Below are 56,941 nucleotides of genomic sequence, written 5' to 3'. Positions count from 1 at the left end.
CCCGGGGCGACCTCGATCAGGACGGTGTCGTCCTCGATGCCGGTGACCGTGCCGTAGAGCCCGCCGATGGTCACGACCTCGTCGCCGGGGCCGAGATTGGACTGCATCGCCTCCGCCTCTTTGCGGCGCTTCTGCTGGGGTCGGATCATCATGAAGTACATGACGCCGAAGAGCAGGGCGATCATCAGGATCGGCGTGAAACCGCCGGCCCCGCCACCCGCTGCTGCCAATTGCACGGTTACTGACCTTCCCATTGGCCGCCTGCCCGGCACCGTGGGTGCCGGAGCGGAGGCGGATTCTCACGTCCTGTACAGACCGCGGCGAAGTCTAAACCCTGCACCTGAGAACGCCGAATGCGGCACAGATCACGTTCACATCACGGCTGTTCGGCATCCAGCGAGAACAGATCGGGCACAGGTGGACTATCTACACCAAATGTACCATTCGGTGGTGTGCGCCCCAGATGCCGCCAGGCGGCCTCGGTCGCCACCCGCCCCCTGGGCGTACGCGCCAACAGCCCGGCCCGCACCAGGAACGGCTCGCAGACCTCCTCGACCGTGTCCGGCTGCTCCCCCACCGCCACCGCCAGGGTGGACAACCCGACCGGGCCACCCCGGAACGAGTCGACCAACGCGGTCAGCACCGCCCGGTCCAACCGGTCCAGGCCCAGCGCGTCCACGTCGTACACGATCAGGGCGGCGCGGGCCGTGTCGAGATCGACCACCCCGTCCGCGCGGACCTCGGCGTAGTCGCGGACCCGGCGCAGCAACCGGTTGGCGATCCGCGGCGTACCCCGGGACCGACCGGCGATCTCGGTCGCGCCCTCCGGGGTGATCGGCACCCCCAGGATCCGCGCCGAACGGTGCAGCAGCGTCTCCAGATCCGCCGGCGAGTAGAAGTCGAGGTGCGCGACGAAACCGAACCGGTCCCGCATCGGCCCGGTCAGCAGGCCCGACCGGGTCGTCGCGCCGACCAGGGTGAACGGCTCGACGTCCAGTGGGATCGCCGTCGCCCCCGGACCCTTGCCCACCACCACGTCGACCCGGAAGTCCTCCATCGCGCTGTACAGCAACTCCTCCGCCGGCCGCGCGATCCGGTGGATCTCGTCGATGAAGAGCACGTCGCCCTCGGCGAGGCTGGTCAGGATCGCCGCCAGATCACCCGACCGCTCGATCGCCGGACCGCTGGTCACCCGGATGCCCGCGCCCAACTCGGCGGCGACGATGTTGGCCAGACTCGTCTTACCCAATCCGGGTGGGCCGGAGAGCAGAATGTGGTCCGGCGGCGAACCCCGCCGCATGGCGCCCTGCAACAACAGGTCCAGCTGGTCGCGGACCCGGTCCTGGGCGATGAACTCGGCCAACCGCCTCGGCCGTACCGTGGCCTCCGCGTCCCGGTCGGCGTCGTTGACGTACGCCGAGACGAGCCCCTCGGTCTCGCTCATCGGGCCGTCTTCAATCGCGACTGCGGGGCTCGCAAACCCGGCTCACTCCTCGCGCTCATCGGGCCGTCTTCAATCGCGACTGCGGGGCTCGCAAACCCGGCTCACTCCTCGCGCTCATCGGGTCCGACCCAGCAGCCGGATGGCCTGCTTGAGCAGCACCGGCACCGGCGGGGTCTCACCCTCGATCGACTCCGCCACCGCGGCCACCGCCTGATCGGCCTGGCCGGCCGTCCAACCCAACCCCACCAGGGCCTGCCGGACCTGCTCCGGCCAACTGCCACGGGTCACCCCGGCCGACCCGTCGGCGCCGATCGGCACCGGGCCGATCCGGTCGCGCAGCTCCAGCACCAGGCGTTCCGCGCCCTTCTTGCCGATACCGGGCACCCGGGTCAGGGCGGCGGTGTCGGCGTTGGCGATCGCCTTGCGGACCGCGTCCGGGGTGTGCACCGCCAGCACCGCCTGGGCCAGTCGCGGGCCCACCCCACTGGCGGTCTGCAACAGCTCGAACAGCGACTTGGCGTCGTCGTCGGCGAAGCCGTACAGGGTCAGCGAGTCTTCCCGCACGATCAGGCTGGTGGCGAGCCGGGCGACCTGGCCGACCCGCAGCTCCGCGAGGGTCCCCGGGGCGCAGTGCACGGCGAGCCCGACCCCACCGACCTCGATCACGGCCTGGTCCGGACCCGTCGCGGTCACCGTGCCGCGCACGCTGGCGATCATCGTGCTCCTCCTCGTCGTGCCCGGTCGGCCGCGGCGGCCAGCTTGGAGCGGGTCCCGCCGCGCCACACGTGGCATATGGCCAGGGCCAGCGCATCGGCGGCGTCGGCCGGCTTCGGCGGCTCGGCCAACCGCAACAGCCGGGTCACCATGGCGGTCATCTGCGCCTTGTCGGCCTGACCGGACCCGGTCACGGCCGCCTTCACCTCGCTCGGGGTGTACGTCTGCACCGGCAGCCCGGCCCGCGCCCCGGCCAGCACGGCGATGCCGCTGGCCTGCGCGGTGCCCATCACCGTGCGGACGTTGTGCTGGCTGAACACCCGCTCGACGGCGACGCTCTCCGGTTGGTGCTCGGCCACCAACTCGGTCAGCGACCGGTCCAGGTGCAACAGGCGCAGCGCCAGGTCGTCGGCCGGGTCGGTGTAGACCACGTAGTAGGCGACCAGGGTGCAGGGCCGGCCGGGCACACCCTCGACCACACCCACCCCGCACCGGGTCAGACCCGGGTCGACACCGAGCACGCGCACGCCGCCCCCTCCCCAACCGTCAGCAGTACGTGTGTTCGACACCCTAACCGGCGCCCTTCCCACCAGCCCCACGGGACACGCCCCCCGCGCCCCACACCCCACGCCTCGCACCCCACGCCCGCCCGCACCCCGCACTCACGCCCCGGGCGTCCCACACCCACACCCACACCCACGCCTGCACCCCGCACTCACGCCGCCGCGAGCCCGCACCCCGCACCGCGCGCGCCACGCGCCACGCGCCACGCGCCACGCGCCACGCGCCACGCGCCAAGATCCGAGCAACCTCCCGGATGTCGCTGCCTCAGACGCTCCGGCGGCCGATCGGGCGCGAATCGCAACGTCGACGCCGGCAAGGTCACGCTCGATCCAGGATGTAGTGGCAACGGAACGCCGGGATGCCCACTACATCCTGGATATTGCGCGATCTTGCGCGGCGCGGCGCGGCGGCGGCGCAGCGCAGCGCAGGCGCAGGCGCAGCCTGGCGCGGAGCGGCGCAACCGGCCCGGCGCGGCGCAGCCTGGCGCAGCGCAGCGGCCCGGCGCGGCACGGCCCGGCACGGCACGGCCCGGCGCGGCACGGCCCGGCGCGGCGCGGCACGGCGCAGCCTGGCGCGGTGCGGCGCGACGAGGGCGGTGGGCGCGTGTGGGTCGGGAGGGGCGGGCGAGCCACACAGCTTCGGTGCGGAGTATGTGTCGCCGGCCCATGTGCCGGGGGGCACACAGCTCGTAACTTCTTGCGCCATGACGGCAGAACCCGTGGTGGTCCCCCACGTCGTACAGGTCGACCTCACCGGTCGGACCGCCCTGGTCACCGGGGGCGGCGGCGGCATCGGGCGGGCGTGTGCCCTGCGGCTCGGCGCGGCCGGCGCCACGGTGCTCGTGGTGGACCGCAACCTGGAGGCGGCGAAGGCGGTGGCCGCCGAGGCCGGGGGCCGGGCGGAGGGGGTCGACCTGTCCGACGCCGCGGCGGTGGACTCCCTCGACGCGGACGTGGACATCGTGGTGAACAACGCCGGGCTCCAGCACGTGGCGCCGTTGCAGGACTTCCCCGTCGAGCGCTTCGAGTACATCCAGCGGGTGATGGTGGAGGCGCCGTTCCTGCTGATCCGCCGGGCGCTGCCGCACATGTACGCCCAGGGCTGGGGGCGGGTCATCAACATCTCCTCGGTGCACGGGCTGCGGGCCTCGCCCTACAAGGCCGCGTACGTCTCGGCCAAGCACGCCCTCGAAGGGCTGTCGAAGGTGGTCGCGCTGGAGGGCGCCGCGCACGGGGTCACCGCCAACTGCATCAACCCGGCGTACGTGCGCACCGCACTGGTGGAGAGCCAGATCGCCGATCAGGCGGCCAGTCACGGCATCGACGAGACCGAGGTGGTCGAGAAGATCATGCTGGCCCGGGCCGCGATCAAGCGGTTGATCGAGCCGGAGGAGGTGGCCGAACTGCTGGCGTACCTCTGCTCGCCGCCGGCGGCGTTCATCAGCGGAGCGTCGATCGCCCTCGACGGGGGCTGGACGGCCAACTAGTGGGGCTGAGCACAATGTCGACCATGTCATCGCCGGTGGAGTTCCTGGAGCTGCTCGCCCGAGAGGCCGCGGCCGTCGAGTTCGAGGGACCACTGGTGGCCGCGCGGGCGGCCGGGCTGCCGCCGGAGCGCCTGGCCGAGCTGGAGCAGGCCAGGGCTGTGGCGTTGCGGGTCCGCGCGCTGCTGGAGCGCCGCCGCCGCCGGGAGAGCGAGCTGTCCGGCCTGTACGACACGGTCAGCGACCTGGCCGGGCTGCGCGACCTGGACGACGTGTTGCGGGCGATCGTGCACCGGGCCCGTCACCTGCTCGGCGCGGACGTGGCGTACATGACGCTCAACGACGACGAACGCGGCGACACCTACATGCGGGTGACCGACGGGTCGGTCTCGGCCCGTTTCCAGCGGCTGCGCCTGCCGATGGGTGCCGGCCTCGGTGGCCTGGTGGCCCAGTCGGGCGCCCCGTACGTCACCGCGAACTACGGCGAGGACGCCCGCTTCCACCACACCGGCGAGATCGACGCGGGGGTGGGCGAGGAGGGTCTGGTGGCGATCCTCGGGGTGCCGCTGCGACTCGGCTCCACCTCGATCGGGGTGCTCTACGCGGCCAACCGTTCGGCCCGGCCGTTCGTCCGGGAGGAGGTGACGCTGCTGGTGTCGCTGGCCGCGCACGCCGCGGTGGCGATCGACACCGCCCGGCTGCTGGCCGAGACCCGTTCGGCGTTGGCCGAGTTGTCGGCGGCGAACACCACCATCCGGGCGCACAGCAGCTCGGTGGAGCGGGCGGCGGCGGCCCACGACCGGATGACCGCGTTGGTGCTGCGCGGCGGTGGGGTGGAGGACGTGGCGGCGGCGGTGACCGAGGTGCTGGGCGGCGCGCTGCTGGCGTTGGACGCCGAGGGCCGCCTGCTGGCCCGGGTGGGTGAGATCGAGGAGCCGGACCGCGCGGACATCGTGGAGGCGGTGGCCGCGTCCCGGACCGAGGGGCGCAGCGTCCGCCGGGGCCCGCTCTGGTACGCCGCCGTGGTGGCCGGCGCGGAGAACCTGGGCGCCCTGGTGCTGCGCCCGGACGACGAGTTGGTCGACGCCGACCAGCGCATCCTGGAGCGGGCCGCGTTGGTGACCGCGCTGCTGCTGTTGTTCCGCCGGACGGTCGCGGAGGCGGAGGGGCGGGTGCGGGGCGAGCTGCTGGACGACCTGATCGCCCGCCCGCTGCGCGACACCGACGCGTTGCGCAGCCGGGCCCGTCGGCTCGGCGTGGACCTGGACGCGCCGCACGTGCTGGTGGCGGTGGGTGACGACGCGATCGCCGCGACCGGTTCGGCTCGGCAGCGGGTGCTCTCCTGGGCCACCACGTACGCCTCGGCGCGCGGCGGACTGGCGGCGGCCCGCGACGGCCGGGTGGTGCTGATGTTGCCGGGCTCGGACGCGGGCGGCAGTGCCCGCGCGGTGGCCCGGGACCTGTCCCGGGTGACCGGCCGCCCGGTGACCGCCGGGGCGAGTGGCCCGGCGAACACGCCGGCGGCGCTGGCGGTGACGTTTCAGGAGGCGGACCGGTGCCTGACGGCGTTGGGTGCGTTGGGCCGTGCCGGGCAGGGCGCGAGCACCGTGGAGTTGGGCTTCGTCGGGTTGTTGCTGGGCACTGTCGGTGACCGCGGTGAGAAGGACGTGACGGAGTTCCTCACCGCCACGGTCGGCCCGGTGCTCGACTACGACGCCCGCCGCGGCACGGCGCTGGTGAAGACGCTGGAGGCGTACTTCGGGGTGGGTGGCAGCCTGGCCCGGGCCGCCGAGCAACTGCACGTGCACGTCAACACGGTGACCCAGCGGTTGGAGCGGGTCGGGCAGTTGCTCGGCGTCGACTGGCAGCGCCCCGAGCGGGCGCTGGAGGTGCAGCTCGCGCTGCGTCTGCACCGCCTGCGCGCGCCGGCCGGCTGACCGCACCGCCGCGCCGCCGCGCCGCCCGGACCGCCGGGCCGCCGGGCCGCCGTGCCGACGGCATCGTGCCGTCAACGCCTGGTCAGCGGGCACCCCGCTGACCGCCACCCGGCCGGCGGGCACCGGGGCCGCCGACGTCAGCGGGCCCGGATGCCCTCCAGCACCGCGTCGACGACCCGTTCGGGCAGGGTCTGCTCGTCCAGGTCCGGATTCCACTGCAGCACCCGCTGGATCAGCATCGGGCCGGTGAGCAGCGCCATCGTCACCTCGACGTCGATGTCGGCGCGGAGCGCGCCCTCGTCGATGCCGCGTCGCAGCACCTCGCGCATCAGCTTTCGCCGGGGCGCGATGATGTTCTGGTAGAGCTGGTACTGGTCCGCGCTGCGGTTCACGGCGGGCACCAGACAGGGCATGATCTTCGCCGCGCGTGGGTCGACGTTCTTGCCGATCGCGCCGACCAGCAGCACCAGGTCGTCGCGGACCGAGTGCCCGGCCGGCTGGGCCAGGACGCCCTTGAGTCGCCGCAACGCGTCCAGCAGCAACGCGTCCTTGCCGGCCCAGCGGCGGTAGATGGTGGCCTTGCCGACCCCGGCGCGGGCGGCGATCGCCTCGATCGAGAGCGCCTCGATGGTGCTGCCCTCGGCGAGCAGGTCGAGGGTCGCCTCGATGATCGCCTCGTCGGCGCGGATGCTCCGCGGTCGCCCGGGCGACCGCGGAGCATCAGCAGTGGACGTCATGTCCGCCATTCTTCCCGCACCTAGGCCGTGCCGGCCAATTCGGGCTCGGCGACCGGCGTCACCGGGGCGACACTGGTCTCCTCCTTGCCCGGCATCCAGCGCAGCACCACGATGATCCCGAGCGCGGCGATCACCGCGGAGAGCCCGGCCGCCCAGTGCATGGCGGTGACGAAGGCGTCGTTGGCCGCCGAGATCAGCCCCGGCGCCGCCGGGCCGAGCTGGCCCGCCGCCGCGTACGCCCCGGAGATCGACTCGTTGGCCGCGTCCTGGGCCTGCGTGGGCAGGCCGGTCAGCGCGTCACCGATGTCGCTGCGGTAGACAGCGGAGAGCACCGAGCCGAGGACGGCAACGCCGAGCGCGCCGGCCACCTGGCGGATGGTGTTGCTGACCGCGGAGCCCACCCCGGCCTTCTCCCGGGGCAGCGCCGACATGATCGACTCGGTGGCCGGCGGCATGATGTTGGCCATCCCGGCGCCCTGGATGAGGAAGACGAGCAGCACGATCCAGATCGGGGTGGAGGCGCCGATGAAGACGAAGGCGCCGAGTGACACAGCGGTCAGCACCAACCCGACGGCGGCGACGGCCTTCCCGCCGTAGCGGCGGACCATCGTGGCGCTGCGCGGCGCGAAGACCAGCTGGGCGCCGGCGAAGGGCAGGAAGAGCAGACCGGTCTGCAACGGGCTGTAGTCACGCACGAGCTGCAGGTAGAACGATCCGAAGAACATCGAGCCCATCGCGGCGAAGAACACCAGGCCGACGATGGCGACCGGAGCGGCGAACCGGGGCACCTTGAACAGCCGGACGTCCAGCGACGGGTGGTCGCTGCGCCGCTCGTGCTGCACGAACCAGGCCAGCACCGCGACGCCGACCAGGATCGAGCCCCAGGCCAGCGGGCGGCCGAAGCCGTGCTCGCCGCCGTCGATGATGCCGTAGGAGAGGGCGACCAGGCCGACCACGGAGAGCAGAACGCCGAGCACGTCGATGCGGCCCGGGCGCGGGTCACGCGACTCGGGGACGAGCAGCGCCACCAGCACCACGCCCGCGGCGACCACCGGCACGTTGATCAGGAAGACCGAACCCCACCAGAAGTGCTCCAGCAGCGCGCCGCCGAGGATCGGGCCGATCGCCACGGCGAGGCCGACAGCGCCGGCCCAGACCCCGATGGCCCGACCGCGCTCACGCGGGTCGAAGACGTTGGAGATGATCGACAGTGTCACCGGCATGATGGCCGCGCCGCCGACCCCCATCAGGGCGCGGGCCGCGATGAGCTGTCCGGGGCTCTGGGCGTACGCGGAGAGCAGCGACGCCAGGCCGAACACCAACAGACCGATCATCAGGAAGCGCTTGCGGCCGGCGCGGTCGCCGAGCACGCCGAAGGTGAACAGCAGCCCGGCGAAGACGAGGGTGTAGGAGTTGATGGACCACTCCAGCTCACCCTGGCTGGCGCCGAGGCCGTGCACCGGGTCGGCCAGGGTGCGCAGGGCGACGTTGAGGATCGTGTTGTCGAGGACGACCACGAGGAGGCTGATCACCAGCACCCCCAGGATCGCCCACCGCCTCGGGTGTCCGGTGTTGTTCTGCAGTTCCATTCCTGGCTTTCCCCCCACGCTGGTCACCCGCGACGAAATACGATACGGGTCAGACTCGTAACGCGAGTCAGCCTACGACGCGCATTAACGATACGGGACCGATCCGTATCGTATGTGGTGGGCGTCACGTCCCGGCGCGACAGCCAGGCAGGCGGCGACGGCGTCCGCCAACGTGCCGAGCCGCACGGCCGGCTTGCCGAGCGGCTCGATCCAGCCCGGCCCCGCGCCGTACGCCCGAAGGCGCGGGAAGTCCCGGGCGAAGCGCAGCAGGCGGTACGCGCGGCCGGTGAGCGGCGTCTGCGACCAGAGCACGACGGTGCGGGGTCGGGCCCGGTGCGCCGCACTGGCCAGCGCACCCCAGGGCAGCGCGGGGCCGAGATTCAGACAGCCGCGACCCTGCTCGCGCAGCGCGGCGGCGAGGGCGTGCAGCCCGAGGCAGTGCGCCTCCTGCTCGGCGCCGGCCAGCAACACCCCGCCCGCGGGCAGGGACCGGCCGGGCTCCCGGCGGTACACGTCCATCCCGACCCGGACACCCTCGCTCAGGGCGTGCTCGACGGCGATCTCGGCGGCGGTCCGCCCCGGCATCCGGGCCAGCAGCGGCCCGCAGACCTGCTCCCAGAGCGCCTCGACGCCCCACGCGTGCGCCATCTCCAGCAGCACAGTGGCGACACGGTTACTGTCCAGGTCCTCAGCCGCCAGACAGACGCGCTTGTACGCGACCTCCACGGCATCCGCCGGCATCGAAGCGCTCAGCACCACACGTACCCCCGGGTAGACGTTTCCTACCCGATGGTTCGCTGAAACGGCGCGCGGTGGATGCGCTGTCGTGGGATTCGCCGGCGACGGGCATCCGGCCGGAGGGATATCGGCCGCGTCGCCCCGCGACGGCGGCACGGCGAGGCCGGTCACCAGGCCGGTCCCCCCGGACCACCGGCTTGACCTGCCCTCGTACGTTGATGATCCACACAGCTCAGCGGAAGGTCCTCACCCCATGCCTGTCGGCTTCACCATGGCGATCGTCTTCGCCGTCGCCCTGGCGGTCAGCGCCGTCGTCGCCCTCGTCGCTTCGGCCAAGCCGCTGAAGCGGACGGCCGCCCTCGCGGCGCTCGGCCTTCTCGCCCTCACCCTGGTGGTCGGCATCGCCTCCAGCGCCCACTCGGTGCCCATCCGCTCGGTCGGCATCGTCACCAGCTTCGGCAAGCCCACCGGCGAGGTGACCGGATCGGGCCTGAAGTGGGTGGCGCCCTGGCAGAAGGTCGGCGAGTGGGACGCGGGCCGGCAGAAGTACGACCACATCGGCGGCAACAACTGCGTACGCGTGCGCACCGGCACCCTCGCCGACGCCTGCGTCGAGGTGCTCGTCGAATGGCAGGTCAAGCCGGAGAACGCGCCGAAGCAGTTCATGGACTACAAGGGCGACTTCGGCAGCTTCCGCGGTCAGCGGGTGGGAGTGCAGCTCGACAGCGCGGTGAACGACGCCTTCGCCGCGTACAACCCGCTGGAGAAGATCGACGCCCAGACCGGTGACCTCAACGTCGACCTGAAGCCGTTCGCCGCGAACATCAAGACCAGCGCGGAGACCCGCCTCGCCAGCGACGTGGACATCCTCTCGGTGACCATCACCCGGGTCAACCACGACGACAAGACCGAGGGCAACATCAAGGCGTTCCAGGACAAGCTGGCCCAGACCCGCAACCTGGAGCAGGACCGCAAGAACGCCGAGATCTCCAAGCAGATCACCGAGACCAACGCGAAGGTGGACAAGGTGACCCGCTGCCTGGAGATCGCGGAGAAGAACGGCGCGAACCCGGGGCTGTGCATCAACCCGGGCATCGTCACCGGCAAGTGACAGCGGGCCGGCCCACCCGTGGCGGGAGGGCCGGCCCCGGTTCGCGGCTGGTCGCTCGCCGACTAGGCGAAGCCGAACAGCGGCGGAAACACCAGCACCACGATCCAGGCCCACGCCGCGTACACCGGCAGGTAACCGGTCTGCCACCGTTCGAGCGCCGCGAACGGCGTACGCCGGCGAATGAAGGTCAGCAGGAGCCACGCCGACCACGCGAGGTTGACCAGCAGGATCACGTTCTCGCCGAGCGCTGCCGCCCGGTTGGGCGTGCCGCCGTAGTCGTCGGTGATGCGCCCGGTGATCTCTATCAGCACCAGCACGTCGATGGCCAACGCGCTGACCACGAGCGCGAGTTGGAGTTTGTCGAACGGGCCGGGCGGGGCCGACGGATCGCGGGCCGACAGTGAGTAGAGCAGCAGCCCCAGCACCACGACCAGCAGGAGGTCGAAGAGGAGCAGCGCCTCACGCTCGACGTCGATGCCGTGGCTGGTCCAGACGACAGCGACGAGGAAGGCGAGCAGGGCGGCAGTGAAGAGCGGGGTGAACAACCGGGTGAGCACCGGCGCGATGTTCTCGACGACGCTCTGCTTGGCCTCGACGAGCCACCCGGCCACCACGACGGCGGCCGCGGCGCCACCGGGCAGCAGCCACTGCGAGACGAACTCCTGCGGGACGATGCCGATGGCCGCGAAGGTGTTGAACAGGAACGCGGCGAGCACGCCGCCGCCGAGCGCCATCAGCACCAGGTAGATGAACCACTCGCCGGTGAACCGGATGAAGTCCATGCGCCGACGCGACGAGCGCCAGTCGTCGGCGACGTAGGCCAGGCCGACCACCAGCCACAGGGCGATGGGAAGGTGGACGCTGGTGACGACCACTGACTGCGAGTCGTCCGCCAGGGGGTAGGCGTTGGCCGCCACCGCGCCGAGAGCGAAGAGGACCGCGAGTGCCGCGATCACCGGCCGTCGGGCGCTGCGACGCCAGGCCAGGTACGCCGCCAGCCAGGGCAACGCGAACAGTGTGAAGTTCCGCGCGTAGAACGCGCCGTCCTCGCCGAAGCTCAGCCCGAACAGCACCGGCACCTTGACCGACACCAGCGCGCCCGCCGCGCAGGCGAGCATCACCCACAGGTCCCGCCGGGCGCGGGGGCCGTCGGCCGGGCCGGCGGAGTCGCCGGTCAGCACCAACTGCTTCCACAACCGTTCCGAGTGTTCCCGGGCGAACTCGCGGGAGAGTTCGTCGAGGCTGCCCATCCGTTTCACCGCGACCAGAAACGCCTCGTCGGGGCTCAGGCCGGCGGCGACGAGTTCGTCGACGGAGCCGCGCAGGTGGTCTTCCAACTCGTCGGCGTCCACCGCCTGCAACTCCCGGCGGCGGAGCACGTACTGGCGCCACTGGGCGAACTGCGCTTCCAACTCCTGCGGGCCGTCGGGTGCCGTCATGCCAGGCCCCCCAACGGGGGCACCGTCAGCGGCGCGCGGTCCTGCCAGATCTCCTTGAGCGCGCCCACCACCGTGTCCCACTGCCGGCGCTGCTCGGCCAGCTCGGCCAGGCCGCTGTCGGTGATGCGGTAGTACTTGCGCTTGCGCTCACCGGCGACCGACTGCCAGCTCGACTCCAGATAGGAGAGGCGCTCAAGTCGGTGCAGCAACGGATACAGCAGCCCTTCGGTCCAGTCCAGCTCACCCCCGGACAGCTCGTTGATCCGCCGGAGGATGGCGTAGCCGTAGCTCTCGCCCTCGGCCAGGATGCCGAGCACCATCGGGGTCGCCGAGGCGGCGACCAGGTCCTTGGCGACCTTCATGAAACCTCCCGCCCCAAACCTAGAAGTACGATGCATAGTACTGCTAGGCATAGCGCCTGACGCAACCTCAGCGCCGGCGCGGACCCTCCGGCCAGTCGCACGACTCTCGTCACCGCGGTCGCCGGGTCGGCCCCGGGCACCTGGCCACCACCGCCTCCCGTGGAAAATCAGTCGAATCCCGATGGTCGGGTCACCACAATGGCCGGTGTGCCGGAGGTCAAGGTGGTCGTAGCCCATCAGGAACGCGCCACCCTGCGCATCGGCGACGTGTTCCTGAAGATCGACGCCGATTCGGGGCGCACCGACGTCGAGGTCGAGGCGATGGCCATCGCGCCGGTCCCGACTCCCGAGGTCCTCTGGCGCCAGCCGCCAGTGCTCGCGCTCGCCGCCCTGCCCGGTACGGCACTCGGCCGCCTCGGCGAGCCGTCGACCGCGTCGCCGGCGGCGTGGACCGCAGTGGGCGCCGCCGTTCGAAAGCTGCACGACGCGCCACTACCGCCGTGGCCCGGTCGCGACCGCGCCGAGTTGACATCACAGCTCGACGCCGAGTGCGAGTGGCTCGTCCGCGACGGCGTCCTCCCCACCGACCTGGTCGCCCGCAACCGCCAGGTCGCCGAGGCGGCGCTCCGACCGTGGACCCCGGTGTTCACGCACGGCGACCTGCAGATCACCCACGTGTTCGTCGACGGCGACGAGATCACCGGTGTGATCGACTGGTCCGAGGCGGGCCGGGGCGACGCCCTCTTCGACCTCGCCACCCTGACGCTCGGGCACGAGGAACGCCTCGCCGACGTCCTCGCCGGCTACCGCGCCGACGTCGACCTCGACGTCATCCGCGGCTGGTGGTCAGCGCGCAGCCTGCTGGCGATCCGCTGGCTCGTCGCGCACGGCTTCGACCCGTTCGCACCAGGCTGCGAGGTCGACGTCCTGAAATCCCGGCTGTGACCGGCGTCAGCTGAGGGTGACCACCCAGCGGGCGCCCTCGCCCCGGGCCAGCCGGTCGAACGCCGTGGGCGCCTCGTCCAAGGGGATCGTGCCGCTGACCAGCACCCCCAGATCCAGTGCGCCGTCGGCCAGCTCGGCAGCCAGCATCGGCACCTCCCGATCCGGGTCGGACGATCCGTACACCGAGGAGCGCAGCGTGCGCGCCGAGTGGAAGATGTCCAGCGCGCCGAGGCTGACCATGTCGTCCTTCGCGCCCATCCCGACCACTGTCACCGCTCCGCCGCGCCGGGTGAGCCGCCAGGCGGCACGGATGGTGGCCGCCCGGCCGACGCACTCGAAGGCGTGGTCGACGCCACGGCTCTCGGTGCGCGCCCGTACCTCCTTGGAGAGCCGATCGTCGGAGAGCAGGAAGTCGGTGGCCCCGGCGGCCAGCGCCAGATCCCGCTTCGCCTCCGCGACGTCGACGGCCAGGATCGTGGTGGCACCGGCCCGGCGGGCCGCGCTGAGCACGGCGAGCCCGACGCCACCGAGCCCGACGACCGCCACCGACTCGCCGGGCGTCACCCGGGCGGTGTTCCGGACCGCACCCACGCCGGTGAGCACCGCGCAGCCGAGCAGTGCGGCCTGTTCGGGTGGCAGCCCGGCCGGGATCGGGATGACGGCACGCTCGGGTACCACCACCGCCTCGGCGAGAGCGCCGAGGCCGAGGGTCAGGTGCAGCGGGACCCCGTCGTCGGTCTCGCCACGCGCCACCGTCGGGGCCGTGGTGGCGGCGCAGAGCCACGGCTCGCCGCGCCGACACCACCAGCAGGCCCGGCACGCCGGTGCCCAGTTGAGCACCACCGGGGTGCCGACGGCCACCTGCACGCCCGGCCCGGTCTCGGCCACCACACCGGTCGCCTCGTGCCCGAGCACCAGCGGGAACCTCGCCGCGAGGGTGCCGTTGACCATGGACAGGTCGGAGTGGCAGACACCGGCCGCCGTGATCGTCACCCGCACCTCGCCGGGGCCGGGCGCGGGCAGGCGTACCCGCTCGACCCGCAGCTCGGCACCCGACCCGCGCGCGACCAGCGCGCGAACCGTGACCGGCGCGGACGCCGCTTCGGTGCCGCCGCCCGGCGCGGCCGGGGACAGCTCGCCGCCGGTCATCGCTGGATCGCCTTCAGCTCGCAGAACTCGGCCAGCCCGTGCACGCCCAACTCCCGGCCCAGGCCGGACTGCTTGTAGCCACCGAACGGGGCGAGCGGGTTGAACGGGGCACCGTTGATGTCGACGGCGCCGGTGCGCAGTCGCCGGGCCACCGCCAGCGCCGCGTCCGTGTCAGCGGACCAGACCGCGCCGGCCAGCCCGTACTTCGAGTTGTTGGCGATGGCGACCGCCTCGTCGGTGTCGGCGAACGGGATGACGGCGAGCACCGGCCCGAAGACCTCCTCCTGGGCGAGCGCGCTGTCGGGGTGCACGTCGGTGAAGACGGTGGGGGCGACGAAGTGCCCCCGGGCCGGCACCGGCGCGTCCGGTCCACCGGCGACCAGCCGGGCGCCGTCGGCGACGGCCCGGTCGATGTGGCCGCGCACCCGCTGCGCCTGGGCGGCGGAGACCAACGGGCCGAGCCGGGTCGCCGGGTCGAACGGGTCACCGAGCCGGTAGCCGGCCACCGCCGTGGCGATCAGGTGGAGGGCTTCGTCGTACCGGTCGCGGTGCACCAGCATCCTGGTCCACGCGGTGCAGGTCTGACCCGAGTTGAGCAGGGCGTTGCCGACGCCCACCTTGACGGCGGTGGCCAGGTCGGCGTCCGGGAGGATCACGTTGGCGGACTTGCCGCCCAGCTCCAGCGCGACCCGGGCGATCCGGTCGGCGGCGAGCCGCATGATCCGCGCGCCGGTGGCGGTGGAGCCGGTGAACGAGACCAGGTCGACGTCGGGGTGCCCGGCGAGAGCTTCGCCGACCACCGGCCCGGTGCCGCTGACCAGGTTCAGCACCCCCGGCGGCAGACCGGCCTCGGTGACCGCGTCGAAGAGCAGGTACGCGGTCAACGGGGTCAGCTCGCTGGGCTTGAGCACCACAGTGCAACCGGCGGCCAGGGCCGGGGCGAGCTTCGCCATCACCTGGTGCAGCGGGTAGTTCCACGGCGTGATCGCGCCGACCACGCCGATCGGCTCGCGGACGACGAGGGAGTTGCCGATGTGCTCCTCGACCGGCTCCCGGGCGGCGAGCGCCACATGGTCGCGCAGCACTGTCAATGGGAGCCCGACCTGCACCCGGGTGGCGAGCTTGAGCGGCGCGCCCAGCTCCCCGGCGATGGTGTGGGCGAGATCGTCGGCCCGGGCGGCGAGCGCCGTGTGCAGCCGGTCGAGGTGAGCGGAGCGCTGCGCGGGGGCGGCGGCCGACCAGCCGGGAAACGCGGCGCGGGCCGCAGCCACGGCGCGGTCCACGTCGGCCGGGGTGCCGGCCGGCACCTGCCCGATCAGCCCCCCGGTGCTCGGGTTCTCCACGTCGATCAGGTCGGTGCCGGCGGGCGACGTCCACTCCCCGTCGACGTGCAGGTGGGGCCGCAGGCGCAGGGGGTCGGGCAACTGCGACGGCGGGGCGGCGGCGAGGTCCATGTCGTCCCTTCGAGGGTGGGCGATGGGCGATGAAACTAGCGCTGGGAGTTTGGACGCTACCCGGTGGGCCCGGCGGACTCCACCGGGTCGACGGTGCGGGCGTACTCGGCGGCCAGCCCGTGCAGCAGGGAGTCCAGGCCCAGGGCGAAGGCGCCCTCGTCGACGCTCTGCTGATGCTCGGCGAGCCGGTGCGCCTGGCGCAGGTGCGGGTAGTGCGCCGCGTACAACTCCGGGTCCTCGACGAAACCGCGGGCGAACGAGCCGAGCGCCGACCCGGCCACGAAGTAGCGCAACGCCGCGCCGATGTGGGTGGCGCGGGCCGGCGGCCAGCCGGCCCGGACCAGCCCGCCGTAGACCGCGTCGGCCATCGCGAGGGCGGCCGGTCGACGACCCGGCCCCTGCGCGAGGTACGGCACGATGTTCGGGTGCGCGGTGAGCGCCCGCCGGTACGACCAGGCCCAGTCCCGCAGCGCGGTGACCCAGTCCCGGCTGACGAAGCCGCTGGTGTCGACAGCACCGGTGACCGTGTCGGCGACCGCGTCGAGGATCTCGTCCTTGGTGGCGAAGTGGTTGTAGAGCGACGGCCCGCGTACGCCCAGTTCGGCGGCGAGCCGGCGGGTGGAGAAGGCGGGCAGGCCCTCGGCGTCGATGAGCGCGGTGGCGCTCTCGACGATCAGCTGCCGGGTGAGCCGGGGCTGGCGGGGTCGGGGCACTGCGCTCCTCGAGGGTCTCGGGTCGTGGGGTCTGGACGAATGAAAACTTACACCGCTAGTTTAGATGTGACCGCTGCGTCCCGCAGCGGCGCACCGCCACGCCGACCGAGGGGGAACCGTGGACTTCGCACTGTCCGACGAGGAACGCGCCGTCCGAGACACCGTGCGCGCGTTCATCACCCGCGAGGTGATGCCCCTGGAGGCGGAGGTGCTCCGCCGGGAACGGGCGCACCAGCCGGGCCTGGACCACTCCGAGGTGCGGGAACTGCAACTCAAGGCGCGCAAGTTCGGCTTCTGGGGCCTGGCCACACCGGAAGAGTACGGGGGGATGAACCTGCCGGCCGTCCTCCAGTCGTTGATCTGGACCGAACTGGGCCGCACGTTCGTGCCGTTCCGCTTCGGCGGCGAGGCGGACAACATCCTGTTCCACGCCACCGAGGAGCAGAAGCGGGAGTTCCTCATCCCGACCATCGAGGGTGAGCGCCGCTCCTGCTTCGCGATCACCGAACCGGGCGCCGGTTCCGACGCGGCCAACATCCGGCTGTCCGCCCGCCGCGACGGCGACGACTGGATCCTCGACGGCGAGAAGACCTTCATCACCGGCGGCCACGACGCCGACTTCGCCATCGTGGTCGCGGTGACCGACCGGGAGAAGGGCGCCCGCAACGGCGGCGCCACGGCGTTCCTGGTGGACCGGTCGATGGGCTGGCGTTCGGAGTTCATCCAGACCATGGGCGAGGGCGGGCCGGCGTCGCTGATCTTCGAGGGCGTCCGCGTGCCGCACCGCAACATCCTCGGCGAGATCGGGCAGGGCTTCACGCTCGGCATGGAGTGGATCGGCAAGGGCCGCTACACCATCCCGTCGCACGCCATCGGCATCGCCGAGCGGGTCCTGCAGATGGCCATCGACTACGCCAACACCCGGGAGACGTTCGGCGCGACGATCGGCACCAACCAGGCCATCCAGTGGATGATCGCCGACTCGGAGACCGAGTTGGAGGCGGCACGCTGGCTGGTGCTGCGCTCCGCGTGGACGGTCGACCAAGGGCTGGACCCCCGGCACGCCTCGTCGATGGGCAAGCTCTACGGCGCCGGCATGGTCAACCGGGTGGTCGACCGGGTGCTCCAGATCCACGGCGGCATGGGCTACACCCGGGAGCTGCCGATCGAACGCTGGTACCGGCAGGTCCGGCTCTACCGGATCTTCGAGGGCACCGACGAGATGCAACGGTTGATCATCTCCCGGGACCTGCTGCGCGGCTACACGAAGATCGGCGGCCACCTGGCCTGAGCCGGATGCCGTACGCCGTCGGGGACGGCCGGGTGCGCGCCCGGTCGTCCCCGACGGCGGATCTCAGCCGGTCAACGCCGTCAGAGCGGCGTCCACATCGGCCTCGGTGGAGTAGATGTGGAAGGAGGCCCGGACCCGGCCGGCGCGCACCGCCGCCCGGATGCCGGCCGCCGCGAGGCGCTGCTGCGCGTCGGGCACGTCCACGCTGACGATGGCGCTCTCCCCCGGTGGCCGACCCAACCCGGTCAGGAACCGGTTGGCCAGTGCCACGTTGTGCGCCCCGATCGCCGACACGCCGATCTCGGCGACCACCTCCAGGGCGGGCGCCGCGCCGACCCAGCTGAACCAGGCCGGTGAGATGTCGAACCGGCGGGCGTCGTCGGCCAACCGCAGCGGCGGACCGTAGTAGGAGGCGTGCGGGTCGCCGCCCGCGTACCAGCCGGCGGCGTCGGGGCGCAGCCGCTCCCGCAGCGCGGGCGCCAGATAGGCGAACCCGGTCCCCCGCGGATTCATCAGCCACTTGTAGCCGCCCACCGCCACCACGTCGGCCCGGCTGCCGTCGAACGGCAACCACCCGCACGCCTGCGTCGCGTCCACCGCCACCAGAGCGTCGTGCGCGCGGGCCGCGGCCACGATCTCGTCGTACGCCGCGACCGCCCCGTCGGCCGACTGCACCAGGCTGAACGCGACCAGGTCGGTGTCGGCGTCGATGGCGTCGACCAGCGAGTCCAGCGGCACCGTACGGACCGTGACACCCCGCTCCCGCTGCACCAGCCAGGGGAAGAGATTCGAGGTGAACTCGACCTCGGGGACCACCACCGTGGCACCGGCCGGTAGCGCCGCCGCGACCGGCGCGAGGAGTTGGGACACGGCCGCGCCGACCGCCACGTCACCGACCGGCACCCCGATCAGGCCGGCGAACGCTACCCGGGCCCGGTGCGTCGACTCGCCCCAGCCCTCCCACGACGTACGACCAACCCGCCAGGCGGTAAGGGCCTCCTGCATCGCCGCCCACGCCGGCTCCGGCGGCAGCCCGTAGCTGGCGGTGTTCAACCAGCCCGGCTCCGGCTGCCACAGCTTCTGCGCCTGCTCGATCTCCATGCCTCGACGCTATGTCGAGCCCGGCGCGACGGGGACTGCCAATCCGCGACCCGCGGCCTCACGGCTCCCGGCGGCGTCCGGCCGACTCGTCGGCGGTGGGCCGCTGGATGTGGCTGAGGCTGTCGGCGAGAGCGGCGAGCCACCGATCGACCTCCACCAGGTGCCGGACGGACTGCAGGTCGGCCCCGCGCAGCAGCGGACGGATCCGGTCCAGCTGGTCGACACAGGTCATCGAGACCGGTGCCGGGCCCGCTGTCCGGCCGTGGGCGACCTCGTCGGCGAGGGTGTCGTACGCCGAGCGCAGGCGGCCGGCGGAGTCCGCCAGCAGCGCCGCCGCCTCGGGCCAGCCGGCGAGGCAGCCGGGCGGGTTGCGGCGCAGCAGCGACTGTGCGCCGGGCAGGACGTGGTGCCCGGCGCTCAGGACGGCACCCCAGTTCACCTGCCGCCGGCGTGGATCGTGCCGCTCGGAGTGGTACTGCCAGTACGACGCGTCGACCAGGACCATCCGGCGGCGGACCCGGTCGAGCGCGGCGTCGGGTGGCGGCGAAGCGCCGAGCACCGCCTGGACCGTCTGATCGACGGCGTCAGCGTTGACCGCCAGGTAGCGGGCGGCGTTGTGCCGCAGGTCGTGGCCCGCGCCGCGCGGCCACATCGCCACCCCGGCGAGCACGCCGATCACCGTACCGAGCAGCACGTCGACGAGGCGGGCCTCGGCGAGCCGCCAGCCTTCCGGGCCGAGTTGGGCGAAGACGACAGTCAGCAGGACCGTGAACAGCGCCTGCTGCCACACCGGACCGAGCAGGCGGCCAACCCCCAGGGCCAGCAGCAGGGTGATCGGAAGGACGACGGCGTAGACGACCGGTTCGTCGACGACGAGCATCACCCCGCCGCTGACAACCGCCCCGATGATCGTGCCCAGCACGGCCGGCCGCAGTTCGGTGCGGGTGTCGGCGGCCGAGGTGCGCAGGACCGTGAGGGTGGCCAGCAGCACCCAGAAGCCGTGGTTCAGGTGCAACACCCCGGCCGCCACCCGGGCGATGGCCAGGGCCACGGCCAGCCTCAGTGAGCTGTGCAGGTGGGCCGAGCGCGGCGCCAGGTGGGAGCGGAACTGCCACCAGTACAGCGTCCACGGGCTGTGCCGGGCGTACTCGAACAGCCCCGAGGAGGCGTGCGGGTCGTCGAGCCGCGCCCCGGCGGCCACCCGGCAACCGACGGCGAAGACCCGCGCCTGGTCGGCGAGGGCCAGCGCCGTGGCGTCGCGGCACAACCGCTGCACGTCCGGCGTGTCGCGGACGCTGCCCGCTCCCACGGGGTACGCCGCCTCGGCCCGTGCGACCGCGACGTCCAGGTCGGCGAGGGTCACCGCCGGCGCACCCGGCGACAGGCTCCGGCCGGCGACGCGGGTCGTCTCCGCGCACGAGCGCAGCAGACGCGCCGCCGCCAGGTCCGGAATCGGCTCCGGCGGGGCGTCCGCCGCCAGCCGGTCCGCCTCGACGAGCGCCTCCCGCAGCGCGGCGGCGCAGATCCGCAACGCCCGGTCCTGCGCGCCCGCCGCGGTGGGCGCCCACGTCGCGGGGGTACGGCCCAGCTCGATCGCCGCCATCGCGTCGTACGCCCGCGCGCGCCGAGTGTCCCGGTCGGCCCCGGCGGTGTGCGGGTCGGTCAACGTGGCGGCGGTGTCGTCGAGGAAGGCGGCGAGGCCGTCCGCCGCCGCGGCGAGGCGCTGCCGGTAGGAGACCGGCACCGGGTCGGGCCAGAGGACGACCTCCGCCGCGGCGAGCAGCACGACGGCGAGCGTCACCCCGCCGAGTCGGGCCGGCAGGGTGCCCGGCTGGTACGGCGGGAACGACGCCAGGATGTAGAAGAGCTGGAACGCGCTCGCCAACCCCACCAGGCGCGGGTTGCCGACCCCGGCGAACGCCACCACGAACCCGACGACGAGCATGCCGCCGGCGGCCGCCCACGTGCTCCACGCCAGGAACGAGCCCACCGCGATCAGCGCCCACACCACCGGTAGTGACAGCACGAGGATCCGCGCCCGCTGCGGCGCCGGACCCGGCAGCTTCGCGAACGACCCGGCGGCGATCGTGCCGAACAACCCGTACGTGGCGAGGGTGGAGTTGCCCGCACCGTAGCGGCAGCCGAAGAAGACGACCGACGCGACGAGCGTCAGTCGTGCCGCGCGTCGCAGGATGACGTCACCCGGGTCACGGCGGCGAAGCCGGCCAAGGAGGCTGGTTCCGAGCACTACCGCTCCCCCGGTCCGTCGCAGCAGCCCTCCCCGGCCCACCATTCTCCACCGCGCCCCGCCACGGGCGGCGGGTTACCGGCGAATCATCGCCGGGAGCTGCCCAGCAGACCGAGCCGGAGAGCCCGCAACAGGGTGCCGGGGCGGCTCAGGGCGGCCGGATGGTCGAGCATGGTGGTGACCCGACCCAGCCGGGCGTTGAGCACCGGGTCGGTCAGCGACGCCCGGAAGAGCAGGTCCCCGAACCACTTGGTGACCTTGTAGCCGGGCGGGTACGGCCCGTCGACGTGCGGCAGCTCGATGTCGGCGGTGGTGGAGATCTGCCAGGCCGCGTCGACCACCACCCGGACCTGGTCGAAGTACGCCCGCGCCGGCTCGTCGTGCGGCCTCGGCCCGGATCGCAGGTACCTGGACAGGCAGGAGGCGTGCAGCGTCGCGGAGGTCATGCCCTGGCCGTACACCGGATTGAAGGACGCGACCGCGTCGCCCGCGGCGACCAGCCCGGCGGGGAGGCGGTCGAGCTTGTGGAAGTCGCGGCGTCGGCTGTCGGCCTGGTGGTACGTGACCACCCCGCCGAGCATCTCCCCGTGTTCGGCGATGTCACCGAACATCTGTGGGTAGTGCTCCCGGCAGCGGGCGGTGAAGTCGGCGACGTCGCGGCTGGGCCGGTCACCGTCGTAGCCGGCCACCAGCATGATCCAGCGGTCCCCCTCGACCGAGTTGATGCCACCGATCCGGGCGGTACGCCCCCTGCCCGCCATGGTGTGGAAGACCGCCACCCACGCGTCGCTGACCTTCTCGTCGCGCCTGAAGAGCGCCGTGGCGTAGTTCAGTTTGATCGGCATGCGCTGCATGGGCGGACGCGGCCACCCGTGCTCGGCCAGCCAGTCGCTCAACCGGCTGGACCGTCCCATCGCGTCGACCACCAGGTCGGCCGCCTCGACGACGGGCTCGGTGCCGCCCTCGGGCACGTACCGGACGCCGGTGACCCGCCGCTCGTCGAAGAGCAAGCCCTCCGCCCGGCCGTACACCATCCGGATGTTGTCGACGGCGAGGGTGCGCCGCCGGACCAGCGCCTCCAGGAACGGACGCGTGGTGATCAGCGCCGGCCCGGTGCCGGTCGCCGCGGGTGGCAGGCCCAACATGCCGTTCACGAAGACCTTCGCCGTGCCCGGGTCGCGCGGCGGCGGCGGAGCGCCGAGCGCGAGCGCCTCGTCGGCGATGCCGGGGAACCAACGCTCCAACTGGACCTGACCGGCGGGCAGCAACGCGTGCACCTGACTGCCCTGCGGCACCCCCGGCCGTGGCCCGGCGTCGACGTCGGACGGGTCCCGTTCGACGATCAGCACCTCCTCGGCGTGATCGCTGAGCACCCGGGCGGCCAGCAGCCCGGCCATGCTGCCACCGAGCACCACCGCACGTCGCATGACGACTCTGGTCTCGGCCGGTCGTTCGGCCGTCGCTATCTCCGCGAAGAGCCGGGACGGAGAGGGGGGCATGCGATCACTCCTCGGACGGTCGGGAAGGCGTGGCATCCACGACCGTAACCACCGGCGCCCCCGCCGTCAGCGCTCAGCTGGCCCGCCACTTCTGGTTGGCGTTGCCGGTGCACTGCCAGATCTGCAACCGGGCGCCGTTGTCCGGGTTCGAGTCGACCACGTCGACGCACCTGTCCGCCTTGGTGTTCACCAGGTCGTACGCCTTGTTGAGGGTGAACCTCTGCGACGACGCGCCGGAGCACTCGGCCAGGATGACGTGCGCCCCGTCCTGGGTGGAGTGGCCGGCGACATCAAGGCACATCCCCATCGAGCGGACGGTGCCGTCCGACGGGAACGTCCACAGTTGCTTGGCGGTCCGTCGACAGTCCCAGATCTGCGGTCGCGCGCCGGCGTAGGCGTTGCCCTCCGGAATGTCGATGCAGCGGTCACTGGCGAAGCTGGAGATCTGCTTGCCGGCGGGCGGGCTGCTCTTCGTCGGAGACGGTGGCGGAGCGGACGGCGGCGCCTGGTTACCCGGAGCGGTGGTCGTTCCGCTGCCCGTCCCCGGCGACGGCGGCGGCGCACTGGCCGACGGCGGCGCGCTGGCGGCTCGCGACGGCGGGGCACCCGCGACGGGTAGGCCCTGGAAACCATCCGTGATCAGCGCGAGGACGGCCTCGCTCGCGGACCATTCGGCCGCCGAGGTGGTCCAGTCGATCGAGTACGCGTGGCCGTTGTGGCCGACGAACACCCGGCTCGACGTGTGCATCGGCGTGCCGTCCTGGTCGGTGTACGTCCACGCCCACTCGGCGGCCCGCAGTTGGTAGCGCAGCGCGTCGAGCCGGACCTGCCGATACTCGGCGTACCGGCCGCGTTGTGCCGTCTCCCGCGCCCGCAGCTGCGCGAGCGGGTCCGCGGGGACGGACCGGAGTTCGTCGACGACGAGCACGCGACTGCCGTCCGGCTCGCGGAACACGGCGCGCTCACCGTCGCGCCGGGCCTGCCAGCCGTCCGGCACCGGTACGAGGAAGCGCGGATCGTCACGGTAGTAGCGCCAACCCGCCGGCGCCGGTGGCAGCACCCTGGACACCGGCGTCTCGACGACCGGCGACGGGTGCACGTCCGGCGCCGCCACGTCGCCGGCACCCGGGTCACCGAACAGCCCGCCCTTGAGCACTGACGCGGCCACCAGCAGGACGACCAGCAGCACGGCGGCCCCGATCGACCCGATCAGCCGCGCCCGACGCTGACGACCCTTCCCGGGCACCGGGGCGGCAGCGGGTGACGGGGGCACCGCCGGCGACATGGGCGCGGCAGCGACGGCGGGCGACGTTGGGGCGGCCCGCGCGGCGGGCGACGTTGGGGCAGCCGGCGCGGCGGGCGACGTTGGGGCAGCCCGCGCGGCATTGACAGTCGGTGCCGCGGGGGCGTCGGACGCGTCGGGAACGGCCGGCGACGCGGGCGGGCCGGGTTCGGCGGGGACGAACTCGGGCACGATCGTCGGACGGGGCAGGTCGGCCGTGGCGGTGGTGATCCGGGTCAGCGGTCCGCCGTCGGCCCCGCTCACCTCAGTCGCCGGCACATCCGGGGTGGCGGCCTGGCGCAGGAGCCGGTCCGCCTCCTCGGCGCTGATCCGTTGACCCGGCTCCCGGCGCAGCAGTCCCTCCAAGAGTGGGGTCAGCGGACCCGCCCGTCGCGCCGGCGGTGGTGGCTCGGTGGCCAGGGCCGCCAGCGTGGCGATCGGAGACGAGCGGTGGTACGGGGTACGTCCCTCGACGGCCGCGTAGAGGGTGGCGCCCAGCGACCACAGATCGGCCGCCGGCCCCACGTCGCCGTCGGTGGCCCGCTCGGGTGCGAGGAACGCCGGCGAGCCGAGCACCATTCCGGTCTGGGTCATCCGTGGGTCGCCGGGGAGGGTGGCCAGACCGAAGTCGGTCAGCACCACCCTGCCGTCGTCGGCGAGCAGCACGTTGGCCGGCTTGACGTCCCGGTGCAGCACACCGGCGCGGTGGGCGGCCCGCAGCGCGCCCAGGATGCCCAGCCCGATCCGGGCGGCGCGGTCCGCCGACATCGACCCCTCAGCTTCGAGCACCTGTTGCAGGGACCGGGACGGCACGAGCTCCATCACGATCCAGGGGTCGCCGCCGGAATGCAGCACGTCGAAGACGCGTACCACATTGGGGTGGCCCAGACGGGCGACGGCCCGCGCCTCACGCAGGGACCGTTCGCGCATCTCCCGACGTTCGTCGTCGTGCAGGCCGGGCGGTGCCACCAACTCCTTGATGGCGACGTCGCGCTGCAGCATCTCGTCGCGGGCCTGCCACACGCGGCCCATCCCGCCCTGGCCGAGCGGACGGACCAGCCGATAGCGATCGGCAATCAACTGTCGAGAGGCGTCTGGCACGACAGGAAGGTACCTGCCCTGGTTTACGTACCCAATTCTTCTGGCGGCTGGAAAAGCGACAGTTGGATATGTCACACGCAAGATCGACTGGTTACCGATCGTTCATTTCTGCTATTGGTACGAGCAGTGTCGCCCACCGCGATGTTACCAACGCGTATATCGGCCTCCTGCTATAAATATCGAATGAATTCGAATTCTGCGGAGCGCCGGACCGGACGCGCCGCGGCCGGGGTGGCCGGCCTGTGCCTGGCGGTGGTCCTGTCCGCCTGCACGTCGGCAGGTGACCCGCGCCAGCCCACCTCAGCGCCGGCCGACCGGGCGGCGCCGGCTGATCGGGCAACTCCGGCCGACCGGTCGGCGCCGGCCACCGGTGCCAGCGGTGCCGGGCTGCCGTGCACGCCATCGGTCGACGCGCTGCCGACGCCGCCGGCCGGCTACCGACTGGTGGGCGAGGACGTGGCGGTGCCTGACACCCCGGTGCTGTCGGCGGGCGATTCCGGGGAGGCCGATCCGGCGGCGCGACTGTTCGCCAAATGGGGGCTCGTCGTCCGCGCCGGCACCGTCGTCGACCTGCGGGTGGCACCGGGCTGGCAGGACAGGGCCCGGCTCGGGTGGGGCGGCACCGGCGCGCCCGCGGCGACCGTCACGGTGCACGCCTGCACTCCCGAGGGTGGGCAGGCGCAGTGGCTGGCCTTCGTCGGCGGCGCCTGGGTCGCGCAGGTCGCCTGCGTACCGCTGATCGTGACGTCGGACGGCCGGACCGACCGCGTCAACCTCGGCATCGGCACCCCCTGCGACACGACCGCCACGCCGCACCCCGTCACCTCATGAACCCCGAACGGCCCGGCGCTGCCTGCTGCCTCTCAGTCCGGTAGCGCTTGTGCGACTCGATCAAGCAGGTCTCGGGCACCGGCCTGAACATCCGGGTCGGGATCGTCCCGCAGACTCCGGAGCACGGCGCGAAAACGCATCCGGTCCTCCGGCTCCGCGCAGGCGAGCTCGAAGAAGGCGGCGCTCAGGCAACCGGTGAGATGATCCCCCTGCTCCGGCTCAGCGACATGCCACGCTGCCGCGATGAGACGCAGGCCGGCTGCGTCACGACGCCGCAGCAGTTCCTCGGCGGTGGCGTCGGTGACCGCGGTGTTCGCGCTGTCGAGGAGCAGGCTCCGCACCACGGTGTCCACCGGTTCCCGCCCAACGACAGCGCTCAGGTGACGCCCGGCGCGGGCCCGGTCCGACCACAACTGCGACCGGGCCAACCTCAGTGCCTCCCCAATCTCCACCCCCACATCATCCCCGCCCCCACCCGGATCGACGTCCACCGCCCTGGTGATCAAGAGCTTTCCGTCATCCATCCCGGTGTGTCGTGACGCAAACCTCTTGATCACCAGGGGTGACGGGTGGGGGGTGGGAGTGGGGGTGGACAGGGGTGTCTACTGTCTACAGCGGCTGGCGTCCGACTGTCGATGTCCTGGATGTTCTGTCGAGAGGGTCAACGACATGCTGAAGGCCGAGGATCTTCCCCCGTTTCAGCGCGCCGTGTCCGATGAGTCGCAGCGCGGCCAACGCGTGTACGCCACCCTTGTCGCGCTGCGGCTGTCCCTGCTCCTGGTGGCCGCTGTCGCGGGAGTCGCCACCTGGAAGCTCGACAATTTCGCCCTCGGCCCGGCGCTGGCGGCGGGCGCGTTCGCCGCCACCTCGATCGTCGAGGTCTTTCTCCTCACCAATCGTCCGAATGAACGGTGGTACGTCGGCAGGGCCCTCTCCGAATCCATCAAATCACTCACCTGGCGATTCACCGTCGCGGCTGACCCTTTTCCCCGATCGCAGAGCGAATCGGACAGCGTTCAGGAATTCACCAACCGATTGTTGGGCCTGACCGGGGACATGTCGGCCGCCGGGTTGGCGGCTCCCGCGGTGGCCGGGCAACAGATCACTGACGGAATGCGTGCGCTGCGCGCCACCCCCCTTGAGGAGCGCCGCGCCGCGTACCTGGTCGGCCGTCTCGAGGCCCAGCGGGCCTGGTACGCCGAACGGTCACTGGCGAACCGGGCGCGGGCGACCCGCTGGTCGGTGACCATGCTCGTGCTGGAGATCGTCGGGGTGACCCTGGCCGTGTCGAGGGCTGCCGGACTGACGGACCTCGACCTGCTCGGGGTGGCCGCCGCGGCGGTCGCGGCCGGCGCGGCCTGGACCCAGACGCGGCAACACGGCGCGGTGGCGACCGCCTACGCGCTGGCGAGTCAGGAGCTTGCCGCCATGGGGTCACTGGCCACCCGGATCAGTACGGAAGCCGAGCTGTCGCGGTTCGTGAATGACACGGAGACGGCGATTTCCCGGGAACACACGATGTGGCGCGCACGCCGACGCTGACACCGCCGCCATCCAGCCCTTGCCGCCCGCTCCCGCCGCTCGCCGCCTGGAGATCGCCGCCCGCCGCCCGGAGATCGACTCGGATTTCAGGAAAGCGCGGTGTCGGGGCCGTTCGGATACCCCGATATTCAGAAAGCGGAGTGGATCACGGCGCGGACCGAGATCACGACGTGGACCGAGATCACGACGTGGACCGAGATCACGGGGTGGACCGGCATCACGGGGTGGACCGCAGAACACGGCGCGGACCGGGATCACGGCGGCCGGGGCCACCGCGAAGCCCGGTCCACGTCCGTGCGTCAGGCCGACGCTCCGGCCGGCGCGGTCTCCCTCTCGTCGGGGCGCGGCGCCGCGTCGTCGTGCTCGTCGACCATGGTGGCCTCGTCGAACGGGTCGTTGCCGCTCAGCACCCCGACCGCCCGGTCCCGGTCGAACTCGCCGGTCCAGGTTCCCACCAGCACTGTCGCCACCGCGTTGCCGGCGAAGTTGGTCAGCGCCCGCGCCTCCGACATGAACCGGTCGATGCCGACGATCAGTCCGACCCCGTCGACGAGGTCCGGTCGGTGCGACTGGAGGCCGCCGGCCAGCGTGGCCAGCCCGGCGCCGGTGACTCCGGCGGCGCCCTTCGAGGCGATGATCATGAACAGCAGCAGCGAGATCTGCTCGCCGACAGCGAGTGGCTTGCCCAGCGCGTCGGCGATGAACAGCGACGCCATGGTCAGGTAGATCGCCGTACCGTCCAGGTTGAACGAGTAGCCGGTCGGCACCGTGATGCCGACGACCGGCTTGCTCACGCCGAAGTGTTCCATCTTGGCGATCAGCCGCGGCAGCGCCGACTCCGACGACGAGGTGGACAGGATCAGCAGGAACTCCCGGCCGAGATAACGCAGCAGCGAGAAGATCGAGATCCGGGCCACGAACCACAGCAGCGCGCCCAGGAAGACCAGCACGAAGATCAGACAGGTGACGTAGAAGCCCACCATGATCTGGGCGAGGCTCTTGAGGGCGTCCACGCCGGTCGCGCCGACCACGGCGGCCATCGCGCCGAACGCGCCGATCGGCGCCAGCCACATGATCATGGCGAGGACCTTGAAGACGACCCGCTGGACGACGGTGATGGCGCTGAGCACCGGCTCACCCCGCTGTCCCATGGCCTGGACGGCGAACCCGACCAGCAGGGCGACCAGCAGCGTCTGGAGCACCTTGCCCTCGGTGAGGGCGGAGAGCAGCGTCGTCGGGATGATCCCGAGCAGGAAGTCGGCGGTACCGGCGGCCTCGTCACCGGCGGCGGCCTTGCCCGAGCCGGCGAGGTCCGGGCCGAGGTTCAGGCCGGAGCCGGGGTGGATGAGGTTGCCGACGACCAGGCCGATGGCGAGCGCGACCGTCGACATGGTCAGGAAGTAGCCGAGGGCCAGGCCGCCGACCTTGCCAACCTTCGCGGCCTGCCGGACCGAGCCGACGCCGAGCACGATGGTGCAGAAGATGACCGGGCTGATCATCATCTTGATCAGGTTGACGAAGCCGGTGCCGATCGGCTTGAGTTCCTTGCCGAAATCGGGGGCGACCAGGCCGACCACGATGCCGGCGACGACGGCCACGATGACGGCCAGATACAGGTAACGGGTACGGTCCCGGCGGACCGCCGGCGCCGGGGTGGTGGCGGATGTGGTGGTGTCCATGTCGACAATGTGAAGCGCGTCTCACCCGTTGACAGCCTTGCGGTCATTCTGTTCACCGCGATGGCAGCAACGGCGGCGCGACGAGGAGGTGGTGGAGGTGGCCCGACGCCAGTGGAGCATCGCGGGGCAACTCTTCGCCCTCCAGGCGATGGTGGTGACGTTGCTGGTGCTGGCCGGCGCGGCGGGCGCCGTCTGGCTGGCCCGCAGCGACTCCCGCCAGGCCGCGCAGGAGGAGGTGCTCGCGGTGGCGCAGACGGTGGCGCGCTCCCCCGACGTCCGCGCCGCCCTCACCACCGCCGATCCGGCCAGCATCCTGCAGCCGTACGCCGAATCGACCCGGCTGGCCACGGGCACCGACTTCGTGGTGGTGATGGCCCCCGACCGCACCCGTTTCTCACACCCCACCCGCGAGCGCATCGGCCAGCCGTTCGTCGGCGAGATCGGGCCCGCCCTGGCCGGCCACCCCTTCACCACCACGAACGTCGGCACGCTCGGCGAGTCGGTGCGCGCTGTCGTTCCCGTGTACGACGAGCAGCGGCACCTCGTCGGTCTGGTCTCGGTGGGCATCACCACCCGGGCCATCGACCGTAAGCTGCTCGGCCAACTGCCGGTGCTGTTCGGGGTGGCCGCGCCGGCTCTGGCGCTCGCCGCGACGGGCTCCTGGCTGCTCAGCCGCCGGCTGCGTCGCCAGACGCACGGTCTGGGGCCGGCGCAGATGACCCGGATGTACGAGTACTACGACGCCGTTCTGCACTCGGTGCGCGAAGGTCTCGTCGTGCTGACCACCGATCGTCGGGTGGCGCTGGTGAACGACGAGGGCCGCCGACTGTTGGGGCTCGACGCGGACGCGCCGGTGATCGATCAGCCGGTGGCCGGGATCGACCTGCCGCCCGCGGCGGCCGAGTTGCTCGACTCCGGGCGCGACGCCCGCGACGAGCCGATCCTCGCCGGTGACCGGGTGCTCGTCGCCAACCAGCGGACCGCCCGTTTCGAGGGCGCGGCGCTCGGCACCGTGCTGACCCTGCGCGACCAGACCGAGCTGCGCACCCTGGCCAGTGAGCTGGATTCGGTGCGGGCGCTGACCGAGGCGTTGCAGGCGCAGACCCACGAGTCGGCCAACCGGCTGCACACCGTGCTGACCCTGGTCGAGCTGGGCCGCACCGAGGAGGCCGTCCGGCTCGGCACCCGCGACCTGGCCCTCGCCCAGCAGCTGACCGACCGGGTGGTCGGCGCGGTGACCGAACCGGCGCTCGCGGCCCTGCTGCTCGGCAAGTCCGCGCAGGCCGGCGAGCGCGGAGTGGACCTGATCGTCGAACCGGACTGCCGCCTCGACGACAGCCCGCTGCCGACCGCTGACCTGCTCACCGTGGTCGGCAACCTGGTCGACAACGCGCTCGAAGCGGTGGCCGGCACCCCGGCGCCCCGCCGCGTACGCGTCTTCGTCGGCGCGGCCGACGACGAACTGGTGGTCCGGGTCGCCGACAGCGGCCCCGGGCTGGCACCGGAGCGGGTCGCCGACGCGTTCCGGCGCGGCTGGTCCACCAAGAGCACCGGCCGCGGCCTCGGCCTGGCGTTGGTCGGGCAGGTGGTGCGCCGGCACGGCGGCAGCGCCGAGGTGGATCGCTCGGACGACGGCGGCAGCCGGTTCACCGTCCGGCTGCCGAGCCGGATCGAGCGGTCATGACCGACATCCGGGTGCTCGTCGTCGAGGACGAGCCGCTGCTGGCCGAGGCGCACGCCGCGTACACCGAACGGGTTCGGGGTTTTGTGGTGGTCGGGGTGGCGCACACCGCGCGGGCGGCGATGGCGGCCCTGCGCGCCGACCACGGCGGCGGCGTGGACCTCGTACTCCTGGATTTTCGGCTGCCCGACCTGCACGGCCTGGACGTGTGCCGGGCGCTGCGGGCGGCCGGCAGCAGCGTGGACGTGCTGGCCGTGACGTCCGCGCGGGACCTGGCGGTGGTGCGCACCGCCGTGTCCCTCGGGGTGACCCACTACCTGCTCAAACCGTTCACGTTCGCCGCGTTCCGCGACAAGCTGGAGCGCTACGCCGACTACCGCGCCCAGGCGCTCGCCGACGGCGAGGTCGCCGCCCAGCACGAGGTGGACCAGATGTTCGCCACCCTGCGCGGCACCGCCGGGCACAGCCTGCCGAAGGGGCTCGACGCGCAGACCCTTGATCGGGTACGCGCCGCCCTCACCGACGGCACCCGCGCGGCGGCCGGGCTGTCCGCGACCGAGGTGAGCGCGCTGACCGGCATCTCCCGGGTGACCGCCCGCCGCTATCTGGAGTACCTGGTGACCGTCGACCGGGCCGCGCGCACCCCCCGATACGGCACCCCCGGCCGCCCCGAGGTCGAATACCGACCCCGCTGAGCGCGGTACAGCTTGACTCCCCGACATCAACGCGAGATGCCGCCCATCGATGTCGGAGGTGGAAGAATTGGGCCGACCCGATGTGCAGGAGCGAGCCGTGACGTCGAGCAATGCCGAACAGATGCCCGAATGGCCGACGACTGACCACGTGCCGGCCGAGGAGTTGGCCCGTCGTCAGGGCGTCCAGCCGGTCGCCTCCGTGGACGACCTGGCCCGTCCGGGTCTCTTCGAGTCGGACGAGGAACTGGACGAGTTCCTCACCGACCTGTACACCTCTCGGCGGGCCGGCGCCGCATGAGCCTCGTCGTTCTGGACACCGACGTCGCGTCAGCAATCCTCCGCGGGCGACTACCTGAACGTCTCCGTGCCCGCCTGGCCGGTAAGACCCTCTGCATCACCTTCGTGACGCTCGGCGAGCTGACCAAGTGGACGGCACTGCGCAGCTGGGGTCCGCGCAAGCTGGCTGATCTCGCGCAGTGGCGTTCGGGAATCGTGCTGCTTCCCTTCGACGAGGCGGTGGCGGTCACCTGGGGTCACCTCCAAGCACGGGCTCAGCACCGAGGGCTCCCCCGACCGACCAACGACTCCTGGATCGCGGCTTGCTGCCTGGTCGACCGGCTGCCACTGGCGCCTTTCAACGGCAAAGATTTCGCCGACTTCGCCGAGTACGACGGGCTACGCCTCTTCGACGTTTCCTAGCGCCGGCTGCGCCGAAGTGGCTGTCCGATACCGCGAAGCGGCACCTGGCTGGTAACCCGGTGGCGGGGTGGAGATCCGTTGTTAGACTCGGCGGCGTTGGGTCAGTGGTACGACCAGGGAGACCAGACATGGCGGGTGACGACGACATCTCCGGGTGAGACCGGATGTGTTCGGCCATCGGTTCGGCGCGCGTAAGGCGCAGCCGCGATGGCCATGACGTCGTTCCACCGTTCCCGTTCGTCGTCGGGCGGCTTACGCACGCCCAGCCCACCCTCTGAGGTCACTCGCCATGTCTGATGCCTTCATCGTCTGCTCGAATCTGTCCTTCTCGTGGCCGGACGACACCCCGGTCTTCTCGGACCTGTCCTTCACGGTGCCGGGCGGTCGCACCGGCCTGGTCGCGCCCAACGGCGCCGGCAAGAGCACCCTGCTGCGGCTGATCGCCGGGGAGCTGCGGCCCAGCGGTGGCAGCGTCACCGTCGACGGCCTGCTCGGCTACCTCCCGCAGACGCTGCCCCTGGCCGGTGACCTGAGCGTGGCGCAGGTGCTGGGCGTGGCCGAGCGGGTCGCGGCGTTGCACGCCATCGAGGCCGGCGACGCGAGCGAGGAACACTTCGCCACCATCGGCGACGACTGGGACATCGAGGAGCGCACCCGCTCGGAGTTGGACCGGCTCGGCCTGGGTGAACTGTCGCTCGACCGGCGGCTGCACACCCTCAGCGGCGGTCAGGTGGTCTCCCTCGGCCTGGCGGCGCAACTGCTGCGCCGCCCGAACGTGCTGCTGCTCGACGAGCCGACGAACAACCTGGACCTGGACGCCCGGCACAAGCTCTACGACGTGCTCACCGGCTGGTCCGGGTGTCTGCTGCTGGTCAGCCACGACCGGGAACTGCTGGACCGGATGGACCGCATCGCCGAGCTGGACCGGGGCGAGATCCGCTGGTACGGGGGCAACTTCACCGCCTACACCGAGGCGGTGCAGGCGGCGCGGGAGGTCGCCGAGAGCAACCTGCGCAACGCCGAGCAGGAGGTCAAGCGGGAGAAGCGGGAGATGCAGCAGGCCCGGGAGCGCGCCGACCGGCGGGCCAGCAACGCCGCCAAGAACCTGAAGAACGCCGGTCTGGCCCGGATCGTGGCCGGCGGTCTCAAGCGCAGCGCGCAGGAGTCGGCGGGCAGGGCGCAGGAGACGCACGCCGGCCGGCTCGGGCAGGCCAAGGCCCGACTCGACGAGGCGGGGCGGGCGGTACGCGACGAGGACCGGATCACCGTCGATCTGCCGGACACCAGCGTCCCGGGCGGGCGCACGGTCTTCTCCGGCCAGGGGATGCGGGCCCGCTTCGACGACCGGGACCTGTTCGGCGGCGACGGCGCGGACCTGGTGATCCGGGGGCCGGAACGGATCGCGCTCACCGGGGCGAACGGCGTCGGCAAGTCCACCCTGCTGCGCCTGGTCACCGGCGACCTGGAGCCGGCCGGCGGCGACATCAAGCGGGCCGACGGGCGGATCGCGTACCTGTCGCAGCGGCTGGACCTGCTGGACCTCGACCGTACGGTGGCGGAGAACTTCGCCGCGTACGCGCCGAGCCTGCCGGACGCCAGGCGGATGAACCTGCTCGCCCGGTTTCTGTTCCGGGGCGCCCGGGTCAACCTGCCCGTCGGGGTGCTCTCCGGTGGCGAGCGGCTACGCGCCACCCTCGCCTGTGTGCTCTGCGCCGAACCGGCACCGCAACTGCTGCTGCTCGACGAACCGACGAACAACCTGGACCTGGTCAGCGTCGGTCAGTTGGAGAGCGCGCTCGCCGCGTACCAGGGGGCGTTCGTGGTGGTCAGCCACGACGAACGGTTCCTCGCGGAGATCGGCGTGCAGCGCTGGTTGCGGCTGGCCGACGGCCAACTGCGGGAGATCAGCGCCCCCGACCGGGGCTGAGCCCGGCGGTGTCCTCGGCCCGGTCGGACGAACGCCCGGCCGGGCCGAGGCCCCGGTCAGCTCACGCCGACGGGCCGGCCCGCTCAGCTCACGTTGGCCGGGCCGAGGACGCTCTTCAGGTCACCCATCAGGGCGGTCGTCGGCGCCACCCGGAACGGCCCCAGCCGCAGGGTGGTGGTACGCCCGCCGTTCTGCAGCTTGACGTGCACCTCGGTGTCGCCCGGGTGCAGCACCAGGGTCTCCTTGAGTTTCTCCACCAGCGGTGGTGTGCACCGGTGCACCGGGATGGTGAGGGTGACCGGCTTGTTGGTGGCGCTGGTGCTGACGTCCGGCATGGACATGTCCATCGCCATGATCCGTGGGGTGTCGTCGCGGCGGTCCACCCGACCCTTGACCACCACGATGGCGTCCTCGGCGATGTACTGCCCGATCACCTCGTAGGTGTTGGGGAAGAACAGCGTCTCCACCCCGCCGGCCAGGTCCTCCAGGGTGGCCGACGCCCAGGCCCGGCCCTGCTTGGTGACCCGGCGCTGCACCCCGGAGAGAATGCCGGCGAGGGTGACGACCGCCCCGTCGGGCACCCCGCCCTCCTCGGCCAGCGAGGCGATGGTGGTGTCGGCCGCCGCGTTGAGAATGTGCTCCAAACCGAACAGCGGGTGGTCGGAGACGTACAGGCCGAGCATCTCCCGTTCGAAGGCCAGCTTGTCGCGCTTGTCCCACTCGCTGTCACCGATGGTCGGCATCACTGTGGTGCTGCCGGTGTCGGCGTCACCGAAGCCGGCGCCGAACAGGTCGTACTGGCCGACGGCCTCCTTGCGCTTGACGTCGGCGTACGCGTCGATCGCGTCGGCGTGCACCGCGAGCAGCCCCTTGCGGGGGTGGTCCATCGAGTCGAACGCGCCCGCCTTGATCAGCGATTCGATGGTCTTCTTGTTGCAGACCACCGCGTCCACCTTGGACAGGAAGTCGTAGAAGTCGGTGTAGTCGCCCTTCTCCTCCCGGCAGCGCATGATCGAGGCGACCACGTTCGCCCCGACGTTGCGCACGGCGGCCAGGCCGAAGCGGATGTCCTTGCCGACCGGGGTGAACGGCCCGGCCGAGGTGTTCACGTCCGGTGGCAGCACCTGGATGCGCATCCGGCGACACTCGGCCAGGTAGAGCGCCATCTTGTCCTTGTCGTCGCCGACGCTGGTCAGCAGCCCGGCCATGTACTCGGCCGGGTAGTGCGCCTTCAGGTACGCGGTCCAGTAGGAGACCAGCCCGTACGCGGCGGAGTGCGCCTTGTTGAAGGCGTACCCGGCGAACGGGACCAGGACGTCCCACACCGCCTGGATCGCCTCGTCGGAGTAACCGCGCTCGCGGCAGCCGTCCCGGAACGGGATGAACTCCTTGTCGAGGATTTCCTTCTTCTTCTTACCCATCGCCCGGCGCAGCAGGTCCGCCTGACCGAGGCTGTAACCGGCGAGGATCTGCGCGGCCCGCTGCACCTGCTCCTGGTAGACGATCAGGCCGTGGGTGGGCGCCAGGATCTCCCGCAGCGGCTCCTCCAGCTCCGGGTGGATCGGGGTGATCTCCTGCAGGCCGTTCTTGCGCAGCGCGTAGTTGGTGTGCGAGTCGACACCCATCGGGCCGGGCCGGTACAGGGCCAGGACGGCGGAGATGTCCTCGAAGTTGTCCGGTTTCATCAACCGCAGCAGCGACCGCATCGGCCCACCGTCGAGCTGGAACACGCCGAGGGTGTCACCGCGGGCCAGCAGCTCGTACGCGGCCTTGTCGTCCAGCGGCAGGGCCAGCAGGTCGAGCTTGAGACCGTGGTTCAGCTCGATGTTCTTGACCGCGTCGTCGATGATCGTCAGGTTGCGCAGGCCGAGGAAGTCCATCTTCAGCAGCCCGAGCGACTCGCAGGTCGGGTAGTCGAACTGCGTGATGATCGCCCCGTCGGCGTCGCGGCGCATCAACGGGATGTGCTCGATGATCGGCTCGGCGGACATGATGACGCCGGCGGCGTGCACACCGGTCTGCCGGATCAGCCCCTCGATGCCCTTGGCGGTGTCGATCACCTTGCGGACGTCCGGGTCGGAGTCGTACAGGCCGCGGATCTCGCCCGCCTCGGCGTAGCGGGGGTGCTTGTTGTCGAAGATGCCGGTGAGCGGGATGTCCTTGCCCATCACCGCCGGCGGCATGGCCTTGGTGATCCGGTCGCCGACCGCGTACGGGAAGCCGAGGACCCGGGCCGAGTCCTTGATCGCGGCCTTCGCCTTGATCGTGCCGAAGGTCGCGATCTGGGCGACCTTGTCCTCGCCCCACTTGTCGGTGACGTACTTGATCACCTCACCGCGCCGGCGCTCGTCGAAGTCGATGTCGACATCCGGCATCGAGACCCGCTCGGGGTTCAGGAACCGCTCGAAGATCAGGCCGTGCTGGATCGGGTCCAGGTCGGTGATGCCCAGTGCGTACGCCACGAGCGAGCCGGCGGCCGAACCACGGCCCGGACCCACCGCGATGCCCTGGTTCTTCGCCCACTGGATGAAGTCGGCGACCACGAGGAAGTAGGACGGGAAGCCCATCTGGTTGATGACGCCCAGCTCGTACTCCGCCTGGACGACGTGCCCCTCCGGGATGCCGTTCGGGTAGCGGCGGCCCAGGCCGGCGAAGGTCTCCTTGCGGAACCAGGACTCCTCGGTCTCACCCTCGGGCACCGGGAAGCGCGGCATCAGGTTGTGGAACTCGAACATGCCCTTCGGGTCGACCTTCTCGGCGACCAGCAGGGTGTTGCGGCAGCCCTCCTGCCACAGCTCGGACGAGTCCACGGCGCGCATCTGGTCGGCACTCTTGATGAAGTAGCCGCCGCCCTCGAACCGGAACCGGTTGGGGTCGTCGATGTTGCTGCCGGTCTGCACGCAGAGCAGCACGTCGTGGGCGGTGGCCTGGGCCTCGTGGGTGTAGTGCGAGTCGTTGGTGACCACCGGCGGGATGTCCAGCTTGCGGGCGATCTCGGTGAGCCCCTCGCGGACCCGGCTCTCGATGGAGAGGCCGTGATCCATGATCTCCAGGAAGTAGTTCTCCTTGCCGAAGATGTCCTGGTAGCTGGCGGCGACCTTGAGCGCCTCGTCGAACTGACCCAGCCGCAGCCGGGTCTGCACCGCGCCGGACGGGCAGCCGGTGGTGGCCATGATCCCCTCGGCGTGCTCGGCGATCAGCTCCATGTCCATCCGGGGCCACTTGACGTAGTGCCCCTCCATGGAGGCGCGCGAGTTGAGGGTGAAGAGGTTCTTCAGGCCCTGCGCGTTCTTCGCCCACATCGTCTTGTGGGTGATCGCGCCGTTACCGGAGATGTCGTCGCTCTTCTGCTCCGGGCGACCCCACTTGACCCGCGCCTTGTGGTAGCGCGACTCCGGCGCCACGTACGCCTCGACGCCCAGGATCGGGGTGATCCCGGCGGCCATCGCCTGGTTGTAGAAGTCGTTCGCGCCGTGCATGTTGCCGTGGTCGGTGATCGCCACAGCGGGCATGCCCAGCCGCTTGGCCTCGGCGAACAGGTCCTTCAGTCGGGCCGCTCCGTCGAGCATCGAGTACTCGGTGTGCACGTGCAGATGCGCGAACGAATCAGCCATGCGTGGCGCCCCCCGGCGGTGTGGATCTTGTTGGTCGGAGCCGACCGGGACCTACCCTACCGAGGTGATCTCGGCGGCTCCACCGTCCGCGCCGAGGGTGGCCCTCGTCTCCTGATCGTCCCCGGATGGGCCTAGGCTCTCCAGGATGGCGAGGTACTACGACGTGCACCCGGAGAACCCGCAGCCCCGGGTCATCGGCCAGGTCGCCGACCTGATCCGCGGCGGTGGGCTGGTGGCCTACCCGACCGACTCCTGCTACGCGCTCGGCATCCAGCTGGGCAACCAGGACGGACTCGACCGCATCCGGCAGATCCGGCACCTCGACGACCGGCACCACTTCACCCTGGTCTGCCACGACTTCGCGCAGCTCGGCCAGTTCGTGCAGATCAGCAACTCGGTCTTCCGGCTGGTGAAGGCGTCCACCCCGGGCAGCTACACGTTCATCCTGCCGGCCACCCGCGAGGTGCCCCGCCGGATGCTGCACCCGAAGAAGCGAACCGTCGGCGTGCGGGTGCCAAGGCACGTCGTCACCCAGGCGCTGCTGGCCGAGCTGGCCGAGCCGCTGGTGTCCAGCACGCTGGTCCTGCCCGGCGACGAGGAGCCGATGACGCAGGGCTGGGAGATCAAGGAACGGCTCGACCACCAGCTCGACGCGGTGCTCGACGCCGGCGACTGCGGCATGGAGCCGACGACGGTGATCGACCTGTCCGGGCCCGAGCCGGAGATTCTGCGCCGGGGCGCCGGGGACGTGTCCCGCTTCGAGTAGGGCGCCGGTTCGCGTCGGGTGCCGGTTCGCGTCGGGTGCCGGACGGTACGGGGCCACTACGGCGGCGGCGGTCGTACGCTCCGGGGATCGGCACCGGCGAGCATTGGACACCCGGCATGCCCGACGCGGACGACATCGACGCGCTGGCCCGGTCCGCCGCGCACGGCGACCCGGCCGCGCTGAACGCCCTGCTGGTCGCGGTGCGCCCGGAGGTGCTGCGGCTGTGCGCCCGGTTCCTGCCCAACCGGGAGGACGCCGAGGAAGCCTGCCAGGACGCCCTGCTGGCGCTGGCCGGCAGCATCACCCGGTTCGAGGGGCGCTCCTCGTTCCGCACCTGGCTGCACCGGCTGACCGCCAACCGGGCCCGCTCCACGTACCGCACGCTGCGCCGCCGCTGCCGACTGGAGGCCGGCGGCGTGCCGCTGCCCGACCAGGCCGACCCCCGGCGGACCAGCGTGATCGCGGGCACCCGCCTCGACCTGCTCGACGCCTTCGACGCGGTCCACCCCGACCTCGCCGAGGTGGTCGCCCTGCGCGACGTCCTGGGGCTGAGCTACCCGGAGATCGCCGCCCTGCTCGACGTGCCGGTGGGCACCGTGAAGTCCCGGTTGCACCTGGCCCGGCGGCAGGTCCGCCAACGACTCGACGCCGAATGAACCCGCGATCGCTGCGCCGGCTCGTCGTGATCCTCACGGCCACGGTGGGGGTCGCCGCCTGCGGCACCGACGCCGTCTCGCCGCTGCCCGTCCAACCGCCCGCCCCGACCCGCTCGACGCCGACCCCCTCCCCGATCCCGGCGAGCACGGCGATCCCCGCGCCCACCGGGTCGCCGTCGCGACCGCCGCCGACCAGCACGCGCCCGGCCGCCGCACCGCCAACCCCCAGCAGGACCATGGGTACGCCCCGAACGACTCCCCCGCCGACCGACACGACGCCGGCCTGTCTGGGCGCGGTCCGCTACGACCTGCCGCTCGCCGAGACCGAGATCGAGCTGCTGAAGTCGCTCTGCTTCGCCACCGGCGCGGTGCTGCGGATCCAGGGCATCGGGCCGGGCCTCGTCACCGTGGACCGCCCGGAGTTGGTCTCCCAGCAGTACGAGGCGGGCGTGGTGGACATCCGCTTCGTCCGCCCCGGCACCGTCGCCGTGACGATCCCCAAAAACGACCGGGAGCACACCGTCACAGTGGTGGTCCGCTAGGGCGCGTTCGGCACCTACCGCAGGCGTACCCCGGCGAGCAGGGTGTCCACGAAGGTGGGTCCGCTCTGCGCTGGCGGGGTGAGCTGCACGTACACCAGGGCGGCCCGGCCGGGGTGCAGGGCGGCCGACTCGATGATCTGCGGCCGGTCCCGGTCGCAGCGGTACGCCACCACGATCCACTCGATGCCCGCCTGCCGGGTGGTCCGGGCCGGTGCCGGCGTGCAGTCGCCGTGCGTCCGCTCGGCCAGGAAACCGGCCGGCGTGGTGCGTGCCGCCGTGCTCGCGGAGAGGCCCACGAACGCGCCGGGCAGGCGAGGGTCGACGGCCCACCGGCGGGGTTGCGGCGACATCACCAGGGCTGGTTCGGGTTCGCCGTCGGCACCGTACTGACCGGCCCAGGTGGCACCCGTGGCGGACCAGCCGGGCGGCAACGCCACGGTCAGCGGCCCGGCCGTGTACGTGCCGCCGACCGGCCGAGCCGACCCGGTGCCACCCGACTCGGCGCCCACCGCGCCCACCGCGACGACGGCCACCATCGTGGCCCCGGCCAGCCGCAACCGGCGGCGGGCTCCCGGTCGCGGTGGCGGCTGCCGCGGTACGGGACGGGTCGCGATGGTCAGCCGCGCCGGGTCGCTCGCACGGGTCAACGCGGCGTGCAGGGTGGCGGCGTCGGGGTAGCGGTCGGCCGGGCGGTGGGCGGTGGCCTGGGCGAGCACCGCCGCGACCGCCGCGGGCACGTCGTGCCGCAGTCGGAGCCCCGGGGTGCGCCGGTGCGGATCGGGGCTGGTCGGGTTCGCTCCGGTCGGGTCGGCGGCCAGCAGCCGGATGCCGAGGCGGCCGAGCCCGTACACGTCGGCGCGGGTGTCGACCACCGCGCCTGGATCGTCCTGTTCGGGGGCCATGTATCCCGGGGTGCCGGCCCGGGCGGTCAGCCCGGAGGCGGCGGCGAGCGCCTTGGCGAGACCGAGGTCGGCGATCAGCACCTGTTCCGCGCCGTCGGGGCCGGCGCAGCGGAACAGGATGTTGCCGGGGGTGAGATCGCGGTGCACGACGCCGTGCCGGTGCAGCACGGCGACCCCGGCGCAGACCTCGCCGAGCAGCCGCAACGCCGCCGGCACGGGGATCTCGCCGGCGGCCAGCCGGTCCCGCAGGCTGCCCCCGTCCGCCCAGGCCAGGACCGCGTACGGCCGACCGTCGGGCAGTTCACCCAGGGCGTGCACCCGGATCAGCCGCTCGTGCTCCAACCGGCGCAGCAACCGGGCCTCGTCGAGGAAGCGTTCCCGGACGCGTAGGTCGTGGCTCCAGTTCTCGGCCAGCACCTTGATCGCCACGTGCGCGTCGAGCGCCCGGTCGTAACCCAGCCAGACCGTCGCGAACGAACCGACGCCGAGCAGTCGCTCGATGGCGTAGGGCCCGATCCGCAGTGGAGCCGTCACCGTCTCACCCCCGGCCAGCGCGGTCGGTCGGCGTTTCTCTGCACAGTAGACCGAGCGGTTCGCGATCTCGACGAACCGTTGGCCCGGGCGCGGTGACTAACAGGGCAGGAGACCCCGCACCGAAGGAGCCGTCATGAACCGTCCCGCGATCCTCCTCACCACCGCCGCGTTGGCGCTCGGCACGCTCGTCCCGGCGACGGTCGCCGGTCCGGCGACCGCCGCGCCCCCGGTCGGCGGCACCGCGCCCGCGTCGGCGCGCGGTCCGCTCGCCGCCGCCGTCGGACACAGCCACCCGCAGGTGCTCAGCGTGCGTGGCGCCGGCGTGTACCGCATCGGCGCCAGCCTGGCGGCGCTCACCGCGAACGGGCACATCGACTGGACCGCGTCGGGCTGCGGCCCGGTGGTGCACGCCGGAGCCACCGGTTCCTGGGCGGGTGTGCTCCTGCTGGCCTTCCGCGACGGGCGCCTGGTGGAGGTGGGTACGGCCACCAACCCGCCGCGATCTCCCGCCGGCGCCGGTGTCGGCATGTCGTTCGCCGAGTTGGAGGCGATCTACGGCCGACGGGGGTCGCTGATCCGCAACGACGCGGGGGACGCCGAGGCGTACCTGGTGCGGGTCGGGTCGCGGGTGGAGTTGTTCACCGGGCACCCGATCCGGCCGGGGGTGGGCTACTTCCAGGTCGGCCCGGCCAGCTTCGTCGAGCGGAACTTCCGGCAGGGCGGGTCCTGCTGATTCGACCCACCCGCGGGGCGTCCGGTGTCGACCGGCGCCCCGCGTCGCCGCTCGGCCCGATTCGGAGGTTGGGCGGACACGATGATGTCGGGCTAGACATTAGTGTGTGGCACACAGTATGGTGTGACACATGGTTAGCGAGGATGTTCTACGGACGCACCTGCAGGAGTTGCGTCGAGGCACCGTCGTGGTGGCCAGCCTGGTCGCGCTCCGCCGGCCGGACTACGGCTACGCACTGCTGCAACGGCTCACCGACCACGGCTTCCCGGTCGACGCCAACACGCTCTACCCGCTGCTGCGCCGCCTGGAGGACCAGGGGCTGCTGACCAGCGAGTGGAATACCGCGGAGAGCCGGCCGCGCAAGTTCTACCGGACCAGCGACGAGGGCGAGTCGATGCTGAGCCGGCTGCTCGACGACCTCGCCGCCGTGCAGACCTCCATCACCGGGCTGATCCAAGGAGTGGACCGATGAACACCCTGACCGACCGTTACCTCGCCGCCACCCTGCGCTCGGTGCCCGCCCAGCGCCGCGACGAGATCGCCAGCGAGCTGCGGGCCTCCATCGAGGACATGATCGAGGGTCGGACCGACGGCGGGCAGGACGCCACCACCGCCGAGCGGGAGGTGCTCACCGAGCTGGGCAACCCGGACGTGCTGGCCGCCCGGTACGCCGACCGTCGACTCCAGCTCATCGGCCCGACCTACTACCTGGTCTGGCTGCGGCTGCTGAAACTGCTGCTCAGCTTCATCCCGGCGCTCGTCGGCACGATCGTCACCATCGTCGAGGCGGCCGAGGGGAAAGGTTTCGGAGCCATCGGTCCGGGCCTCGTCGTCGCCCTGCAGGTGGCGGTGCAGATCGCCTTCTGGCTCACCCTGACCTTCGCCATCATCGAGCGCTCCCAAACGCCGGTGAACCTGCCGGACTGGACGGTCGACCAGCTGCCCGACGCCCCGGTGCACCGGGGCATCCCGCTCGCCGACACCATCGCCTCGGTGGTCATGCTGGTGGCGACCATCGCGTACCTGCCCATCCAGCACTTCCAGTCCTGGGTGCGCGGCACCGACGGCGAGAACATCGCGATCCTCGACCCGGCTCTCTGGTCGTTCTGGCTGCCGGCGCTGATCGTCGTGCTGGTCGCCAGCGTGATCTTCGAGATCGTCAAGTACCGGATCGGACGCTGGACCTGGCGTCTCTTCGGCACCAAGGTGCTGCTCAACCTGGCGTTCTCCGTGCCGCTGGTGTGGTTGGCGCTCTCCGACCGGCTGCTCAACCCGGCCCTGGGCGAGCGGCTGAGCTGGCTGGCGGATGCCGACAACCGAAACCTCCTCGGCGCGGCGATCGCGGTGGGAACGGCAGTGGTGGTGGTCTGGGACCTGATCGACACCGCGATCAAGACCCGACGCCAGACGGCGTGAGCGACACCCTCAGACGGCGGCCCGGCGCGTACCCCGCGCCGGGCCGCCCGCCCGTTGGCCGGCAGTGACCCGCCCGCCGACCCCGCCCGGGCGGGCACGTGGCATCGTTCTCGGATGACCGCCGCACCGCAGGGGGAATGGCACCGCCCCGGTCCAACGGCCGAGCAGCGCCGCAACGACCTGTGGCTCGGGTTGGGGATGACCGGGCTGGCCCTGGTGAGCCTCACCCTGGCCCGCAGCACTGGGGCGTTCCTGCTGGGCCCGCCGCCGTCCGGGCCGGAGCAACTGTTCTGGACCGTCGCGGTGACCCTGCCGCTGATCTGGCGACGACGGTGGCCGGCCGCCACCCTGCTGGTCGTCGCGGTGATGTTCATCGCCGCGCAGGCACGATCGGCACCCGAGACGCAGTTCTCCCCCTGGGCCCTGTTCTGCGCCATCTACACCGTCGGCGCCTGGGGGCAGGACCGCCAGCTGTCGCGCCGACTGCGAGTCGGGGTGATCGCCACGATGTTCGCCTGGCTCGGGGTCTACTACGCGGTGATGATCGACCACATTCCGGCGGATGCCTTCGCCGGTGCGGTCGGACCGGTGCCGCCGGTGCTCGCCGCGATGGTCACCGGCGTCCTGCTCAACGTGCTGGTGTTCGGTTTCGCGTACTTCTTCGGCGAGACCGCGTGGGTGGCCGCGCGGCGCGAACACGAACTGCGCACCCAGGCCGAGGACCTGCGCCGGTCGCAGGCCGAGGCCCGGGAGCGGGCGGTGCTCGGCGAACGGGTCCGGATCGCGCGGGAGCTGCACGACGTGGTGGCCCATCACGTGTCGGTGATGGGCGTGCAGGCATCCGCCTGCCGCCGGGTCTTCGACCGCGACCCGGGCAAGGCCCGCACGGCACTGACCGCCATCGAGCAGAGCGCCCGCACCGCCGTCGACGAGCTGCGTCGGATGCTCGGCGTGCTGCGGACCACCGCCGGGACCGACGCCGCGCCGCCGACGGCCGGCGGCCTGGAGCGGATCGACGAACTCGTCGAGCGGGCGCGCGCCGCCGGGCTGACGACCACCCTCGGGGTGTACGGCGACGCTGTCACGTTGCCCGCGTCCGTCTCGCAGGCGGCCTACCGGGTGACGCAGGAGGCGGTGACCAACACCCTGAAGCACGCCGGAGCGAACCTGTTGGACGTGCGGGTCCGCTACCTGGCCCGCGAGGTGGAGGTCGACGTGACCGACGACGGACGGGGCGGCGGCCGGGCCGACAGCGTCGGGTTGGGACTGATCGGGATGCGCGAACGGGTCGGCGCCCACGACGGCGACCTGGAGGCCGGGCCGCGGGCCGGCGGCGGTTGGCGGGTACGCGCCCGCTTCCCCCTGGCGGCCCCGATCAGCCCGCAGCCGAGGCCGAGCGACAGGCAGCAGGCGGCAGCCGGCGCGGGGCCGTCGGCATGAGCGCGGCGGCACACCACACACCGGACACCGGCCCGACGGTCCGGGTCCTGCTCGCCGACGACCAGCACCTGGTCCGTACCGGCTTCCGGGTCATCCTGGAGGTGGAGGACGACATCGAGGTGGTCGGTGAGGCCGCCGACGGCGAACGGGCCGTCGCGATGGCCCGGGCCACCCGCCCGGACGTCGTACTCATGGATGTGGAGATGCCCGGGATGGACGGCCTGGAGGCCACCCGGCAGATCACCGCCGACGGGCCCGGTGGGCCGGCCGTGCTGATCCTCACGACCTTCGACCGCGACGACTATCTCTTCGCCGCGCTGCGGGCCGGGGCCAGCGGCTTCCTGCTCAAGAACGGCACGCCGGAGGAGCTGGTCGAGGCGATCCGGGTGCTGGCCAGGGGCGACGGTCTGCTCGCTCCGGAGATCACCCGCCGGGTGATCTCCACCTTCGCCCGACCCGGCGACCCGACAGGCACCGCCCACCGGGGCCCGGACGCCGAGGCCGCGTTGGCCGAGCTGACCCCGCGCGAGCGGGAGGTGCTGATGCTGCTCGCCGCCGGGTCGAGCAACGCCGAGATCGCCACGACCATCCACCTGGGCGAGGCGACGGTGAAGACGCACGTGAGTCGGGTGCTGGCCAAACTCGGCCTGCGTGACCGGGTGCAGGCAGTGGTCTTCGCGTACGAGAACGGGGTGGTCCGCCCCGGCGGGTGACCGGCGTCCACCGCCCGGCGGACCCGCCCGCTCCGCCGCCGGGCGGACGGCGCAACGGCGTACTCGATCTAGCATCAGCGCGTGACCAGAACGCTTCGCCTCGACGGCGTCGACCGCAGCTTCGGCGACCGGCAGGTGCTCAACAACGTGTCCTTCGAGGTGGCTGCCGGGCGGATGACCGGCTTCGTGGGCGCCAACGGCGCCGGCAAGACCACCACCATGCGGATCATCCTGGGGGTGCTCTCCGCCGACGCGGGCGAGGTCAGTTGGGGTGGCACGGCGCTGACCCGGCAGGACCGCCGACGCTTCGGGTACATGCCGGAGGAGCGCGGCCTCTACCCGAAGATGACCACCCGGGAGCAGGTCGCCTACCTGGGCCGGCTGCACGGCCTGGACGCCGCCGCGGCACGCCGTGCCACCGACGCCCTGCTGGAGCGGGTCGGGCTCGGTGAACGCGGAAACGACCTGCTGGAGACGCTGTCGCTGGGCAACCAGCAACGCGCGCAGATCGCCGCCGCGCTGGTGCACGACCCCGAGGTGCTGGTGCTCGACGAGCCGTTCTCCGGGCTCGACCCGCTGGCCGTCGACACCGTCGTCGCCGTGCTGCGGGAACGGGCGTCGGCCGGCGCGCCCGTGCTCTTCTCCAGTCACCAGCTCGACGTCGTGGAGCGCCTCTGCGACGACCTGGTGATCATCGGGGACGGGGTGATCCGGGCCGCCGGCAGCCGGCAGCAGCTGCGCGACTCGTACACGGTGCCCCGCTACGAGCTGGTGGTCGCCGCCGACGCCGGTTGGGTACGCGACCACCCCGGGGTGACAGTGGTCGAGCTGGACGGCCCCCGGGTGGTCTTCGACCTGCCGGCCGGCGCCGACGAGCAGCCCGTCCTCCAGGCGGCTCTGGCCCGCGGCCCGGTCCGCGCCTTCCGCCCGGTCAGCCCCTCGCTCACCGAGATCTTCCGAGAGGTCACCCAGTGAACGTCACCCAGGCCACCCGGCTGGTCGCCGAACGCGAGATCCGCGTCAAGCTCCGCGACCGCACCTTCCTGTTCGGCACCCTCTTCTTCCTGCTGATCGCGGCGGCCGGCACCATCCTGCCGCCGTTGCTCGCCGGCGGGCCGTCCACCGTCGCGGCGACCGAGAGCGTGGCCGCGCCGCTGCGCGCCGCCGGGCTGGAGGTCCAGGTCGTCCCCGACGACCGGGCCGCCGAGCGGGCCGTCCGCGACGGCGACGTGGACGCAGCGGTGGTCGGCGGACCCGCCGTCGTGGCCATGGACGAGGCCCCCGACGACGTGGTGCGGGCCCTGAGCAGCCAGCCGACCGTACGCCTGCTCGACCCGGACGCGGTCAACCCCGTGGTGGCGTTCCTGGTGCCGTTCGTCTTCGCGTTCGTCTTCTTCATCACCTCGCAGACCTTCGGCCTGCAGATCGCGCAGAGCGTCACCGAGGAGAAGCAGACCCGGATCGTGGAGATCCTGGTGGCCGCCGTGCCGGTCCGGGCCCTGCTGGCCGGCAAGGTGGTGGCCGGCGCGATCCTGGCGTTCGCGCAGATCGCCTTGATCGCGGTGGTGGCGGTGATCGGGCTGCAGATGGGTGACAGCGGGGGCCTGCTCACCCTGCTCGCCCCGGCGATCGGCTGGTTCGTGCCGTTCTTCCTGCTCGGCTTCGTGCTGCTCGCCGCGATGTGGGCGGCGGCCGGCGCGCTGGCCAACCGGCAGGAGGACATCGCCGCCGTGTCGACACCGGTGCAGTTCGCCGTGATGCTGCCGTTCTTCGCGGTGATCTTCCTGAACGACAACGACACCGCGATGCGGGTGCTGTCCTACCTGCCGTTCTCGTCGCCCACGGCCATGCCGCTGCGACTGTTCACCGGTGACGCGGCCGGTTGGGAACCGATCGTCTCGCTGGTCATCCTGCTGCTCGCCGCCGGCGCGTTCGTGGTCGCCGGGGCCCGGGTGTACGAGGGGTCGCTGCTGCGCACCAACGGCCGAACCTCCCTGCGTACCGCCTGGCGGGAACGGGAGACCATCGGCTGAGCAGTACGGTTCGCCGGTGCGGGCGTCGGTGTCCTGATCGGATGCCGGCGCCCGTCGCCGTGCGACACCGGCCTGACCGGCCGGGCGGGCCGCTCAGTGCGCGGGTGGCACCCGGTCCCAGCCGGCGGGCAGCCGCGGGGCCGACCAGGCGGGGTCGGGCTGCCACCTGGCCCACGCCGGGTCCCACCAGCGCTCACCCGTGTCGAGCAGGGCGGCGATCCGGTCACCCTCGGCCTGGATGGCGTCCCCCATGCCCGGGTAGCGCCCCTCGACGAGGCGCTGGGCGAACATCTCCACGTCCTTCCAGACGTACCGGTCGGCGTCCGCGGCCCACCACAGGTCCAACTCGTGGTCCAGGGTGTCCACCCCGATCGGCGTACGCCGCACCGGGTCCTGAAGGTTGAAGTACCAGCCGGCGAAGTCGCGCCCCGGGCCCGACCAGAACACGTCGATCGAGTGCGCCTCACCGGGGCGTTGCAGCATCAGCTTGCCGTGCCCCGACCAGGAGTGGTGCCCGGCGGCCTCCCACGGGTGCCGCCCGCACGGGAACACCCCGTCGGCCGGGAAGCCGAACTCGGCCCCCGGCGGGAGATAGAGGACGAGCAGGTCGGCGGAGTCCTCGACGCAGATCGTCGGGCAGCCGAACCAGACCTCCCCGCGCAGCACCTCACGCCGGATGACCGTGTCGCCGGCCGCGAACCGCTGCACCACCACGGCACCTCCTCACCGCCCACCAACCCCACCGCGATCGTGCACTCTCGACCAGCGATCTGTCCTGTCCGGCCCGGTCGGGGCAGACAGTGCCCGATCGCGGCGGGCGGAGGCCGGGCTCAGGCGTCGACCGCCGCCATCACGTCGTCACTGACGTCGAAGTTGGCGTAGACGTTCTGGACGTCGTCGCAGTCCTCCAGCACGTCGATCAGCTTGAAGATCTTGCGCGCGCCCTCTTCGTCAAGTGGCACGTTGACGCTGGGGATCAGGGAGGACTCGGCCGACTCGTACTCGATGCCGGCATCCTGCAGGGCCGTCCGCACCGGGATCAGGTCGGTCGGCTCGGAGACCACCTCGTACGCCTCGCCGATGTCGTTGACCTCTTCGGCACCGGCGTCCAGGACGGCGAGCATCACGTCGTCCTCGGTGGTGCCCTCCTTGGGGACGATCACCACGCCCTTCCGGGAGAACATGTACGACACCGAACCGGCGTCGGCGAGCGAGCCGCCGTTGCGGGTCAGCGCGGTCCGTACCTCGGTGGCCGCCCGGTTGCGGTTGTCGGTGAGGCACTCGATGAGCATGGCCACGCCGTTCGGGCCGTACCCCTCATACATGATCGTCTGCCAGTCGGCGCCGCCGGCCTCCAGGCCGGAGCCGCGCTTGACGGCGCGATCGATGTTGTCGTTCGGCACCGAACTCTTCTTCGCCTTCTGGATGGCGTCGAAGAGCGTCGGGTTACCCGAGGGGTCACCGCCGCCGGTGCGCGCGGCCACCTCGACGTTCTTGATCAGCTTGGCGAACATCTTGCCGCGCTTGGCGTCGATGACGGCCTTCTTGTGCTTGGTCGTCGCCCACTTTGAGTGGCCGGACATCTTCTACCTCCGTCTGTCATTGCACGCCTGCGTCGACTGCCGCACCGATTCCGCGCCGCATCCGGCGATCCGGCGGCCGATCGGCCCCGCGGGAAGTGCCCGCGCCGGGCGACGGCCCTGCCGAACCGCGGCAATCTTACCGAGGCCACACCCCGCCATGTCACACCCGGGACTGCCCGGGGCACCCGGTGCGCCTCCAGCGGGGGATGACGACCGGTGCAGACCCCACGCCCAAGATCTTGCTCGAACCAGGAAGTAGTGGCCTCCCCGGCACGCCGACACCACTACATCCATGTTCAAGCACGATCTTGGGATGGGTGCCGGGCGCGCCGGGCGAGGATCCGCTCGGGTTCCGGGAAAGGGCGGGGAAGGGCCGCCGCCCCGGCCGCGCGGGTCGGCCGCTCAGGCGGTGCGCGCCAGCTCCACGAAGTACGCGTGCACGCGCGGGTCACCCGTCAGCTCGGGGTGGAACGAGGTGGCCAGCAGGTTGCCCTGCCGGACCGCCACGATCCGCTCGGCGGCCGGGCCACCGGTCACCGTGCCGATCACCTCGACGCCCGCGCCGACCCGTTCGACCCACGGCGCGCGAATGAACACCGCGTGGAATCCCCCGCCCGGCACGCCGGTGATCTCCACGGGCGCCTCGAACGAGTCGACCTGCCGGCCGAACGCGTTGCGCCGTACCGTCATGTCGATGCCGGCGAAACCGCGCTGGTCGGCGCGGCCGTCCAGCACCTCGGTGGCCAGCATGATCATGCCGGCGCACGAGCCGTAGACGGGCATGCCGTCGGCGATCCGCTTGTCGATCGGCTCGCGCAGCTCGAAGATGTCGACGAGCTTGCTGATGGTGGTGGACTCCCCGCCGGGGATGACCAGGCCGTCGACCGCGTCCAACTCGCCCGGACGGCGGACCGGGCGGGCGTCCGCGCCCGCCCCGGTCAGCGCCGCCAGATGCTCCCGGACGTCCCCCTGAAGGGCGAGGACACCGATGGTGGGCCGGCTCATCGGCACCGTTCCTTCCGTGGCTGTCGGGCTCGCGGGAGCGCGCTCACCAACCCGTCCTTCCCTCGCGACTGCGGGGCTCGCAAGAACGGCTCACTCCTCGCGCTCACCAACCGCGCTCGGCCAGGCGGTGCGGCTGCGGGATCTCGTCGACGTTGATGCCGACCATCGCCTCGCCGAGCCCCCGGGAGACCTTGGCCAGCACGTCCGGGTCGTCGTGGAAGGTGGTCGCCTTGACGATCGCGGCGGCCCGCTGGGCCGGGTTGCCGGCCTTGAAGATGCCGGAGCCGACGAAGACACCCTCCGCGCCGAGCTGCATCATCATCGCCGCGTCGGCCGGAGTGGCGATCCCGCCCGCGGTGAACAGCACCACCGGCAGCTTGCCGCTCTCGGCGACCTCCTTGACCAGCTCGTACGGGGCCTGCAGCTCCTTGGCCGCGACGTACAGCTCGTCGGCCGGCAGCGAGGAGAGCCGGCGGATCTCCTGGCGGATCTTCCGCATGTGGGTGGTGGCGTTGGAGACGTCACCGGTGCCCGCCTCGCCCTTGGAACGGATCATGGCCGCACCCTCGGTGATCCGGCGCAGCGCCTCGCCCAGGTTCGTCGCGCCACAGACGAAGGGCACCGTGAACGCCCACTTGTCGATGTGGTTCGCGTAGTCGGCCGGGGTCAGCACCTCGGACTCGTCGACGTAGTCCACACCCAGCGACTGGAGGATCTGCGCCTCCACGAAGTGACCGATGCGGGCCTTGGCCATCACCGGGATGGAGACCGCCTCGATGATCCCGTCGATCATGTCGGGGTCGCTCATCCGGGACACCCCGCCCTGCGCGCGGATGTCGGCGGGCACCCGCTCCAGGGCCATCACCGCCACGGCACCGGCGTCCTCAGCGATCTTGGCCTGCTCGGCGTTGACGACATCCATGATCACGCCGCCCTTGAGCATCTCGGCCATGCCGCGCTTCACGCGGGCGGTGCCGACGACGGGGGCGGAACCGGTGTTCGAGGCGGTGTTTTCGGGCACGGGTCATCGCTCCTTGGACCTGCGGTGGGGGTGGCAGCGAAAATGCTACGCGCGGTGCAACGCCGTACCGACAGCCAATCAGACCCCCGGTGGCCTGCACTGTGGCAGTGGTCACCGGGCCGTCGGGGAGCGGCCGACGCCCGCCGGGGATCAGGCGGCGGGGACGTCCGCCGGGACGACGAGGGTCGGGTCGTCGATGTCGAAGTAGCGCGGCCACTCCCGGCCCCGGCCCATCCGCAACAGGCGCACCAGCGGCCGGCTTCGCGCCGAGCGGGCGTCCCGGACCAGGTCGGTGTGCACCTGCCGGGACAACGCGAGCCGACGGCTGGCGGCGATGACCGCGGCGCAGCTCGGATCGTTCGGGTCCAACTGGACGCTCCGCAACTGCCGGGTGAGGTCGTTCTCCGCCGCCTCCCGCTCGTCCGGGCTGGCGTCCAGGGCGATCCGGGCCGCCGCGTACAGCTCGACCCCGAAACGCCGCTCAGCCAGGACCGCGGCTGCCGCCGCGCGGCGCAGCAGGTGGGCGTCGAGGGCCCGGGCCGCCAGCTCCGCCCGGCCCTGCAGCCGCTCGACCCGGCCGGCGGTCCAGATGAGGTACGCCGCGACCAGTCCCACGACCACGCTTCCGGCCACCACCCACCACATGTGCGGCATCGTAGTGCTGCTCCGTTTCGTCCGATTGGGCGCGGCCGGACCGGTCCCACCGGTCACCACCGCACCATCCGTCACACCGGCTCAGCCCAGCCCCACCCACTCCTGGTCGATGACCCGCCCGTCGGTTGCCTCGATCGCCGCTGCGTATACCTCCACAACGCGCCGAGCAACCACCGGCCAGTCGAAATTCGCGACCACCTGATCGCCGCAGGCACTCAGCGTGGCCCGCCCGGCCGGGTCGTCCAGCAGCTCACTCAGCACGTCACGCAGCCCCACCGGGTCGCCCGTGGGGAAGAGGCGACCGGCCCGCCCACCGTCGAGGACCCGCCGGAACGCGTCCAGGTCACTGGCGACCACAGTCGTACCCGCCGCGAGGGCCTCGGTGAGGATCATGCCGAACGACTCGCCGCCGGTGTTCGGTGCGACGTAGAGGTGCGCGCTGCGCAGCATCCGCGCCTTGTCCGCTTCGCTGACCAGGCCGAGGAACGTGATCCGCTCGTGCAGCTCGGCGGGGAACTGGTCGTACAGGTCGTCGGGGTCACCGGGACCGGCGACGAGCAACCGCAGGCCGGGCCGGGTGGCGGCCAACGCCACGAACGCGTCGCGCAGCACCGGGAAGCCCTTGCGAGCCTCGGTGAACCGGCCCAGGAAGCCGAGCGTGCCCCCGGTGCCGGCCGCGCACTCCCCCGGCCAGCCCGGCAACGGCTCGGCGTCGGCGAACTTGGCCACCGCCACCCCGTTGGGAATCTCCACCGCGCCGCCGTCCATGTGCTCGACCTGCACCTTGCGGGCCAACGCGCTCACCGCGATCCGGGCGGTGATCCGCTCCAACACGATCTGGAGCACGCCCTGCGCGGCGGCGAGCACCCGGGAACGGGTCATCGCGGTGTGGAACGTGGCCACCACCGGGCCACGGGCAGAGAGCACGGCCAGCAGCGACAGGCTCAGCGTGAGCGGCTCGTGCACGTGCAACACGTCGAAGTCACCGTTGGTGATCCACCGCCGCACCCGGGCGGTCGACACCGGGCCGAACGCGATCCGGGCCACCGAACCGTTGTACGGCAGCGGAACAGCACGCCCGGCGGACACCACGTACTCCGGCAGCGGCGAATCGTCGTCAGCCGGCGCGAGCACGCTGACCTCGTGGCCCAGCGCGATCAGCGCCTCGGCGAGGTCCATGACATGGTTCTGCACCCCACCGGGCACGTCGAAGGAGTACGGGCACACGATGCCGATCCGCATGTGTCAGCCCACCTCCTCAGGCCTGGCCGGAGGCCGACGAGGGCAGCGCCGCGCCCTCCCCCGACCTTCCCTGGTCCAGCCACATCCGCTGCAACATGTGCCAGTCTTCCGGATGCCGGGCGATACCCGCCGCCAGACGGTCAGCGATCAACTGGGTCAGCGACCGGACCCGCTGGTCCAGGGGACCCACCTCGGGCCCGGGCACCGGCAGCGGGCCATCCAGCGACGCACACGCGGCGTCCGGCTCGTACCACATCGAGGCCACGTAGAGCGGCGCGCCGGTGTGCAGCGCGAGCAGCGCCGGCCCGGCGGGCATCCGGGTCTTCCCGCCGAAGAAGTCCACCTCCACCCCCCGGGCGGAGAGGTCCCGGTCGGCCAGCAACGGCACCACCGCACCGGCGCGGAGCCGGTCCAGCAGCACGTCGAAGGCCGGGCGCGGCCCACCGTGGGTCGGCAGGATCTCCATCCCGAGGACCTTTCGGAAGGCCAGGAAACGCTTGTACACGCCCTCCGGCTTGAGCCGCTCCATCACCGTGGTGAGCGGCCAACCGGTGGCCGCCACCCAGGCGCCGGCGGCATCCCAGTTGCCGGCGTGCGGCAGCGCCACCACCGCGCCCCGGCCGGCCGCCACGTCGGCGGCGAGCAGTTCCGCGCCGTCCAGCCGGAAGGTGGACAGGATCTGCGACCGGCTCAGGCTGGGCAGCCGGAACGCCTCCATCCAGTACCTGGCGTACGAGCGCAGCCCGCGCTTGACGAGATCGTCCAGCTCGGCGTCGGGCAGCTCCGGGCCGACCACCCGGCGCAGGTTCGCGCGCAGTCGGGCCGTACCCCCGCCGCCGGCGCGGTGGGCGCGGTCCGCGCCCGCCTGGAACGCCGCCGCCACCAACGGCCGGGGTAGCGCGCGGATCACCCGCCAACCGGCGATGTAGCCCAGCTCGGTGAGGTTCACGCGACTCGGCCGCCGGTCTTCCGACGGCGGGTCGCCGGCAGGCCACTCACGCCTGACCGTCCGGCTGGAGCTGCTGGGCCTGGCGGTAGACGTGCGTCATCCGCTGGCCCACCGTGAAGATCGACACGGCGGCGAGCAGCCAGAGCGCGATCTCCAGCGCCGGCTTCACGTTCAGGCCGGTGAGGATCCCGCCGACGCCGACGATCAGCAGCCGCTCGGTGCGTTCGGCGATGCCCACGTTGCAGGTCATGCCCAGCCCCTCGGCGCGGGCCTTCACGTAGGAGACCAGGCTGCCGGCGGCCAGGCAGACCAACGCGGCGGCCACCCCGGAGTAGTTGCCCTGCGTGGCCAGCCAGTACGCGACAGCGCCGAAGACGGCGCTGTCGGCGACCCGGTCCATGCTTGAGTCGAGGAACGCGCCGAACCGGGTGGAGCCACCGCTCATCCGGGCCATCGTCCCGTCGAGCAGGTCGGTGAGCGCGAACAGGGTGACGATCAACGCGCCCGCGACCAGATGGCCGCGAGCACCGAAGCCGAGCGCGCCGACGAGCACACCAACGGTGCCCGCGACGGTGACGGCATTGGGGGTGACGCCCGCGCGCAGCAGGGCGCGGGCAATCGGCTCGACGACGCGGGTCATCCCCGCGCGGGCCGACACTTGGAAGATCTTCGCCATGGCGGTCCCCACGATAACGGTCCGCCCAGCTCTGCCGATACGGACGGTACCGCCGACCCGCCCGGGGGAGGCTTGTGCCTGTCCGGCAACGGGTGTGAGATCGAGCCGGGAGGTGAGCCAGCTCACCCGTCCGCCCGTTGAGTTCCCGCTGTGCAGCAGACCACCGGAGGATATCGCCGCGCACTCGCCCCGGGCCGCTTCCCGTCGCGCGGCGGTCGCCACCACCACCGGCTGAGGGAGGTGCGCCCCATGGCGCAGAAGAGTCACGACAAGGGTTCCACGGGCGGCACGCCGGTGGTGACCGAGCCCGAGCGGGTTCGCAACGTGGTGCTCGTCGGCCACTCCGGGGCGGGCAAGACCACCCTGGTCGAGGCGCTGCTCGCGGCGACCGGCACGATCGGTCGCGCCGGCACCGTGGTCGACGGCACCACGGTCGGCGACCACGACCCCGCCGCCGTACGCCAGCAGCGCTCGGTCAGCCTGTCCTGCGCGCCGCTGCTGCACAACGGCATCAAGGTCAACCTGCTGGACACGCCCGGGTACGCCGACTTCGTCGGTGAGCTGCGCGCCGGGCTGCGGGCCGCCGACGCCGCGCTGTTCGTGGTCTCCGCCGCGGGCGGCATGGACGCGGCCACCGTCGCCCTGTGGGAGGAGTGCGCCGCCGTCGACATGCCCCGGGCTGTCGCGGTGGCCCGACTGGACCAGCCCCGCGCCGACGTCGACGAGACGGTGGCGCTCTGCCAGCGCCTCTTCGGCGACAACGTGATGCCGCTCTACCTGCCGATGCTCGGCGACGACGGGGTGTCCACCGAAGGTCTGCTCGGCCTGATCACCCGCCGGGTCTTCGACTACAGCGCCGGGCTGCCCGCCGACGTCCGCGACCCGGACCCGGAGCACCAGCGGGCCATCGACGAGTCCCGCGACGAGCTGATCGAGGGGATCATCGCCGAGAGCGAGGACGAGACCCTGATGGACCGCTACCTCGACGGCGAGGAGATCAGCGACGAGGTGCTCATCGACGACCTGGAGAAGGCCGTCGCCCGGGGCCACTTCTACCCGGTGGTGCCGGTCTGCGCCCAGACCGGCGTCGGGCTGGACGTGCTGCTGGAGGTGCTGACCGCCGCGTTCCCCTCCCCGCTGGAGCACGAGCTGCCGGCGGTGACCGGCGTGGACGGCTCACCGCGTCCGCCGCTGAGCTGCGATCCGGCCGGGCCGCTCGTCGCCGAGGTCGTCAAGACCACCGTCGACCGCCACGTTGGTCGGGTCTCGCTGGTCCGGGTCTTCTCCGGCACGCTGCGCCCCGACCAGACGGTGCACGTCTCCGGCCACGGCCTGGCCGAACGCGGACACCCCGACCACGACGCCGACGAGCGGGTCGGGCACATCTACACCCCGCTGGGCGCCACCCTGCGGGAGGTGTCGTTCTGCGTGGCCGGTGACATCTGCGCGATCACCAAGTCGGGCAGCGCCGAGACCGGCGACACCATCTCCACCAGGGACGAGCCACTGCTGATCGCCCCCTGGGAGATGCCGGAGCCGCTGCTGCCGGTGGCGATCGTCGCCCGCAGCCGCGCCGACGAGGACGCCCTAGCCCGCAACCTCGCCCGACTGGTCGCCGGCGACCCCACCCTGCGGCTGGAGCGCAACCCGGAGACCCACCAGCTGGTGCTCTGGTGCATGGGCGAGGCACACGCGGACGTGGTGCTCGACCGGCTGCGTGCCGGCGGCGTCGAGCTGGACACCGAGCCGGTCAGGGTGTCGCTGCGCGAGACGCTGACAGTGCCCGCGAAGGGGCACGGCCGCCACGTCAAGCAGTCCGGCGGCCACGGCCAGTACGCGGTCTGCGACATCGAGGTCGAGCCGCTGCCGCGCGGCAGCGGCTTCGAGTTCGTCGACCGGGTCGTCGGCGGCGCGGTGCCGCACAACTACATCCCGTCGGTGGAGAAGGGCGTCCGTGCCCAGCTGGAGCGCGGGCTGGTCGCCGGCCACCCGGTGGTGGACCTGCGGGTGACACTGGTCGACGGCAAGGCACACAGCGTCGACTCCTCCGACGCGGCCTTCCAGACCGCCGGCGCGCTGGCGCTGCGCGACGCCGCCGAGCGTGGTCAGCCGGCCCTGCTGGAGCCGATCGACGAGGTGAGCATCCGGGTTCCGGACGGCTCGGTGGGCACGGTGCTGGGCGACCTGTCCGGTCGGCGCGGCCGGGTGCTCGGCACCGAACCGGACCCGGACGCCGAGGGCCGCACCCTCGTCCGCGCCGAGGTGCCGGCCACCGAACTGCTCCGCTACGCCGTCGAGCTGCGCTCCATGACGGCCGGCACCGGCACCTTCCGCCGGCACTTCGTCCGCCACGACCCCATGCCCACCCACCTGGCCGACCAGGTCCGCAAGGAACAACCCGCGTAACCCGACCCCGCCCCGCCCCGCCCCGCCCCGCCCTGCCCTGCCCTGCCCTGCGGCGATCTTGCGCTTTCTGTCGTCCTTATGTCGCTGTCGCGGCATATGTC

General features: G+C 72.1%; 51 protein-coding genes (1 of these 51 cut by a window edge). 23 read left to right on the top strand and 28 right to left on the bottom strand.

What is annotated here, in order from left to right:
• From yajC to ruvC, 4 genes are all read right to left on the bottom strand, one after another.
• Window positions 1-254: the 5' portion of a preprotein translocase subunit YajC gene (gene yajC / locus IF22_RS0127510; RefSeq protein WP_081884077.1), read on the bottom strand. Its footprint begins 103 nt before the window's first position; only the first 254 of its 357 coding nucleotides appear in the window; its start codon is at window positions 252-254; the stop codon falls past the left edge of the window.
• A gap of 122 nt (window positions 255-376) precedes the next feature.
• Window positions 377-1,444, bottom strand: a complete 1,068-nt coding sequence (ruvB, locus tag IF22_RS0127505) for a Holliday junction branch migration DNA helicase RuvB (RefSeq protein WP_030336964.1) — start codon at window positions 1,442-1,444, stop codon at window positions 377-379.
• Window positions 1,445-1,558: 114 nt separating this feature from the next.
• Window positions 1,559-2,161 (bottom strand): Holliday junction branch migration protein RuvA, encoded by a 603-nt coding sequence (gene ruvA / locus IF22_RS0127500; protein ID WP_030336961.1) that lies wholly within the window; start codon window positions 2,159-2,161, stop codon window positions 1,559-1,561.
• Window positions 2,158-2,685 (bottom strand): crossover junction endodeoxyribonuclease RuvC, encoded by a 528-nt coding sequence (gene ruvC, locus IF22_RS0127495; protein ID WP_030336959.1) that lies wholly within the window; start codon window positions 2,683-2,685, stop codon window positions 2,158-2,160. The genes ruvA and ruvC overlap by 4 nt, the downstream gene beginning before the upstream one ends.
• 740 nt (window positions 2,686-3,425) lie before the next feature.
• Here ruvC and IF22_RS0127490 point away from each other — a divergent pair.
• A complete protein-coding gene (locus IF22_RS0127490) occupies window positions 3,426-4,208 on the top strand; it encodes a 3-hydroxybutyrate dehydrogenase (RefSeq protein WP_030336958.1) in 783 nt (260 codons plus the stop codon).
• Window positions 4,209-4,222: 14 nt separating this feature from the next.
• Window positions 4,223-6,142 carry a helix-turn-helix domain-containing protein gene (locus tag IF22_RS0127485; protein ID WP_030336956.1) on the top strand — a complete coding sequence of 640 codons (1,920 nt, stop codon included), beginning with the start codon at window positions 4,223-4,225 and terminating at the stop codon, window positions 6,140-6,142.
• A gap of 137 nt (window positions 6,143-6,279) precedes the next feature.
• Here IF22_RS0127485 and IF22_RS0127480 read toward each other — a convergent pair whose 3' ends face one another.
• The 3 genes from IF22_RS0127480 to IF22_RS0127470 form a co-directional block, all read right to left on the bottom strand.
• A complete protein-coding gene (locus IF22_RS0127480; protein ID WP_030336954.1) occupies window positions 6,280-6,888 on the bottom strand; it encodes a TetR/AcrR family transcriptional regulator in 609 nt (202 codons plus the stop codon).
• Between the two features lie 11 nt (window positions 6,889-6,899).
• On the bottom strand, window positions 6,900-8,468 hold the full coding sequence (locus IF22_RS0127475) for an MFS transporter (protein WP_030336952.1): 1,569 nt from the start codon (window positions 8,466-8,468) through the stop codon (window positions 6,900-6,902).
• 84 nt (window positions 8,469-8,552) lie between these two features.
• Window positions 8,553-9,224 (bottom strand): transcriptional regulator, encoded by a 672-nt coding sequence (locus tag IF22_RS0127470; protein ID WP_245233748.1) that lies wholly within the window; start codon window positions 9,222-9,224, stop codon window positions 8,553-8,555.
• 235 nt (window positions 9,225-9,459) lie between these two features.
• Here IF22_RS0127470 and IF22_RS0127465 point away from each other — a divergent pair, with 235 nt between their 5' ends.
• The gene (locus tag IF22_RS0127465; RefSeq protein ID WP_030336949.1) at window positions 9,460-10,317 is read left to right on the top strand and encodes an SPFH domain-containing protein; all 858 of its coding nucleotides are present in this window, start codon (window positions 9,460-9,462) and stop codon (window positions 10,315-10,317) included.
• A gap of 62 nt (window positions 10,318-10,379) precedes the next feature.
• On the opposite strand, the gene IF22_RS0127460 is transcribed toward IF22_RS0127465, so the two are convergent.
• Together IF22_RS0127460 and IF22_RS0127455 are read right to left on the bottom strand one after the other, a co-directional pair.
• The gene (locus IF22_RS0127460) at window positions 10,380-11,756 is read right to left on the bottom strand and encodes a permease prefix domain 1-containing protein (RefSeq protein WP_030336947.1); all 1,377 of its coding nucleotides are present in this window, start codon (window positions 11,754-11,756) and stop codon (window positions 10,380-10,382) included.
• Complete coding sequence (locus IF22_RS0127455) at window positions 11,753-12,118, bottom strand: PadR family transcriptional regulator (RefSeq protein WP_030336945.1); 366 nt, start codon at window positions 12,116-12,118, stop codon at window positions 11,753-11,755. Before IF22_RS0127455 ends, IF22_RS0127460 begins: the two co-directional genes overlap by 4 nt.
• Window positions 12,119-12,316: 198 nt before the next feature.
• Here IF22_RS0127455 and IF22_RS0127450 point away from each other — a divergent pair, with 198 nt between their 5' ends.
• The gene (locus IF22_RS0127450) at window positions 12,317-13,063 is read left to right on the top strand and encodes a phosphotransferase family protein (protein ID WP_209444610.1); all 747 of its coding nucleotides are present in this window, start codon (window positions 12,317-12,319) and stop codon (window positions 13,061-13,063) included.
• A 6-nt stretch (window positions 13,064-13,069) separates the two neighbouring features.
• On the opposite strand, the gene IF22_RS0127445 is transcribed toward IF22_RS0127450, so the two are convergent.
• The 3 genes from IF22_RS0127445 to IF22_RS0127435 are packed head-to-tail and all read right to left on the bottom strand — an operon-like array spanning window position 13,070 to window position 16,379.
• A complete protein-coding gene (locus IF22_RS0127445) occupies window positions 13,070-14,212 on the bottom strand; it encodes an alcohol dehydrogenase catalytic domain-containing protein (protein WP_081884075.1) in 1,143 nt (380 codons plus the stop codon).
• Entirely contained in the window at window positions 14,209-15,666 is a 1,458-nt protein-coding gene (locus tag IF22_RS0127440) for an aldehyde dehydrogenase family protein (protein WP_036412409.1), read from the bottom strand. Before IF22_RS0127440 ends, IF22_RS0127445 begins: the two co-directional genes overlap by 4 nt.
• 56 nt (window positions 15,667-15,722) lie before the next feature.
• Window positions 15,723-16,379 carry a TetR/AcrR family transcriptional regulator C-terminal domain-containing protein gene (locus IF22_RS0127435; protein WP_030336939.1) on the bottom strand — a complete coding sequence of 219 codons (657 nt, stop codon included), beginning with the start codon at window positions 16,377-16,379 and terminating at the stop codon, window positions 15,723-15,725.
• 118 nt (window positions 16,380-16,497) lie between these two features.
• On the opposite strand from IF22_RS0127435, the gene IF22_RS0127430 reads away from it, so the two are divergent.
• Window positions 16,498-17,670 carry an acyl-CoA dehydrogenase family protein gene (locus IF22_RS0127430; RefSeq protein WP_030336937.1) on the top strand — a complete coding sequence of 391 codons (1,173 nt, stop codon included), beginning with the start codon at window positions 16,498-16,500 and terminating at the stop codon, window positions 17,668-17,670.
• 63 nt (window positions 17,671-17,733) lie between these two features.
• Here IF22_RS0127430 and IF22_RS0127425 read toward each other — a convergent pair whose 3' ends face one another.
• From IF22_RS0127425 to IF22_RS0127410, 4 genes are all read right to left on the bottom strand, one after another.
• Complete coding sequence (locus IF22_RS0127425) at window positions 17,734-18,771, bottom strand: aminotransferase class V-fold PLP-dependent enzyme (RefSeq protein ID WP_030336935.1); 1,038 nt, start codon at window positions 18,769-18,771, stop codon at window positions 17,734-17,736.
• Window positions 18,772-18,829: 58 nt separating this feature from the next.
• Window positions 18,830-21,019: an FUSC family protein gene (locus IF22_RS0127420; RefSeq protein WP_036412408.1), complete on the bottom strand. Its 2,190-nt coding sequence runs from the start codon at window positions 21,017-21,019 to the stop codon at window positions 18,830-18,832.
• An 86-nt stretch (window positions 21,020-21,105) separates the two neighbouring features.
• The gene (locus tag IF22_RS0127415; protein WP_030336931.1) at window positions 21,106-22,518 is read right to left on the bottom strand and encodes an FAD-dependent oxidoreductase; all 1,413 of its coding nucleotides are present in this window, start codon (window positions 22,516-22,518) and stop codon (window positions 21,106-21,108) included.
• A 73-nt stretch (window positions 22,519-22,591) separates the two neighbouring features.
• Window positions 22,592-24,901, bottom strand: a complete 2,310-nt coding sequence (locus IF22_RS0127410; protein ID WP_209444609.1) for a serine/threonine protein kinase — start codon at window positions 24,899-24,901, stop codon at window positions 22,592-22,594.
• A 183-nt stretch (window positions 24,902-25,084) separates the two neighbouring features.
• Between IF22_RS0127410 and IF22_RS34040 the strand changes: the two genes are divergently transcribed.
• The gene (locus IF22_RS34040) at window positions 25,085-25,732 is read left to right on the top strand and encodes a hypothetical protein (RefSeq protein ID WP_156057924.1); all 648 of its coding nucleotides are present in this window, start codon (window positions 25,085-25,087) and stop codon (window positions 25,730-25,732) included.
• A 32-nt stretch (window positions 25,733-25,764) separates the two neighbouring features.
• Here the strand turns inward: IF22_RS34040 and IF22_RS0127400 are convergent, their stop codons facing one another.
• Window positions 25,765-26,085, bottom strand: a complete 321-nt coding sequence (locus IF22_RS0127400) for a hypothetical protein (protein ID WP_245233747.1) — start codon at window positions 26,083-26,085, stop codon at window positions 25,765-25,767.
• Window positions 26,086-26,230: 145 nt separating this feature from the next.
• Between IF22_RS0127400 and IF22_RS0127395 the strand changes: the two genes are divergently transcribed.
• Window positions 26,231-27,274, top strand: a complete 1,044-nt coding sequence (locus tag IF22_RS0127395; protein WP_156057921.1) for a DUF4231 domain-containing protein — start codon at window positions 26,231-26,233, stop codon at window positions 27,272-27,274.
• Window positions 27,275-27,573: 299 nt separating this feature from the next.
• Here IF22_RS0127395 and IF22_RS0127385 read toward each other — a convergent pair whose 3' ends face one another.
• Window positions 27,574-28,953, bottom strand: coding sequence for a cation:dicarboxylate symporter family transporter (locus IF22_RS0127385; protein WP_030336922.1), 1,380 nt, complete (start codon window positions 28,951-28,953; stop codon window positions 27,574-27,576).
• Window positions 28,954-29,050: 97 nt separating this feature from the next.
• Here IF22_RS0127385 and IF22_RS0127380 point away from each other — a divergent pair, with 97 nt between their 5' ends.
• From IF22_RS0127380 to abc-f, 5 genes are all read left to right on the top strand, one after another.
• Window positions 29,051-30,637, top strand: coding sequence for an ATP-binding protein (locus IF22_RS0127380; protein ID WP_030336920.1), 1,587 nt, complete (start codon window positions 29,051-29,053; stop codon window positions 30,635-30,637).
• A complete protein-coding gene (locus IF22_RS0127375; RefSeq protein ID WP_030336918.1) occupies window positions 30,634-31,329 on the top strand; it encodes a response regulator transcription factor in 696 nt (231 codons plus the stop codon). The genes IF22_RS0127380 and IF22_RS0127375 overlap by 4 nt, the downstream gene beginning before the upstream one ends.
• A 97-nt stretch (window positions 31,330-31,426) precedes the next feature.
• A complete protein-coding gene (locus IF22_RS33410) occupies window positions 31,427-31,627 on the top strand; it encodes a hypothetical protein (RefSeq protein ID WP_156057918.1) in 201 nt (66 codons plus the stop codon).
• A complete protein-coding gene (locus tag IF22_RS0127365; RefSeq protein ID WP_030336917.1) occupies window positions 31,624-32,028 on the top strand; it encodes a type II toxin-antitoxin system VapC family toxin in 405 nt (134 codons plus the stop codon). The genes IF22_RS33410 and IF22_RS0127365 overlap by 4 nt, the downstream gene beginning before the upstream one ends.
• A 289-nt stretch (window positions 32,029-32,317) precedes the next feature.
• Window positions 32,318-33,955, top strand: coding sequence for a ribosomal protection-like ABC-F family protein (gene abc-f, locus IF22_RS0127360; RefSeq protein ID WP_030336916.1), 1,638 nt, complete (start codon window positions 32,318-32,320; stop codon window positions 33,953-33,955).
• 83 nt (window positions 33,956-34,038) lie between these two features.
• Here abc-f and dnaE read toward each other — a convergent pair whose 3' ends face one another.
• Window positions 34,039-37,569, bottom strand: a complete 3,531-nt coding sequence (dnaE, locus tag IF22_RS0127355) for a DNA polymerase III subunit alpha (RefSeq protein WP_030336915.1) — start codon at window positions 37,567-37,569, stop codon at window positions 34,039-34,041.
• Between the two features lie 145 nt (window positions 37,570-37,714).
• On the opposite strand from dnaE, the gene IF22_RS0127350 reads away from it, so the two are divergent.
• From IF22_RS0127350 to IF22_RS0127340, 3 genes are all read left to right on the top strand, one after another.
• Entirely contained in the window at window positions 37,715-38,335 is a 621-nt protein-coding gene (locus IF22_RS0127350; RefSeq protein ID WP_030336914.1) for an L-threonylcarbamoyladenylate synthase, read from the top strand.
• Window positions 38,336-38,451: 116 nt separating this feature from the next.
• Window positions 38,452-38,991, top strand: a complete 540-nt coding sequence (locus IF22_RS0127345) for an RNA polymerase sigma factor (RefSeq protein WP_030336913.1) — start codon at window positions 38,452-38,454, stop codon at window positions 38,989-38,991.
• The gene (locus IF22_RS0127340) at window positions 38,988-39,533 is read left to right on the top strand and encodes a hypothetical protein (RefSeq protein ID WP_030336911.1); all 546 of its coding nucleotides are present in this window, start codon (window positions 38,988-38,990) and stop codon (window positions 39,531-39,533) included. Before IF22_RS0127345 ends, IF22_RS0127340 begins: the two co-directional genes overlap by 4 nt.
• A gap of 14 nt (window positions 39,534-39,547) precedes the next feature.
• Here IF22_RS0127340 and IF22_RS0127335 read toward each other — a convergent pair whose 3' ends face one another.
• A complete protein-coding gene (locus tag IF22_RS0127335; RefSeq protein WP_030336909.1) occupies window positions 39,548-40,969 on the bottom strand; it encodes a serine/threonine-protein kinase in 1,422 nt (473 codons plus the stop codon).
• Between the two features lie 133 nt (window positions 40,970-41,102).
• Between IF22_RS0127335 and IF22_RS0127330 the strand changes: the two genes are divergently transcribed.
• From IF22_RS0127330 to IF22_RS0127300, 7 genes are all read left to right on the top strand, one after another.
• Window positions 41,103-41,702, top strand: a complete 600-nt coding sequence (locus tag IF22_RS0127330; RefSeq protein ID WP_030336907.1) for a hypothetical protein — start codon at window positions 41,103-41,105, stop codon at window positions 41,700-41,702.
• Between the two features lie 130 nt (window positions 41,703-41,832).
• The gene (locus IF22_RS0127325; protein ID WP_030336904.1) at window positions 41,833-42,174 is read left to right on the top strand and encodes a PadR family transcriptional regulator; all 342 of its coding nucleotides are present in this window, start codon (window positions 41,833-41,835) and stop codon (window positions 42,172-42,174) included.
• Window positions 42,171-43,118, top strand: coding sequence for a permease prefix domain 1-containing protein (locus IF22_RS0127320; protein WP_030336902.1), 948 nt, complete (start codon window positions 42,171-42,173; stop codon window positions 43,116-43,118). Before IF22_RS0127325 ends, IF22_RS0127320 begins: the two co-directional genes overlap by 4 nt.
• Before the next feature lie 114 nt (window positions 43,119-43,232).
• The gene (locus IF22_RS0127315) at window positions 43,233-44,558 is read left to right on the top strand and encodes a sensor histidine kinase (protein WP_030336900.1); all 1,326 of its coding nucleotides are present in this window, start codon (window positions 43,233-43,235) and stop codon (window positions 44,556-44,558) included.
• Window positions 44,555-45,271 (top strand): response regulator, encoded by a 717-nt coding sequence (locus IF22_RS0127310; RefSeq protein WP_030336898.1) that lies wholly within the window; start codon window positions 44,555-44,557, stop codon window positions 45,269-45,271. The genes IF22_RS0127315 and IF22_RS0127310 overlap by 4 nt, the downstream gene beginning before the upstream one ends.
• 81 nt (window positions 45,272-45,352) lie before the next feature.
• Complete coding sequence (locus IF22_RS0127305) at window positions 45,353-46,246, top strand: ABC transporter ATP-binding protein (protein WP_030336897.1); 894 nt, start codon at window positions 45,353-45,355, stop codon at window positions 46,244-46,246.
• A complete protein-coding gene (locus IF22_RS0127300) occupies window positions 46,243-47,304 on the top strand; it encodes an ABC transporter permease (protein WP_030336895.1) in 1,062 nt (353 codons plus the stop codon). Before IF22_RS0127305 ends, IF22_RS0127300 begins: the two co-directional genes overlap by 4 nt.
• 93 nt (window positions 47,305-47,397) lie before the next feature.
• Here the strand turns inward: IF22_RS0127300 and IF22_RS0127295 are convergent, their stop codons facing one another.
• From IF22_RS0127295 to pgsA, 8 genes are all read right to left on the bottom strand, one after another.
• Window positions 47,398-48,018, bottom strand: a complete 621-nt coding sequence (locus IF22_RS0127295) for a ribonuclease FAU-1 family protein (protein WP_030336893.1) — start codon at window positions 48,016-48,018, stop codon at window positions 47,398-47,400.
• 116 nt (window positions 48,019-48,134) lie between these two features.
• The gene (locus tag IF22_RS0127290; RefSeq protein WP_030336891.1) at window positions 48,135-48,887 is read right to left on the bottom strand and encodes a YebC/PmpR family DNA-binding transcriptional regulator; all 753 of its coding nucleotides are present in this window, start codon (window positions 48,885-48,887) and stop codon (window positions 48,135-48,137) included.
• 402 nt (window positions 48,888-49,289) lie between these two features.
• Window positions 49,290-49,892: a pyridoxal 5'-phosphate synthase glutaminase subunit PdxT gene (gene pdxT / locus IF22_RS0127285; RefSeq protein WP_030336889.1), complete on the bottom strand. Its 603-nt coding sequence runs from the start codon at window positions 49,890-49,892 to the stop codon at window positions 49,290-49,292.
• A 103-nt stretch (window positions 49,893-49,995) separates the two neighbouring features.
• Window positions 49,996-50,913, bottom strand: coding sequence for a pyridoxal 5'-phosphate synthase lyase subunit PdxS (gene pdxS / locus IF22_RS0127280; protein WP_030336887.1), 918 nt, complete (start codon window positions 50,911-50,913; stop codon window positions 49,996-49,998).
• Between the two features lie 150 nt (window positions 50,914-51,063).
• Window positions 51,064-51,567 (bottom strand): hypothetical protein, encoded by a 504-nt coding sequence (locus IF22_RS0127275; protein WP_036412400.1) that lies wholly within the window; start codon window positions 51,565-51,567, stop codon window positions 51,064-51,066.
• A gap of 81 nt (window positions 51,568-51,648) precedes the next feature.
• Window positions 51,649-52,809 carry a glycosyltransferase family 4 protein gene (locus IF22_RS0127270; RefSeq protein ID WP_030336883.1) on the bottom strand — a complete coding sequence of 387 codons (1,161 nt, stop codon included), beginning with the start codon at window positions 52,807-52,809 and terminating at the stop codon, window positions 51,649-51,651.
• Window positions 52,810-52,825: 16 nt separating this feature from the next.
• Window positions 52,826-53,758 carry a phosphatidylinositol mannoside acyltransferase gene (locus IF22_RS0127265; protein WP_030336881.1) on the bottom strand — a complete coding sequence of 311 codons (933 nt, stop codon included), beginning with the start codon at window positions 53,756-53,758 and terminating at the stop codon, window positions 52,826-52,828.
• 46 nt (window positions 53,759-53,804) lie between these two features.
• Complete coding sequence (gene pgsA / locus IF22_RS0127260) at window positions 53,805-54,434, bottom strand: phosphatidylinositol phosphate synthase (protein ID WP_030336879.1); 630 nt, start codon at window positions 54,432-54,434, stop codon at window positions 53,805-53,807.
• A 249-nt stretch (window positions 54,435-54,683) separates the two neighbouring features.
• On the opposite strand from pgsA, the gene IF22_RS0127255 reads away from it, so the two are divergent.
• Complete coding sequence (locus IF22_RS0127255; protein WP_030336877.1) at window positions 54,684-56,840, top strand: elongation factor G-like protein EF-G2; 2,157 nt, start codon at window positions 54,684-54,686, stop codon at window positions 56,838-56,840.
• Window positions 56,841-56,941: the final 101 nt, after the last annotated feature.

The sequence above is a fragment of the Micromonospora parva genome (assembly GCF_000718515.1).
GTDB lineage: Bacteria > Actinomycetota > Actinomycetes > Mycobacteriales > Micromonosporaceae > Micromonospora > Micromonospora parva.
The sequence above is the reverse complement of the archived record's forward strand: the minus strand, read 5'-3'. Positions and strand labels throughout refer to the sequence as shown.

What these genes read in the sequence shown, in the direction of transcription:
- ruvB (WP_030336964.1), bottom strand. Translation starts at nt 1,444, where the DNA reads ATGAGCGAGACCGAGGGGCTCGTCTCGGCGTACGTCAACGACGCCGAC.
- ruvA (WP_030336961.1), bottom strand. Translation starts at nt 2,161, where the DNA reads ATGATCGCCAGCGTGCGCGGCACGGTGACCGCGACGGGTCCGGACCAG.
- IF22_RS0127490 (WP_030336958.1), top strand. Translation starts at nt 3,426, where the DNA reads ATGACGGCAGAACCCGTGGTGGTCCCCCACGTCGTACAGGTCGACCTC.
- IF22_RS0127485 (WP_030336956.1), top strand. Translation starts at nt 4,223, where the DNA reads ATGTCGACCATGTCATCGCCGGTGGAGTTCCTGGAGCTGCTCGCCCGA.
- IF22_RS0127480 (WP_030336954.1), bottom strand. Translation starts at nt 6,888, where the DNA reads ATGGCGGACATGACGTCCACTGCTGATGCTCCGCGGTCGCCCGGGCGA.
- IF22_RS0127475 (WP_030336952.1), bottom strand. Translation starts at nt 8,468, where the DNA reads ATGGAACTGCAGAACAACACCGGACACCCGAGGCGGTGGGCGATCCTG.
- IF22_RS0127465 (WP_030336949.1), top strand. Translation starts at nt 9,460, where the DNA reads ATGCCTGTCGGCTTCACCATGGCGATCGTCTTCGCCGTCGCCCTGGCG.
- IF22_RS0127460 (WP_030336947.1), bottom strand. Translation starts at nt 11,756, where the DNA reads ATGACGGCACCCGACGGCCCGCAGGAGTTGGAAGCGCAGTTCGCCCAG.
- IF22_RS0127455 (WP_030336945.1), bottom strand. Translation starts at nt 12,118, where the DNA reads ATGAAGGTCGCCAAGGACCTGGTCGCCGCCTCGGCGACCCCGATGGTG.
- IF22_RS0127450 (WP_209444610.1), top strand. Translation starts at nt 12,317, where the DNA reads ATGGCCGGTGTGCCGGAGGTCAAGGTGGTCGTAGCCCATCAGGAACGC.
- IF22_RS0127445 (WP_081884075.1), bottom strand. Translation starts at nt 14,212, where the DNA reads ATGACCGGCGGCGAGCTGTCCCCGGCCGCGCCGGGCGGCGGCACCGAA.
- IF22_RS0127440 (WP_036412409.1), bottom strand. Translation starts at nt 15,666, where the DNA reads ATGGACCTCGCCGCCGCCCCGCCGTCGCAGTTGCCCGACCCCCTGCGC.
- IF22_RS0127425 (WP_030336935.1), bottom strand. Translation starts at nt 18,771, where the DNA reads ATGGAGATCGAGCAGGCGCAGAAGCTGTGGCAGCCGGAGCCGGGCTGG.
- IF22_RS0127415 (WP_030336931.1), bottom strand. Translation starts at nt 22,518, where the DNA reads ATGCCCCCCTCTCCGTCCCGGCTCTTCGCGGAGATAGCGACGGCCGAA.
- IF22_RS34040 (WP_156057924.1), top strand. Translation starts at nt 25,085, where the DNA reads ATGAATTCGAATTCTGCGGAGCGCCGGACCGGACGCGCCGCGGCCGGG.
- IF22_RS0127385 (WP_030336922.1), bottom strand. Translation starts at nt 28,953, where the DNA reads ATGGACACCACCACATCCGCCACCACCCCGGCGCCGGCGGTCCGCCGG.
- IF22_RS0127375 (WP_030336918.1), top strand. Translation starts at nt 30,634, where the DNA reads ATGACCGACATCCGGGTGCTCGTCGTCGAGGACGAGCCGCTGCTGGCC.
- IF22_RS0127365 (WP_030336917.1), top strand. Translation starts at nt 31,624, where the DNA reads ATGAGCCTCGTCGTTCTGGACACCGACGTCGCGTCAGCAATCCTCCGC.
- abc-f (WP_030336916.1), top strand. Translation starts at nt 32,318, where the DNA reads ATGTCTGATGCCTTCATCGTCTGCTCGAATCTGTCCTTCTCGTGGCCG.
- dnaE (WP_030336915.1), bottom strand. Translation starts at nt 37,569, where the DNA reads ATGGCTGATTCGTTCGCGCATCTGCACGTGCACACCGAGTACTCGATG.
- IF22_RS0127350 (WP_030336914.1), top strand. Translation starts at nt 37,715, where the DNA reads ATGGCGAGGTACTACGACGTGCACCCGGAGAACCCGCAGCCCCGGGTC.
- IF22_RS0127345 (WP_030336913.1), top strand. Translation starts at nt 38,452, where the DNA reads ATGCCCGACGCGGACGACATCGACGCGCTGGCCCGGTCCGCCGCGCAC.
- IF22_RS0127340 (WP_030336911.1), top strand. Translation starts at nt 38,988, where the DNA reads ATGAACCCGCGATCGCTGCGCCGGCTCGTCGTGATCCTCACGGCCACG.
- IF22_RS0127330 (WP_030336907.1), top strand. Translation starts at nt 41,103, where the DNA reads ATGAACCGTCCCGCGATCCTCCTCACCACCGCCGCGTTGGCGCTCGGC.
- IF22_RS0127325 (WP_030336904.1), top strand. Translation starts at nt 41,833, where the DNA reads ATGGTTAGCGAGGATGTTCTACGGACGCACCTGCAGGAGTTGCGTCGA.
- IF22_RS0127320 (WP_030336902.1), top strand. Translation starts at nt 42,171, where the DNA reads ATGAACACCCTGACCGACCGTTACCTCGCCGCCACCCTGCGCTCGGTG.
- IF22_RS0127315 (WP_030336900.1), top strand. Translation starts at nt 43,233, where the DNA reads ATGACCGCCGCACCGCAGGGGGAATGGCACCGCCCCGGTCCAACGGCC.
- IF22_RS0127310 (WP_030336898.1), top strand. Translation starts at nt 44,555, where the DNA reads ATGAGCGCGGCGGCACACCACACACCGGACACCGGCCCGACGGTCCGG.
- IF22_RS0127290 (WP_030336891.1), bottom strand. Translation starts at nt 48,887, where the DNA reads ATGTCCGGCCACTCAAAGTGGGCGACGACCAAGCACAAGAAGGCCGTC.
- pdxT (WP_030336889.1), bottom strand. Translation starts at nt 49,892, where the DNA reads ATGAGCCGGCCCACCATCGGTGTCCTCGCCCTTCAGGGGGACGTCCGG.
- IF22_RS0127275 (WP_036412400.1), bottom strand. Translation starts at nt 51,567, where the DNA reads ATGCCGCACATGTGGTGGGTGGTGGCCGGAAGCGTGGTCGTGGGACTG.
- IF22_RS0127270 (WP_030336883.1), bottom strand. Translation starts at nt 52,809, where the DNA reads ATGCGGATCGGCATCGTGTGCCCGTACTCCTTCGACGTGCCCGGTGGG.
- pgsA (WP_030336879.1), bottom strand. Translation starts at nt 54,434, where the DNA reads ATGGCGAAGATCTTCCAAGTGTCGGCCCGCGCGGGGATGACCCGCGTC.
- IF22_RS0127255 (WP_030336877.1), top strand. Translation starts at nt 54,684, where the DNA reads ATGGCGCAGAAGAGTCACGACAAGGGTTCCACGGGCGGCACGCCGGTG.